Annotated in this window: 48 protein-coding genes, 2 tRNA genes and 2 rRNA genes (2 of these 52 cut by a window edge); 26 read left to right on the plus strand and 26 right to left on the minus strand. The window is 67.0% G+C overall.

Annotated features, from left to right (window positions below; all coding sequences use genetic code 11):
• The 3 genes in view from CSW63_RS02145 to CSW63_RS02155 are tightly spaced (at most 41 nt apart) and all read left to right on the plus strand, a layout consistent with a single transcriptional unit that may run on beyond the window.
• A protein-coding gene (locus CSW63_RS02145) for an Lrp/AsnC ligand binding domain-containing protein (protein ID WP_062099446.1) crosses the window boundary here: on the plus strand, positions 1–180 show its 3' portion. 156 nt of this gene lie to the left of the window's left edge; only the last 180 of its 336 coding nucleotides appear in the window; its start codon lies beyond the left edge, outside the window; the stop codon is at positions 178–180.
• A 41-nt stretch (positions 181–221) separates the two neighbouring features.
• A complete protein-coding gene (locus CSW63_RS02150) occupies positions 222–1,247 on the plus strand; it encodes a DUF1611 domain-containing protein (RefSeq protein ID WP_099502908.1) in 1,026 nt (341 codons plus the stop codon).
• Complete coding sequence (locus tag CSW63_RS02155) at positions 1,247–2,233, plus strand: dipeptide epimerase (RefSeq protein ID WP_062099445.1); 987 nt, start codon at positions 1,247–1,249, stop codon at positions 2,231–2,233. Before CSW63_RS02150 ends, CSW63_RS02155 begins: the two co-directional genes overlap by 1 nt.
• Positions 2,234–2,237: 4 nt before the next feature.
• Here CSW63_RS02155 and CSW63_RS02160 read toward each other — a convergent pair whose 3' ends face one another.
• Complete coding sequence (locus tag CSW63_RS02160) at positions 2,238–2,747, minus strand: Lrp/AsnC family transcriptional regulator (protein WP_062099444.1); 510 nt, start codon at positions 2,745–2,747, stop codon at positions 2,238–2,240.
• Between the two features lie 166 nt (positions 2,748–2,913).
• Here CSW63_RS02160 and CSW63_RS02165 point away from each other — a divergent pair, with 166 nt between their 5' ends.
• On the plus strand, positions 2,914–4,446 hold the full coding sequence (locus CSW63_RS02165; RefSeq protein WP_062099443.1) for an amidohydrolase family protein: 1,533 nt from the start codon (positions 2,914–2,916) through the stop codon (positions 4,444–4,446).
• Here the strand turns inward: CSW63_RS02165 and CSW63_RS02170 are convergent.
• Genes CSW63_RS02170 through CSW63_RS02185 form a run of 4 tightly spaced genes read right to left on the minus strand, consistent with a single transcriptional unit; the run spans position 4,443 to position 9,529 of the window.
• A complete protein-coding gene (locus CSW63_RS02170; RefSeq protein WP_062099442.1) occupies positions 4,443–5,459 on the minus strand; it encodes a 2-oxoadipate dioxygenase/decarboxylase family protein in 1,017 nt (338 codons plus the stop codon). The genes CSW63_RS02165 and CSW63_RS02170 overlap by 4 nt on opposite strands.
• Before the next feature lie 11 nt (positions 5,460–5,470).
• Entirely contained in the window at positions 5,471–6,994 is a 1,524-nt protein-coding gene (locus CSW63_RS02175; RefSeq protein WP_062099441.1) for an aldehyde dehydrogenase family protein, read from the minus strand.
• A complete protein-coding gene (locus CSW63_RS02180) occupies positions 6,991–8,493 on the minus strand; it encodes an FAD-binding oxidoreductase (RefSeq protein WP_099502906.1) in 1,503 nt (500 codons plus the stop codon). The genes CSW63_RS02175 and CSW63_RS02180 overlap by 4 nt, the downstream gene beginning before the upstream one ends.
• The gene (locus CSW63_RS02185; protein ID WP_062099440.1) at positions 8,429–9,529 is read right to left on the minus strand and encodes a saccharopine dehydrogenase family protein; all 1,101 of its coding nucleotides are present in this window, start codon (positions 9,527–9,529) and stop codon (positions 8,429–8,431) included. The genes CSW63_RS02180 and CSW63_RS02185 overlap by 65 nt, the downstream gene beginning before the upstream one ends.
• Positions 9,530–9,649: 120 nt before the next feature.
• Here CSW63_RS02185 and CSW63_RS02190 point away from each other — a divergent pair, with 120 nt between their 5' ends.
• The gene (locus CSW63_RS02190) at positions 9,650–10,081 is read left to right on the plus strand and encodes an Lrp/AsnC family transcriptional regulator (RefSeq protein ID WP_062099439.1); all 432 of its coding nucleotides are present in this window, start codon (positions 9,650–9,652) and stop codon (positions 10,079–10,081) included.
• A gap of 40 nt (positions 10,082–10,121) precedes the next feature.
• Here CSW63_RS02190 and CSW63_RS02195 read toward each other — a convergent pair whose 3' ends face one another.
• From CSW63_RS02195 to CSW63_RS02205, 3 genes are read right to left on the minus strand one after another with little or no spacing between them, the layout of a single operon-like run.
• Positions 10,122–11,489 carry an alpha/beta fold hydrolase gene (locus CSW63_RS02195; RefSeq protein WP_062099438.1) on the minus strand — a complete coding sequence of 456 codons (1,368 nt, stop codon included), beginning with the start codon at positions 11,487–11,489 and terminating at the stop codon, positions 10,122–10,124.
• 26 nt (positions 11,490–11,515) lie between these two features.
• Positions 11,516–12,451: an ornithine cyclodeaminase gene (locus tag CSW63_RS02200; protein ID WP_099502904.1), complete on the minus strand. Its 936-nt coding sequence runs from the start codon at positions 12,449–12,451 to the stop codon at positions 11,516–11,518.
• A complete protein-coding gene (locus CSW63_RS02205; protein WP_062099436.1) occupies positions 12,448–13,095 on the minus strand; it encodes a transcriptional regulator in 648 nt (215 codons plus the stop codon). The genes CSW63_RS02200 and CSW63_RS02205 overlap by 4 nt, the downstream gene beginning before the upstream one ends.
• A 96-nt stretch (positions 13,096–13,191) precedes the next feature.
• Between CSW63_RS02205 and CSW63_RS02210 the strand changes: the two genes are divergently transcribed.
• Positions 13,192–14,208, plus strand: coding sequence for a threonine/serine dehydratase (locus CSW63_RS02210; RefSeq protein WP_197425307.1), 1,017 nt, complete (start codon positions 13,192–13,194; stop codon positions 14,206–14,208).
• Between the two features lie 75 nt (positions 14,209–14,283).
• Here the strand turns inward: CSW63_RS02210 and CSW63_RS02215 are convergent, their stop codons facing one another.
• The 6 genes from CSW63_RS02215 to CSW63_RS02240 form a co-directional block, all read right to left on the minus strand.
• On the minus strand, positions 14,284–16,482 hold the full coding sequence (locus tag CSW63_RS02215; RefSeq protein ID WP_062099435.1) for a 3-hydroxyacyl-CoA dehydrogenase NAD-binding domain-containing protein: 2,199 nt from the start codon (positions 16,480–16,482) through the stop codon (positions 14,284–14,286).
• A 24-nt stretch (positions 16,483–16,506) separates the two neighbouring features.
• Entirely contained in the window at positions 16,507–17,712 is a 1,206-nt protein-coding gene (locus CSW63_RS02220; RefSeq protein WP_062099434.1) for an acetyl-CoA C-acetyltransferase, read from the minus strand.
• A gap of 64 nt (positions 17,713–17,776) precedes the next feature.
• On the minus strand, positions 17,777–18,163 hold the full coding sequence (locus tag CSW63_RS02225; RefSeq protein ID WP_062099433.1) for a hypothetical protein: 387 nt from the start codon (positions 18,161–18,163) through the stop codon (positions 17,777–17,779).
• Positions 18,160–19,323, minus strand: a complete 1,164-nt coding sequence (locus CSW63_RS02230; RefSeq protein WP_062099432.1) for an acyl-CoA dehydrogenase family protein — start codon at positions 19,321–19,323, stop codon at positions 18,160–18,162. The genes CSW63_RS02225 and CSW63_RS02230 overlap by 4 nt, the downstream gene beginning before the upstream one ends.
• A 2-nt stretch (positions 19,324–19,325) precedes the next feature.
• Positions 19,326–21,119: an acyl-CoA dehydrogenase C-terminal domain-containing protein gene (locus tag CSW63_RS02235; RefSeq protein ID WP_062099431.1), complete on the minus strand. Its 1,794-nt coding sequence runs from the start codon at positions 21,117–21,119 to the stop codon at positions 19,326–19,328.
• Positions 21,120–21,206: 87 nt separating this feature from the next.
• On the minus strand, positions 21,207–21,686 hold the full coding sequence (locus CSW63_RS02240; protein WP_062099430.1) for a MerR family DNA-binding transcriptional regulator: 480 nt from the start codon (positions 21,684–21,686) through the stop codon (positions 21,207–21,209).
• 192 nt (positions 21,687–21,878) lie between these two features.
• On the opposite strand from CSW63_RS02240, the gene CSW63_RS02245 reads away from it, so the two are divergent.
• Positions 21,879–22,520, plus strand: a complete 642-nt coding sequence (locus CSW63_RS02245) for a S24 family peptidase (RefSeq protein ID WP_062099429.1) — start codon at positions 21,879–21,881, stop codon at positions 22,518–22,520.
• Positions 22,521–22,553: 33 nt separating this feature from the next.
• Here CSW63_RS02245 and CSW63_RS02250 read toward each other — a convergent pair whose 3' ends face one another.
• The 3 genes from CSW63_RS02250 to pgm all read right to left on the minus strand — a co-directional run bounded on the left by CSW63_RS02250 (position 22,554) and on the right by pgm (position 26,393).
• Positions 22,554–22,763, minus strand: a complete 210-nt coding sequence (locus CSW63_RS02250) for a hypothetical protein (protein ID WP_062099428.1) — start codon at positions 22,761–22,763, stop codon at positions 22,554–22,556.
• A 187-nt stretch (positions 22,764–22,950) separates the two neighbouring features.
• Positions 22,951–24,609: a lysine--tRNA ligase gene (locus tag CSW63_RS02255; protein WP_062099427.1), complete on the minus strand. Its 1,659-nt coding sequence runs from the start codon at positions 24,607–24,609 to the stop codon at positions 22,951–22,953.
• A 116-nt stretch (positions 24,610–24,725) separates the two neighbouring features.
• Entirely contained in the window at positions 24,726–26,393 is a 1,668-nt protein-coding gene (pgm, locus tag CSW63_RS02260) for a phosphoglucomutase (alpha-D-glucose-1,6-bisphosphate-dependent) (RefSeq protein ID WP_210408497.1), read from the minus strand.
• A gap of 497 nt (positions 26,394–26,890) precedes the next feature.
• Between pgm and CSW63_RS02270 the strand changes: the two genes are divergently transcribed.
• The 7 genes from CSW63_RS02270 to CSW63_RS02300 all read left to right on the plus strand — a co-directional run bounded on the left by CSW63_RS02270 (position 26,891) and on the right by CSW63_RS02300 (position 32,545).
• Complete coding sequence (locus tag CSW63_RS02270) at positions 26,891–27,160, plus strand: usg protein (protein WP_062095894.1); 270 nt, start codon at positions 26,891–26,893, stop codon at positions 27,158–27,160.
• Positions 27,161–27,208: 48 nt separating this feature from the next.
• Entirely contained in the window at positions 27,209–27,868 is a 660-nt protein-coding gene (locus tag CSW63_RS02275; RefSeq protein WP_062095896.1) for a phosphoribosylanthranilate isomerase, read from the plus strand.
• Between the two features lie 22 nt (positions 27,869–27,890).
• Positions 27,891–29,111, plus strand: coding sequence for a tryptophan synthase subunit beta (gene trpB, locus CSW63_RS02280; protein WP_062095898.1), 1,221 nt, complete (start codon positions 27,891–27,893; stop codon positions 29,109–29,111).
• A 12-nt stretch (positions 29,112–29,123) separates the two neighbouring features.
• A complete protein-coding gene (trpA, locus tag CSW63_RS02285) occupies positions 29,124–29,951 on the plus strand; it encodes a tryptophan synthase subunit alpha (RefSeq protein ID WP_062095900.1) in 828 nt (275 codons plus the stop codon).
• Between the two features lie 12 nt (positions 29,952–29,963).
• Positions 29,964–30,887, plus strand: a complete 924-nt coding sequence (locus CSW63_RS02290) for an acetyl-CoA carboxylase carboxyltransferase subunit beta (protein WP_062095902.1) — start codon at positions 29,964–29,966, stop codon at positions 30,885–30,887.
• Positions 30,888–31,035: 148 nt separating this feature from the next.
• The gene (locus CSW63_RS02295) at positions 31,036–32,352 is read left to right on the plus strand and encodes a folylpolyglutamate synthase/dihydrofolate synthase family protein (protein ID WP_062095904.1); all 1,317 of its coding nucleotides are present in this window, start codon (positions 31,036–31,038) and stop codon (positions 32,350–32,352) included.
• An 85-nt stretch (positions 32,353–32,437) separates the two neighbouring features.
• The gene (locus tag CSW63_RS02300) at positions 32,438–32,545 is read left to right on the plus strand and encodes a hypothetical protein (protein ID WP_062095906.1); all 108 of its coding nucleotides are present in this window, start codon (positions 32,438–32,440) and stop codon (positions 32,543–32,545) included.
• Positions 32,546–32,613: 68 nt separating this feature from the next.
• On the opposite strand, the gene trxA is transcribed toward CSW63_RS02300, so the two are convergent.
• From trxA to CSW63_RS02340, 8 genes are all read right to left on the minus strand, one after another.
• Entirely contained in the window at positions 32,614–32,946 is a 333-nt protein-coding gene (gene trxA / locus CSW63_RS02305; protein ID WP_062095908.1) for a thioredoxin, read from the minus strand.
• A 124-nt stretch (positions 32,947–33,070) separates the two neighbouring features.
• On the minus strand, positions 33,071–36,535 hold the full coding sequence (addA, locus tag CSW63_RS02310) for a double-strand break repair helicase AddA (RefSeq protein WP_099502900.1): 3,465 nt from the start codon (positions 36,533–36,535) through the stop codon (positions 33,071–33,073).
• The gene (locus tag CSW63_RS02315) at positions 36,535–37,095 is read right to left on the minus strand and encodes a hypothetical protein (RefSeq protein ID WP_062095910.1); all 561 of its coding nucleotides are present in this window, start codon (positions 37,093–37,095) and stop codon (positions 36,535–36,537) included. The genes addA and CSW63_RS02315 overlap by 1 nt, the downstream gene beginning before the upstream one ends.
• A complete protein-coding gene (addB, locus tag CSW63_RS02320; RefSeq protein WP_062095913.1) occupies positions 37,095–40,085 on the minus strand; it encodes a double-strand break repair protein AddB in 2,991 nt (996 codons plus the stop codon). Before addB ends, CSW63_RS02315 begins: the two co-directional genes overlap by 1 nt.
• Positions 40,082–40,807, minus strand: a complete 726-nt coding sequence (gene murU, locus CSW63_RS02325; RefSeq protein WP_062095915.1) for an N-acetylmuramate alpha-1-phosphate uridylyltransferase MurU — start codon at positions 40,805–40,807, stop codon at positions 40,082–40,084. Before murU ends, addB begins: the two co-directional genes overlap by 4 nt.
• The gene (gene amgK / locus CSW63_RS02330) at positions 40,804–41,889 is read right to left on the minus strand and encodes an N-acetylmuramate/N-acetylglucosamine kinase AmgK (protein WP_062095916.1); all 1,086 of its coding nucleotides are present in this window, start codon (positions 41,887–41,889) and stop codon (positions 40,804–40,806) included. The genes murU and amgK overlap by 4 nt, the downstream gene beginning before the upstream one ends.
• Positions 41,879–42,325, minus strand: a complete 447-nt coding sequence (gene tsaE / locus CSW63_RS02335; RefSeq protein ID WP_062095918.1) for a tRNA (adenosine(37)-N6)-threonylcarbamoyltransferase complex ATPase subunit type 1 TsaE — start codon at positions 42,323–42,325, stop codon at positions 41,879–41,881. Before tsaE ends, amgK begins: the two co-directional genes overlap by 11 nt.
• Positions 42,322–43,197, minus strand: coding sequence for a 1-acyl-sn-glycerol-3-phosphate acyltransferase (locus tag CSW63_RS02340; protein ID WP_082749458.1), 876 nt, complete (start codon positions 43,195–43,197; stop codon positions 42,322–42,324). Before CSW63_RS02340 ends, tsaE begins: the two co-directional genes overlap by 4 nt.
• Positions 43,198–43,278: 81 nt before the next feature.
• Here CSW63_RS02340 and zapE point away from each other — a divergent pair, with 81 nt between their 5' ends.
• On the plus strand, positions 43,279–44,397 hold the full coding sequence (zapE, locus tag CSW63_RS02345) for a cell division protein ZapE (protein ID WP_062095920.1): 1,119 nt from the start codon (positions 43,279–43,281) through the stop codon (positions 44,395–44,397).
• A 9-nt stretch (positions 44,398–44,406) separates the two neighbouring features.
• Positions 44,407–44,991, plus strand: a complete 585-nt coding sequence (locus tag CSW63_RS02350; RefSeq protein WP_062095922.1) for an NUDIX domain-containing protein — start codon at positions 44,407–44,409, stop codon at positions 44,989–44,991.
• Between the two features lie 30 nt (positions 44,992–45,021).
• Here CSW63_RS02350 and CSW63_RS02355 read toward each other — a convergent pair whose 3' ends face one another.
• A complete protein-coding gene (locus tag CSW63_RS02355) occupies positions 45,022–46,455 on the minus strand; it encodes a sensor histidine kinase (protein WP_062095924.1) in 1,434 nt (477 codons plus the stop codon).
• 174 nt (positions 46,456–46,629) lie between these two features.
• On the opposite strand from CSW63_RS02355, the gene sdhC reads away from it, so the two are divergent.
• The 10 genes from sdhC to CSW63_RS02415 all read left to right on the plus strand — a co-directional run.
• On the plus strand, positions 46,630–47,037 hold the full coding sequence (gene sdhC, locus CSW63_RS02360; protein WP_062095926.1) for a succinate dehydrogenase, cytochrome b556 subunit: 408 nt from the start codon (positions 46,630–46,632) through the stop codon (positions 47,035–47,037).
• Positions 47,004–47,456 carry a succinate dehydrogenase, hydrophobic membrane anchor protein gene (sdhD, locus tag CSW63_RS02365; protein WP_168193727.1) on the plus strand — a complete coding sequence of 151 codons (453 nt, stop codon included), beginning with the start codon at positions 47,004–47,006 and terminating at the stop codon, positions 47,454–47,456. The genes sdhC and sdhD overlap by 34 nt, the downstream gene beginning before the upstream one ends.
• 3 nt (positions 47,457–47,459) lie before the next feature.
• On the plus strand, positions 47,460–49,247 hold the full coding sequence (gene sdhA / locus CSW63_RS02370; protein ID WP_062095929.1) for a succinate dehydrogenase flavoprotein subunit: 1,788 nt from the start codon (positions 47,460–47,462) through the stop codon (positions 49,245–49,247).
• A gap of 7 nt (positions 49,248–49,254) precedes the next feature.
• Entirely contained in the window at positions 49,255–50,037 is a 783-nt protein-coding gene (locus CSW63_RS02375) for a succinate dehydrogenase iron-sulfur subunit (protein ID WP_062095931.1), read from the plus strand.
• Between the two features lie 128 nt (positions 50,038–50,165).
• Positions 50,166–51,404, plus strand: coding sequence for an NAD(P)/FAD-dependent oxidoreductase (locus CSW63_RS02380; RefSeq protein WP_062095932.1), 1,239 nt, complete (start codon positions 50,166–50,168; stop codon positions 51,402–51,404).
• 43 nt (positions 51,405–51,447) lie between these two features.
• Complete coding sequence (locus tag CSW63_RS02385) at positions 51,448–51,768, plus strand: 2Fe-2S iron-sulfur cluster-binding protein (RefSeq protein ID WP_062095934.1); 321 nt, start codon at positions 51,448–51,450, stop codon at positions 51,766–51,768.
• An 855-nt stretch (positions 51,769–52,623) separates the two neighbouring features.
• Positions 52,624–54,107 (plus strand): 16S ribosomal RNA (locus tag CSW63_RS02400).
• 172 nt (positions 54,108–54,279) lie between these two features.
• Positions 54,280–54,356 (plus strand) — tRNA-Ile (locus CSW63_RS02405).
• Between the two features lie 65 nt (positions 54,357–54,421).
• Positions 54,422–54,497: transfer RNA gene (locus CSW63_RS02410), tRNA-Ala, on the plus strand.
• Positions 54,498–54,750: 253 nt separating this feature from the next.
• Positions 54,751–56,585, plus strand: a 23S ribosomal RNA gene (locus tag CSW63_RS02415) (it continues 951 nt past the right edge of the window).
• The 16S and 23S rRNA genes sit together here with 2 tRNA genes alongside, the layout of an rRNA operon.

Raw genomic sequence — 56,585 nt, forward strand, 5'->3', positions numbered from 1 at the left:
ACCGCCCTGCATCAGATTTCGGGTGACTATGATCTGGTTGCGGTGGTCGAGGCCTCGCAAGCTGAGCGGCTGGACGCGCTGATCGCCAGAATCGAGGGGCTCAGCGGCGTCAGCGCCTCCGTGGCCTCGCGCCTGCTGCCCTCCGCCCGCCTTTCCGCCAGCCGGTCGTTCGCGGCCTGAAGATTCGCCGCGCCGACAAGCGCGCCATACGAGAGCCTGCCGTGGATTTTCCCTATCCGTGCCTGATGTTCCTCGCCGACGTCGATCGCGTCAGCGCCAAGACCGCTTTGGGCGTAGCCTATTGGCGGCCCGACGCCTGTGTCGGCCAGCTTCGGCTGGAGGGGTGCGAGGTCGATCTGGGCCTGGCCGACATGACGCCCGGTGCGGCCAAGGCCGCCGGCGCGCGCTCGCTGCTTATCGGCGTGGCCAATGCGGGCGGCTTCATTCCGCCGCACTGGGAAGCCGTCCTGATCGAGGCGCTGGACGCTGGCCTGGACCTGGTTTCGGGACTTCACACGCGCCTGGCCAGCCTGCCCCGCGTGCGCGAGGCCGCCGAGCGTCTGGGGCGACGGCTGTTCGAAGCGCGCGAGCCTGATCCGCGCTTCATCGTGGTGGGCGAGGGCGTCAAGCGCGAGGGCCAGCGCCTGCTGACGGTCGGCACCGACTGCGCCGTCGGCAAGATGTACGCGGCCCTTGCCGTCACCCGGGAACTCAAGGCGCGGGGCGTCAGCGCCGATTTCCGCGCCACCGGCCAGACCGGGATCTTCATCGCCGGCTCGGGCGCGCCGATCGACGCCATCGTCTCCGACTTCGTGGCCGGCGCGGCCGAGGTCCTCAGTCCGGCGGCTCCAGAGGATCATTGGGATATCATCGAGGGGCAGGGCTCGCTGTTCCATCCCGCCTATGCGGGGGTGTCACTGGGCCTGCTGCACGGCAGCCAGCCGGACGCCCTGATCGTCTGTCATGACGCCACCCGGGCGGCCATCGACGGGCTGGAGTCATTTCCGACCCCCAGCCTGGCTGAAGCGATCGATCTCAACCTGCGTCACGCCCGGCTGACCAATCCGGCGGCGCGGGTCGTTGGCGTCTGCGTCAACACCTCGCGTCTGTCGCCCGAGGTCGCCGCCGACTATCTGCGCGATGTCGCCGCCGAGCTGGGGATTCCGTGCTGCGATCCGGTGCGCACCGGCGTGGCGGCGATCGTCGATGTCCTGACGCCGCAAACGGCGCGGAGAGGCGCGGCCTGATGCGGCTGACCGCGCGGTCGCGGGTTCACGAGCTCATCGAACCCTTCGTCATCGCCCGCAAGGCCTATACCGAGGCCGTGGTCGTCGAGGTCGAGATCGAGGCGGACGGCGCGGTCGGGCGCGGCGAGGCGGCGGGCGTCGACTATCGCGGCGACACGCCGGACCGCATGCTGGAGCAGCTCAGCGACCTTCGTGAGCACCTGGATCGTGGCGAGGTGCTGGACCGCGTGGGCCTTACGGCCCTGCTGCCGCCTGGCGGCGCGCGGAACGCCGTGGACTGCGCCCTTTGGGACCTGGAAGCCAAGCGGTCGGGCGTGTCGGCGGCGGTCCGTGCGGGCCTGGCGCCGCTGCGCTCGATCGAGACCTTCGTCACCCTGGGCATGGACTCGCCTGCGGCGATGGGCGCCAAGGCCGGTCGGTGGGCCGAGCGCTACGGGGCGTTGAAGGTCAAGCTGGGCGACCGCCACGACATGGCGCGTCTGGAGGCGATCCGCGCGGCCGCGCCGCGCGCGCGCCTGATCGCCGACGCCAACCAGGGCTGGACCCTGGCGCAGTTGAACGATCGCGCGCCGCGCATGGCGGCGCTTGGGGTGGAGCTGCTGGAGCAGCCGCTGCCAGTCGGGCGCGACGACGAGCTCTTCGACTATCGTGGGGTCGTGCCGCTGTGCGCGGACGAGTCGTTTGATGACCGCGCGGATCTCGACCGGGTGGTGGGGCGCTACGCGTTCTGCAACATCAAGCTCGACAAGGCCGGCGGGCTGACCGAGGCGCTGGCCTTGGCCGAGGCGGCGCGCGGGCGGGGATTGCGGCTGATGGTCGGCTGCATGGAGGGCACGTCGCTGGGGATCGCGCCAGCGCTGCTGCTGGCCCAGGGTTGCGAGATTATCGACCTGGATTGCCCGATGCAGCTGGTTCGTGATGTCGACGGCGGCTTCGGCTACCAGGACGGCTGGCTGAGGCCGAACGGTCCCGATCTCTGGGGATAGGCCCTCAGGCCTCCAGGTCCTGGCTTGTGGCCAGAAGCGCCGGCAGATCAAGGTCGCCGTCGCCCTTGAGGGTCTTGGTGACCGGCAGGGTCACGTAGTCGAATGAGACGTTCAGCGTGTCGAGCATGCGCTCCATGATCGCTTGGTAGTGCTCGATGCTGAAGGCGGCGATCGTGACCAGATAGTCGACGTCGCCCAGCACCGCCTGACAGCCGATGACGTTGGGCAGACCGACGATCCCGGCCTCGAACGTCCTGGCCTTGGCGTAGGAGTAGTCGGTCAGCTTGACCTGCACGATGAAGGTCGAGAGCTTGGCCAGCCGCCCCAAGTCGACCTCGGCGTGATAGCCGCGGATGATCCTCGACTTCTCCAGCCGCTTCATCCGCTCCCAGCAGCGCGACGCCGACAGTCCGACCAGCTCGCCCATCGCGGCCTTGGTGACCCGGCCCTGGCGCTGCAGCAGGGCCAGGATCTTGATGTCGATCCGGTCGAGGTCCTTGCGCTGATCGCTCATGAGCCTTCCTTGTTACTCGCCGATCTACGCTTAGCGCGACCGGGGCGGCAAAGGTAAGCGCCCGCGCCAGCTTACGGGAAGGCTCCTCGCGTCCGGAGCCCTCGAAACGGCGGAAACCCTCGCGAACGCGCGCTAGAGTCCGACGGGTGCAACAACGGGTGGGCGCATGAGACTGTCCCTTTTCGGTTTGACCCTGGGCCTCGTTTGCCTGCTCGGGTCGAGCGCCCTGGCCTCGACGCTGATCGTCCGCGCCAAGGTGGTGGACGGGTCGGGCGCGCCGGCGCGCGCCGTCAGCGTCCGGATCGACAAGGACCGCATCGTCGCGGTCGGCAAGCTCAAGCCCAAGCCGGGCGAGGCGGTCGTCGACGCCAAGGGGTTGATCCTGGCGCCGGGCTTCATCGACGCGCACAGCCACCATGACCGGCAGGCCGAGGCGACGCCGGACATGGCGATGCTGACCGCCCAGGGCGTGACCACCATCGTGGTGGGACAGGACGGTTTTTCCGCCCTGCCGCTGAAGGCCTATTTCGACCAGCTGGCGACCGCGCCCCTGTCCGTCAATGTCGCCTCCTACACCGGCCACGGCAGCCTTCGCGCCAGGGCCATGGGCCAGGACTACAAGCGCGCGGCGACGTCGGCCGAGATGGCGGCCATGAACGCCGACCTGACCCAGGACATGCGCGCCGGTTCGCTGGGGCTGTCCACCGGCCTGGAATACGATCCCGGAATCTACGGTCCGCCAGAGGAGGTGGTGGCCCTGGCCAGAACGGCGGCCGCTGGCGGCGGGCGCTATATCAGCCACCTGCGCAGCGAGGACGTGAAGCTGGATGCGGCGATCGACGAGATCATCGCGATCGGTCGCGAAACCAAGGCGCCGGTTCAGATCTCCCACCTGAAGATCGGCATCGTCGACCGCTGGGGCGAAGCGCCCAAGATCCTCGCCAAGCTGGACGCCGCGCGCGCTCAGGGCGTCAACATCACCGCCGACGTCTATCCCTACAGCTATTGGCAGAGCAATCTGTCGGTCCTGTTGCCGGAGCGGAACTTCGAAGACCGAGCCGCCGCGCGGTTCGCCCTGACCAAGCTGACCACGCCGGATGGCCTGCGCATCGCGGTTTTCGCGCCGGATCCTTCCCTGGTGGGCAAGACCATCGCCCAGATCGCGGCCGAGCGCGGGGCCGATCCGGTCGAAACCTATCTGACCCTGACTCGCCAGTCGGAGGCCTATATGGCCGCGCATCTGGACCTCGAGCGCGCGGACGCCGTGATCGGCTCCGCCATGTCCGAGGCCGACATCGCAGCGTTCGTCGCCTGGAAGCATTCCGTGATCTGCTCGGACGGCATGACCCACGGCCTGCATCCGCGCGGGTTCGGCGCCTTCGCCAAGGTTCTGCGGCTCTATGTGCGGGAGCAGCGTCTGCTGACCCTGGAGCAGGCGGTCCACAAGATGTCCGCCCAGACGGCCGCCCAGCTCGGCATCGCCGAACGCGGAACCATCGCGCCGGGCTTTCACGCCGATCTCGTACTGTTCGATCCCGCGAAGATCGCCGACCGGTCGGACGTCGACCACCCCAACGCCCTGGCGACGGGGGTCAGCACGGTCTGGGTCAACGGCGCCGTCGTCTTCGACAACGGCGCCTCGACCACCGCGCGGCCTGGCCAGGTCGTTCGGCGCGCCGGATGGCGGTCGGACGGTTAGGCCGCTTCCGTCATCTTGAAGATGCCCTGGGCGTTGCCGCTGTCGAAGCGCAGGTCCAGCCGCTCGACGCCGTGTTCGTCGACGAACCGATCGCGGCTGATGAACTCGTGGAAAGAGCCCGGCACGATTCGGCTTTCCTCGCCCGCGTCGGTGACGAAGACGCGCTTGACCGGCTGAGCCTTGAAGGCGGTCTGGCGCACGCGGCCCGAACCGGAAATTTCGACGGCGTCCTTGATCGGCCGGCCCAGGGCCTTCTGGGCGTCCGACACCGCCTGGACGTCGGGGACGCGATCGGTGGCGTGATTGAAGGCCTGGCCCTCGGTGGCGATCCAGGCGGCCTCGGCCGATTCCGCCTTCAGCGCCTCGTAGTGCTCCAGCCGCAGCGGACCGTGGGTGCGGGCGAAGGCGGCGATCACTTCGGGAAGAGCGGCGCGCGCCTGATCCAGATCGCACGCGCCCGTGGCCGAGAAAGCCTCCAGGGCCGCCCTGGCCGCCGGGCCGAGCGGATCGGTCGATGCGTCGAACACGGCGTGGGCGATGACCTGGAAGGCCGGCGAGAAGCGTTGGACATGCAGCTCGCTGACGAAGAACTGCGGGATCGCTTCGGGCAGGTCGAGGTGAGCGTAGGCCCGGCCGGTCATCTTCAGCCGATCCAGCGGATAGACGTCCGCCACGGCGTAGCCGAGGGGCGTCAGGAGACGGGCGAAGGCCAGGTGTCCGCCGGGCAGGGCGCCCGTCGGGCCGTCGCCGAAGTCGATGGTGCGCAGAGCGCCGTGGTCGAACAGGACGCGATGGCCTGCGGCCCGTCGCTCGGTCACATAGGCCGCGCCCAGCGGCACGCGGTTCATCACGTCATGAAACAACGTCGCGTTCAGGGCCATGGCGAACACCCCACGCGAGACCGGTCCGTCGGTCTCCGAAGCCAGGACGGGCGCGATCTCCAGGACGTCCAGGATGGTGGCGGCCGCCGTCTGGCCCAGGACCGAGGCGACGAGGGTGGAAAGGTGCGACATGTCGGCGGGCCTCAGACGTCGAAGGTGACGCCCTGCGCCAGCGGCAGGGTGGTCCCATAGTTGATGGTGTTGGTGGCGCGGCGCATGTAGGCCTTCCAGCTGTCGGAGCCGGCCTCGCGGCCGCCCCCCGTTTCCTTCTCGCCGCCGAACGCGCCGCCGATCTCGGCGCCCGAGGGACCGATATTGACGTTCGCGATGCCGCAGTCGCTGCCTTCGCTCGACACGAACCGCTCGGCCTCGCGGACGTTCAGCGTGAAGATCGACGACGACAGGCCCTGGGCCACGTCGTTCTGGGCGGCGATGGCTTCGTCCAGTTCGCTGTAGCGCATGACATAGAGGATCGGCGCGAACGTCTCGTGCCGGACGATCTCGGCCTGGTGATCGATCTCGACCAGAGCCGGCGCGGCGTAGAAGGCGTCCGGTCCGGCAATGTCGACGCGGGCGCCGCCGGTGATTGCGCCGCCGGCCGCGCGAGCCTGTTCGAGCGCGTCTTGCATGGCGTCGAACGCAGCCTTGTCGACCAAAGGCCCGACCAACACGCCGCCAGCGCGCGGGTCGCCGACGGGCACGCTGGCATAGGCGGCCTTCAAGCGGGGAACGAAGGCGTCATACACGCTGTCATGCACGAACAGTCGACGCAGGGTGGTGCAGCGCTGACCGGCCGTGCCCATGGCCGCAAACGCCACGCCGCGAAGCGTCAGGTCCAGGTCCGCCGACGGCGCGACGATGGCGGCGTTGTTGCCGCCCAGCTCCAGCAGGGCGCGGGCGAAGCGGGCGGCCAGACGCGGACCGACCTGCCGCCCCATGGCGGTGGAGCCCGTGGCTGAGACCAGCGGAACCTTGGGGTGATCGACCAGGGCCTCGCCCACGGCGCGGCCGCCGATCAGCAGAGAAGACAGCCCGTCGGGGGCGTCCGGACCGAACTTGGCGCGGGCCTTCTCGAACAGGGCCTGGACGGCCAGGGCCGTCAGCGGGGTCTTTTCCGAAGGTTTCCAGACCACGGCGTCGCCACAGACGAAGGCCAGGGCCGCGTTCCACGACCACACCGCGACCGGGAAATTGAAGGCGCTGATCACGCCGACGACGCCCAGCGGGTGCCAGGTCTCCATCATTCGGTGCGACGGACGCTCGGTGGCCAGGGTCAGGCCGAACAGCTGGCGCGACAGGCCCGTGGCGTAGTCGCAGATGTCGATCATCTCCTGCACCTCGCCCAGGCCCTCGGACGTGACCTTGCCGGCTTCCAGGGTGACGAGGGCGGCCAGGTTGTCCTTGGCCGCGCGCAGTTCTTCGCCCAGCAGGCGGACCAGCTCGCCCCGGCGCGGGGCGGGGACCTTTCGCCAAGCCAGGAAGGCCTGATGGGCCGTCTCGATGACCTGCGCGGCCTCGCCGGCGCTATGCTCGCGCAGACGCGCCAGCACCTCGCCGGTGACCGGCGAGCGAGCGGCCAGGGCGCCGCCGTCCAGGGCGGCGGGGTCGACGCCCAGACGCGTCAGCAGGGCGCGGGCGTCGGCGATGGCGGAAGGCAAGGTGGTCATCGGCAGTCCTGGCTAGGCGAAAGGCGAGAAGGATCGGGCGTCAGTCGGACACTGGCCGACCCACGCCCGAACACGGCGGCGACGGAGGCGGCATAGTCCCGCGCGACGCGCGGCGTGAAGCGGTCATAAGCGTCCTGAACGGCGCGTCCAAGGCCATGCTCGCCGCTGAAGCTGGCGGAGAACCCCTCGATGGCGAGACCAAGGACCGCCTCTCGCAGGGCCACACGGTGCTCGGGGTCGGCGGGACCCACGAGGTTGAAGTGGATTCCGCCGTCGGCGATGTGGCCGAAGTCGCAAAGGACGTAGTCGGGGAAATCGGCGGCCAGCATCGCCAGGGCCTCGGTCCGGAAGCGCGCCAGGTCGCGACGGCGGAAGCTAAGGTCGAAACCCAGCACCGGCCCGCTGGCCCGCAGACCTTCCGACAGCGCATGGCGCAGCGCCCACATCCTGGCCGTCGGGCCAAACAGGGCGTCGGCCAGCGGAGCGTCGTCGCGGTCCAGCAACTGGCCGGCGATCTGCTGCAACGTATCGTCCAGGCTGGCCTCGCCGTCGCGGGGCGACCAGGACCGGGTCAGCTCCACCAGCACCGCATAGTCGGGAACGCCGCCCGAGAACGGATTGGCCAGGGACGGCACGTGGGCGATGGCCCGCTCCATCGCCGCCCGCGACATGCCCTCGAACGCGGTCAGCAGGGCGCCCGCCTCGGCCTCGAAGGCGCACAACAGCGGCAGCACCGCATCCAGATCCCGCGGGATCAGTAGGGCCGCAGCGGTCTGGCGGGGCCGGTGATGAACCTCGACGGTGACCCGGGTGATGACGCCGAACGCGCCGCAGCCGCCGACGAACAGCTGCCGCAGCGCGAGCGCGGCGTTGTCCTTGCGCAGGCCGTGCGACAAGGTAAGCACCGTGCCTTGGGCGTCAGGCAGCACCACCTCCAGCCCCAGCACGTGACGGCGCATGTCGCCATAGCGCAGGAACCGGGCGCCGCCGGTGTTGGTGGCGGCCATGCCGCCCAGGCTGGGATCGGCCCCCAGGTCGATGGGCAGGAACAGGCCGTGGGGCTCCAGCGCCGCGTTCAGGGTCGACAGGCGCACGCCGGCTCCCACCGTCACCGTGCGGTCGTCCGGGTCGATCTCCAACGGCGCGGTCAGGCGATCCAGAGACAGCACCAGCTGGTCGCCGCTGGCGTCCGGCGTCGACCCTTCGGCCAGCCCGGTATTGGCGCCCTGCGGCACGTAGGCCAGGCCCTCGCGGGCGCAGTAGCCGAGCACGGCCGACACCTCTGCAGTGGTCGCCGGTCTCACGACGGCCGCCGCCAGGCCCTTGGCATAGCGCGCGGGCGTCTCATAGGCGGCGCGATCGGCCGCCGCCGACACGAGCCCGGCGGGACCGACCAGCGCTTCGAGCGCGGTCAGGTGGCGGGCGGCCAGCACGTCAGGCGGCGAGGTCGACGGCCGACGAGGGGGCGTAGAGCCGCCCGAAACGGTTGGCCAGAACATCGGCCAGCGCCACGTCCTCCTGACGCACGAAGCCGGCGGCGGCCAGCTTGCCTTCGGCCAGCAGGTCCAGAACCGTGCAGATGCCGGCCGCCGTGGTGAGTTGGATCGCGCTGCGCGGCCGGCCGCCGATCTCGGCGCCGTAGATCTTCTGGGCGTAGGTCTCCTGCATCAGCCGCCCGCCGCGCAGGCCGCTGACGCTGACGAAGACAATGACCACGTCCTGCAAGGTGGCGGGCAGGGCGTTCTCCAGGATGTCCTTCAGGACCGAGCGCCGTTCGCGAAGGCGAAGATCGTGCAGCAGCGCCTTCATCAGGGCCGCGTGGCCGGGGTAGCGGATCGTCCGGTAAGAGAGGTTGCGGACCTTGCCGTCCAGGGTCTCGCACAGCGTGCCCAGCCCGCCGGAGGTGTTGAAGGCCTCGTACAGCACGCCGTCCAGAGCGAATTCCTCCCGGTCTTCCAGCGGCTGGGTTTCGCGGCGCACCCCGCCGACGATGGCCTCGCAAGGCTCGCAGTATTCGTTGATCAGGCCGTCGGTCGACCAGGTCAGATTGTAGTTCAGCGCGTTCGACGGAAACTTGGGCAAGGCGCCCACGCCCATGCGCACGTCATGCAGTTCGTCGAAGCGCTGGGCCAGATCATAGGCCGCGATGCCGATGAAACCGGGCGCCAGGCCGCATTGCGGCACGAAGGCGCTGCCCGCGTTCTGCGCCATCGCCTTGACCGCGCGCGTGCTCGCCACGTCTTCGGTCAGGTCAAGGTAATGGGCGCCGGCGGTCTTGGCCGCGCGGGCGATGGCCACGGTCAGGTGGAAGGGCGCGGCGCTCAGCACCGCGAACTTTCCGACCAGCAAGTGATCCAGCGCGGCCTCGTCGGTGATGTCGACCTGGACCTTGTTCACCGGCGCTGTGGTTTCCAGGCGTTCCAGCGTCTGGGCGCTGGCGTCGGCGACCGTCACGGCGTAGTCGCCGCACCCAGCCAGCATCTCGGCGATCATCGACCCGATCTTGCCGCCCCCGACAACCACGACCTCTTTCATGCGCCCCGCTCTCCCTTGAAAGACGAGGACGCATGATGCGGGCGACGCGGACGAATTATAGTGGCGAGACCGTCGAAATGATGTGAAATTTTCGGCGAAACGAAGGAATGACTTTACGAAATGACGATCGACATGGTCGACCAGAAACTGCTCGACGCCCTGCGCGAGAACGGACGGGCCTCGACCGCCGACCTGGCGCGCCGGGTGGGACGATCGCGCACGACGGTGCAGAGTCGGATCGAACGCCTGGAACGCGACGGAGTGATCGTGGGCTATGCGGTCCGGCTGGCCGCGGACCACGCGCACGGCGCCGTGCGCGCCCAGGTGATGATCAAGGTCGCGCCGAAGGAGAGCCGTGCGGTGGAGGCGGCCCTGCGCGCCATTCCCGAGGTGCGGGTTCTGCATTCGGTCAGCGGCGACTTCGACATGATCGCGGTGGCCGCCACGGCCTCGGTCGCCCGGATGGACGAGGTGATCGACAGCATCGGCCATTTGCCCGGCGTCGAGCGCACGACTTCCTCGATCATCCTGTCGACCAAGTTCGACCGGTAGGCCGCGCCCCGCCGAGGGGGCGCGGCGCATCAGGCTTGTCTCAATAGTCGGCGAGGCGGGGTCGCTCGCCGGTCTCGGTCCATTGGCGCAGAGCCCGCCATCCGGTCTGGATCTGATCGGCGGTAAACCCGCAATGGTCATAGCCCTTGCCGCCCAGGGGCAGCGGCGACTGGACGGCCGGGACCGCCATCTGCAGCAGCTTGGCGGTGTTGCCCGCCGCCGCAACGATGCGGCTCAGGCCCTCGGCTTGGGCATAGGGCACCAGCGAGTCGATGCGATTGTGGATGGTCACCAGCGGCGTCTGGAACCGGCCGGTCGCCTGACGCCAGCGGCGGGCCTCCGTGATCGCTTCGGGATCGGCGCCGAAGCGCTGGACCTTGCGATTGAACGCCTCGATCTCGGCGGGGGTCATTTCGTTGCTGCGATAGACCTTGTCCCGATTGCCATAGATCTGGCCGCCAAAGGTCGCGCGCATGTCGTCGGCGCCGAACCCCAGCGTCACGAGCGGATAGAAGAAGGCGGCCTTGTCCGGTTCGAAGCCGCCGATCGAGGCGATCTGGCGAATGATCCGCGCTTCTGGGCCGTCCGGCGCCTTTTCCGCCGCCATGAACAGGGCGACGACGGGCGCTACCAGCGTCATGACCTGCGCGCGCATGAAAGCGTCCTGATCCTGCCCCGGCGCGGCGACGATGGGCAAGGCCGAACGTGTGGCGTCCTGCACGCCGGGCAGGGCGTAGGGCGTGCCCGCGGTCAGCTGATTGTAGGCCAGACGCAGATCGGTCAGCTGGCCGATCTCCCGCTCCCAGCCGTCGGTGACGCCGCATTGGGCCAGGGCCCCTGCGAAGGCGCGCGGCTGCTGCTCGATCAGCGCCATGACAATATTGCCGCCCATGGAGGACCCGCTGACATAGATCTTCTTCGCCCCCAGGGACGCCAGGAAGTTTCGCAGCCGCGACGTGTTCGTCGCGCCGGTCTTCACGCCCATGCCGGCCTTGTCATAGGCGCTGAGGCCTGCGGCCAGGCCGTCCTGATAGGCGAAGCGCATGATCCCGCTGCCGCCGGCGCCGGCGGACAGCGGGTCTTCGGCCACGTCCACCGGCGTTCCGGGGAGGGTGTAGCCGTGCGCGAAGACCAGGGCGTCGCCCTTCCAACCGGCCGGGATGGCCACGGCGAACTGGCGGCCCTCAAGCTTGCCGCCCAGGACCATGCCCCCTCCGGGTGCGGGGTGGGACGTGCTGTCGGTGACGCCGAGCGCCCGCGCCCTCTGCAGCAGGGCGGCCTGTTCGGGCGAGGGCTCGAAGGCCGAGGCCTTTTCCTGCGCACGAGAGGCCAATGGCGTCACCGCCAGGACCGCGCCCAGCGCGACGGCGCAGGTCAGGCTTCCCCAGCCGGAAAGGGTTTTGTGCATGATGGTCTCCCCCACGATGTTTTTCCTTATGATCTGGTGAGTTCGCGCCAGGCGAGTTCCGCGATGGCGGCGTCCTGAGCGCCCAGGCCTGTCAGGTCGGCGATCGCCGTCGCCTCGGGCGGGAGCTTGGGCGGGTCGCCCGCGCCCAACACCTCGCCGATCTCGACCATCCGGGGCGCTGGCGTCACATGGGCGCTGTCGCCGCAGGCGGCGCATTGCGCCCGAGAATCCACGAGCAAGAGGTCGACCGCGCCGACGAGTTCCGGCGCGAGCTCGCGTTTGCCGGCGGAGTCCGCGCCGACGGCGATGATCCGAAGCCCCGGCCTCAGGACCTCCAGCCCCAGAAGCGGGGATCGCGCCGGCGTCGTGGTGACGATCAGGTCGGCGTCCCGGCACAGGACCGCCAAGTCATCGACGGCCGTGGCCGCGACGCCCTCCGTCGACAGCGTTTGGGCCAGGGCGGCTGCTTTCTGCGCGTCGCGGGCCCAGATCGCGACGGCTTCGACGCCAAGCGCGCGGGCGATCCAGCGCGCCTGCAAAGCGGCCTGGGTTCCGGCGCCGACGACGCCGAGACGGCGGGGATGGCTCGGCGCGATCAGCTTGGCGGCGATGGCGCCGGCGATGGCGGTTCTGAGATCCGTCAGCGCGCCTTCATCGGACAGGACGCCGAGGGGAACGCCGGTATGACCGTCGAACACGACCATCAGGCCGGTGCTCCACGGCAGGTTCCGGCGAGGATTGTCGTAAAAGCTGCTGGCGACCTTGACCGCGAACAGGGGCCTGCCATCGACGTGCGCGCCTTTGACATGGACATCGCCGGGCGGCTGGTCGAACCGCAGATGGCCGGTGGCGATCGCCTGGACCTTGCCGCTGGAATGATCCTGGAACGCCCAGCTGATGGCCGCGATCGCCTGATCGGGGTCGATGGCCGATAGGATGGCGTCCTTGCCGAACCACTTCACGCTGGAGCGGAGTCCTGTCGGAGGGCGCTGAGCTCGTTGTAGATCGTGGCGCGGCTGACACCGAGGATCCGGGCGACATAGGCGGGCGCGCGGCGCGCCTCGAAGGCGCCCATGGCCTGCAGGCCTTCGATGAGCTCGCGTCGGCTGGCGCGGTCGATGTCCGAGATACGCAGCTTCCGATCGGCGCACCATTGGGTCACGAAGCCATTGATCCGTTCGTGCCAGTCGTGGACGAACAGCGCGCGCACGTTCTCGTCTCGCGGCGGCGATCCGAGAAAGCCGTCCAGGGCGCGTCGGACCTGGTCGAAGGCGGAGACGTCGATGTTGATGCATAAGAGGCCGATCGCCGTGTCGCCTTCCCGCAGGACGATCGAGATCGACTTCATGCGCCGGCCGTCCCAATTGGTCTTCTCGTAAGGCCCGATCAGGTGCTGATCGGCGCCGAACCGCACGTCGTCCAGTTGAGAGGGGTCTCCGGGCGCGCGGCGAGACATGGGATTGGCGATGTGGGCCACCGACTCGCTGGCCAGGTCGTGCACGACCACCTCGACGAAGGGGGCGAACAGCGCCGCGATGCCCTGCGCCACTGCGAAATGCGGCTCCAGCGAGGGCGTCCAGGCCTGATGGTCGGGAAGGTCTTGCATGGCGCTCGCTGGAGATTTGACGATTTGTCTAATTTAGAACTAGCATGGCGAGGCTTGGGGCGCAACGGGCGCGCCGGCGCGAAGATGGGATCGACCGTGACAAACGCCCGCCCGCCGTTGGCCAAGACCGGCGATCCATCTCGGCTGGCGAGGATGGCGGACGACGCGCGCGAGGCTGAACGTCGGCTGCGCGCCCGAACGCCGCCGAGTCCTCTCGTGCACAGCCGCGCCCTGTCGCGCGTCTATGGCTGCGAGGTTTTCCTCAAGTGCGAGCACCTGCTGCCGACGGGCTCGTTCAAGTTCCGGGGCGCGTTCAACAAGCTGTCACGCCTGCCCCCCGAGAGTCGAGCGCGGGGCGTGATCGCGGCGTCGACCGGCAATCACGGCCTGGCCGTGGCGACGGCGGGCCGGGAGATGCGGATTCCGGTGACGGTGCATGCGCCCAGGCTCGCCTCTCGCGCCAAGCTGGACGCCATGGTCGATCAAGGCGCCGAGGTCGTCCTGCACGCGGGCGAACCGCTGGTCGCCGAGCAGGCGGCCCGAGCGGCGGCCACGCACGAGGGCCGACCCTATGTTTCGCCCTACAACGATCTCGAGGTGATCGCGGGCCAGGGCTCGCTAGGGGTGGAGTTGGCCCATCAAGGCGAACGTCTCGACGCGGTGGTCGTGTCCGTGGGCGGCGGCGGTCTTCTCGCGGGGGTCGGGGCGGCCTTGAAGGCCATGCGGCCGGAGACTCAGCTGGTCGGCGCCTGGCCGGTCAACGCGCCCAGCCTGTTGCGAGCGATCGAGCACGGTCGGGCGGTCAGCGTCGAGGAGTCGCCCACCCTGTCTGACGCCACCGCAGGCGGCGTTGAGCCCGGCGCGGTGACCATAGATCTGGCGTCCGACTTAGCGCCCCTGTGCGTGGAGGTGGAGGAAGCCAGGATCGCCGCCGCCATGCGCCGACTGGCCGAACACGAGCATTGGATGGTGGAGGGGGCGGCGGGCCTGGCCCTGGCGGGACTGGAGGCCTGCGCGGACCGGTTCGCCGGCGGCAGCGTCGCGGTCGTGCTCTGCGGCCGGAACATCACTCTGGAGCGTTTTCTCGGCGCGATGAGCCACCCAGACTTATGAGGCGAAAAGGCTGAAGAGACGAAAAAGGCCCGGTGTTTCCACCGGGCCTTCCGTCGTTCTGGGCGAAGGCTTGGCTTACGCCGCGGCCTTGGCCTTGGCGCCGAAGCGGCCGTAGAAGGTCTCGCCCTTCTCGGCCATCTCGCGCAGCAGGGCCGGCGGCGCGAACCGCTTGCCGTACTTCTGGGCGAGGCCGTCGCAGGTTTCGACGAAGGCCTTGGCGCCGACGGCGTCGATCAGGCTGATCGGACCGCCGGTCCAGGGCGCGAAGCCCCAGCCCAGGATCGCGCCGACATCGGCTTCGCGCGGATCGGTGATCACACCTTCCTCGAAGCAACGCGCGGCCTCAACGGCCTGGCGGTACAGCAGGCGGGTGCGGATCTCCTGGATCAGCGCCTGGTCGGCTTCGGCGATCGTCACCGGGGCCAGGTCCGACAGGCCCTTCCACAGAGTCTTGGGGCCGTTTTCCGGATAGTCGTAGAAGCCCTTGCCGTTCTTGCGGCCGAAGCGCTGCAGCTCGACGACCATCTTTTCGATGATCGGGGCGAACGGACGGTCCTCGAACTTGTCGCCGAGGTCCTTCTTGGTCTGCTGGGTGACCTTGTAGCCAAGGTCCAGAGCGACGTCGTCGTTCATCTCCAGCGGACCGCGCGGCATGCCCGTGGCGCGGCCGACATTGTCGATGATCGCCGGGGCGATGCCATCGGCCAGCATCTCGAGGCCTTCCTGCACGAAGGTGCCGAAACAGCGGCTGGTGTAGAAGCCGCGGCTGTCGTTGACGACGATCGGGGTCTTCTTGATCTTCAGGACGTAGTCGATCGACTTGGCCAGGGCTTCCTGGCTGGTCTCCTCGCCCATGATGATCTCGACGAGGCCCATCTTGTCGACCGGCGAGAAGAAGTGGATGCCGATGAAGTTCTTCGGACGCACGCTGGCCTTCGACAGGCCGGTGATCGGCAGGGTCGAGGTGTTGGAGCCGAAGATGGCGTCCTCGGCCAGCTGGGCCTCGGCCTTCTGGGTGACGTCGGCCTTGATCTCGCGGTTCTCGAACACCGCCTCGATGACGAGGTCGCTGCCCTTGACGTGCGCGTAGTCGGTGGTCGGGGTGATCAGGGCCAGGACCGCGTCGGCCTTGTCCTGAGTCATCTTGCCGCGCGAGACCGCCTTCTTCAGCAGGTTCTCGGCATAGGCCTTGCCCTTCTCGGCGGCTTCTTGGCTCTGGTCGATCAGCACGGTCTCGATGCCGGCCATGGCTTGGACATAGGCGATGCCCGCGCCCATCATGCCCGCGCCCAGCACGGCGACCTTCTTGGCTTCCGACGGCGGGACATTGGCCGGACGGCCCGAACCCTTGCCCAGCTCCTGCAGGGACAGGAACAGCGTGCGGATCATGCCCTTGGCCTGGGGCGACATCATCGTCTTCAGGAAGTAGCGGGTCTCGATGCGGATGGCCGCGTCGAACGGAACCTGCGTGCCTTCATAGACGGCCTTCAGGATGTTCAGCTGGGCCGGGTAGTTGCCATAGGTCTGCTTACGCAGCATGGCGTTGCCCATGATAAACACCTGGCCGCCGGTCGGGGTGTAGGGGCCGCCGCCGGGCAGCTTGAAGTCCTTCTTGTCCCACGGCGCGACGGGGTCGCCCTTGGTCTTGACCCAGGTCTTGGCGGCTTCGACGACCTGGTCGGCGGGCACGACTTCATGCACGACCTTGTTGGCCAGGGCCTCGGCCGGCTTCATCGACTTACCTTCCAGCAGGTACGGCGCAGCGGCCATCACGCCCATCAGGCGCGGCAGGCGCTGGGTGCCGCCGGCGCCCGGCAGCAGGCCGACCTTGGCTTCCGGCAGGGCCAGTTGGATCTTCGGGTTGTCGGCGACCACGCGATAGTGGCAGGCCAGGGCGATCTCGAGACCGCCGCCCATGGCCAGGCCGTTGATCGCGGCGGCCACCGGCTTGCCGCAGGTTTCCAGGGCGCGGAAGGCCTTGTTGAGCGCGAAGCCGGCGTCATAGGCGGCCTTCAGGCCAGCCTCACCGCCAGCGCCGCCGCCCAGACCGCCGTTGCCGCCCAGTTCGCCCAGGTCGGCGCCGGCGCAGAAGCCCGTCGTCTTGCCCGAGGTGATCACGACGCCCTTGATCTCGGCGTCGGACTTGATGCGCTCGACGATCTCGCCGATTTCCTTGATGACCGAAGCGGTCAGGGTGTTCATCGAACGGCCGGGCACGTCGAAGGTGACGAGGGCCACGCCGTCGGAATCGACCTCGATCTTGAAGTTTTCCATGTGACTAGTTCCTGATCGAGAAGGTTAGACGCGTTCGATGACCGTGGCGGTGCCCATGCCGGCGCCGACGCACAGGGTGATCAGGGCGGTTTCCTTGTCCGAGCGCTCCAGCTCGTCGAGGACGGTGCCCAGGATCATTGCGCCGGTGGCGCCCAGCGGGTGGCCCATGGCGATGGAGCCGCCGTTCACGTTCATCTTGTCGTGCGGGATATCCAGCGCCTGCATCATGCGCAGCACGACCGAGGCGAAGGCTTCGTTCAGTTCGTAGAGGTCGATGTCCTTGACCGCCATGCCCAGCTTCTTGAGCAGCTTTTCGCTGACCAGGGCCGGACCGGTGAGCATGATCGAGGGCTCAGAGCCGATCGAGGCGGCGCCCTTGATCTTGGCGCGGGCCTTCAGGCCGAGGGCCTCGCCCATCTCCTTGGTGCCGATCAGCACGCCGGCGGCGCCGTCGACGATGCCCGAGCTGTTGCCAGCGTGGTGCACGTGGTTGACGCGCTCGACCTGCGGATAGCGCTGGGTGACGACGGCGTCGAAGGCCATCTCGCCCATGCCCGTGAACGAGGGGTTCAGCGAGGCCAGGGTCTGCATGGTGGTCGAGCCGCGCACGGTCTCGTCATGGTCCAGCAGAGTCAGGCCCAGCTGGTCCTTCACAGGGATCACCGACTTCTTGAAGCGGCCGTCGGCCCAGGCGGCCGCCGCCCGCTTCTGGCTCTCGACGGCGTAGGCGTCGACGTCGTCGCGGCTGAAACCGTACAGGGTGGCGATCAGGTCGGCCGACACGCCCTGCGGGGCGAAATAGGTCTTGAAGGCCGAGGAGGGGTCGGTCGGCCAGGCGCCGCCGTCGCTGCCCATCGGCACGCGGCTCATGCTCTCGACGCCGCCGCCGATCGCCAGACCCGCTTCGCCCGACGCGACCTTGGCCGCAGCCATGTTCACCGCTTCCAGGCCCGAGGCGCAGAAGCGGTTGATCTGCACGCCGGCCACGCTCTCGGCGTAGTCGGCGGTCAGCACGGCGGTGCGGGCGATGTCGCTGCCTTGCTCGCCGACCGGCGAGACGCAGCCCAGGACGACGTCGTCGACCTTGCTGGTGTCCAGGCCGTTGCGGTCGCGCAGGGCTTCCAGCACCTGGGTGGCCAGCGACAGGGCGGTGGTCTCGTGCAGCGAGCCGTCCTTCTTGCCCTTGCCGCGCGGCGTGCGCACGGCGTCGAAGATGTAAGCGTCAGCCATGGAATGGCTCCTTCCTGCGAAGCGTTGTTCGTGTCTTTTCCAGGCGACCGGAGGACCCGGCGCCTTAGGGTTTCCAGTTGCCGATCGGGTACTTGCCGATCGGCTCGCACTTCAGGCCGCTGGCCGAGGCCTTGGCCCGGTAATAGAGGCGCGACCCGAACTCGGGCGGCGGCAGCGTGCAGGGCGTGAAGCCCGAGGTGGTCACTTCCAGCCGCCATTCGGCGATCTTGGAGCGCAGCAGGACGTTGCAGACGTCCTTGCCCGGCGGCTGCAGCGGCAGCTTGAACGCGCCGGGCTGGGGCCGCTTGCCGACCAGTTCGCCCGAGAAGGTCAGCGGGCGCGGACCCTGCACCGCGCGGACGCAGACGACGGCCGAGCGGGCGTCGTTGGCGGCGGGCGGTTCGGCTGCGGCGACGCCGGCCAGCAGTCCGGCCAACAGCGTTACGATCATAGCGTCCTCGCGATCAGGAGTTTCATGATCTCGTTGGTGCCGCCGTAGATGCGCTGGATGCGGCTGTCCTTGTACATGCGCGCGATCGGGTACTCGTTCATGAAGCCGTAGCCGCCGAACAGCTGCAAGCAGCGATCGACGATCTTGTTCTCCAGATCGCTGACCCAGTACTTGGCCATCGAGGCGGTGGCGGCGTCGAGCTTGCCCTCCAGATGCTGGCCGATGCAGTGGTTGACGAAGACCTTGGCGACGGTCGCCTCGGTCTTGCACTCGGCCAGGACGAACTGGGTGTTCTGGAAATCGATGATCGCCTTGCCGAAGGCCTTGCGGTCCTTGACGTAGGCGATGGTCAGTTCCAGCGCCCGCTCGATCGTGGCCATGCCCTGCACGGCGATGTTCAGGCGCTCCTGCGGCAACTGGCTCATCAGCTGGAAGAAGCCCTGGCCCTCGTCGGTCCCGAGCAGGTTCTCAGTCGGAACCTTCACCTCGTTGAAGAACAGTTCCGAGGTGTCCTGGGCCTCCTGGCCCAGCTTGTCGAGGTTGCGGCCGCGCTCGAAGCCCTCAGCGCCGTCGGTCTCGACGAAGATCAAGCTGGTGCCGCGCGCGCCGCCCGCCGGATCGGTCTTGGCGACCACGCAGATCAGGTTGGCGGTCTGGCCGTTGGTGATGAAGGTCTTGGAGCCGTTGATGACGTACTGGTTGCCGACCTTCTTGGCGGTCGTCTTGATGCCCTGCAGGTCGGAGCCTGCGCCAGGCTCGGTCATGGCGATGGCCGAGACCAGCTCGCCCGTGGCCATGCGCGGCAGCCAGCGCTGCTTCTGCTCCTCCGTGCCGTAGTGAAAGATGTACGGCATGACGATGGCGTTGTGCAGGCTGGCGCCGAAGCCGTCGACGCCCTTCTTGCCCAGCTGCTCCATCAGCACGACCTCGTGCCGGTAGTCGCCGCCGGCCCCGCCGTACTGCTCGGGCGTGGAGAGGCCGAGCAAGCCGGCCTCCCCCGCCTTGGTCCACATGTCGCGGTCGACGCAATGGTTCTTGCGCCACTTGGCGACGGTCTCTTCAGGCGCGTGCTCGTCGAAGAACTTGCCGACCGCGTCCTCGAAGATCGCGATGTCTTCCTCGGCCATGAAGGCCGGTTTTTCCACGTTGAGCACGCTCATGATCAGAAAGCCTCCGCAGGCAGCGCCATCAGGGTCGCCGAACCGGTCTTCAGCTTGGCCAGATGCGACGCTGCGTCAGGCAAGATGCGTTCGATGAAATAGCGACCGGTCGTCAGCTTGGTCGAATAGAACGGGTCGGACGAACCGGCCGCGATCTTGGCGTTGGCGGCCTTGGCCATCAGCGCCCACATGTAGGCCAGGCCCGTCAGGCCGAAGAGATGCATGTAGTCGGTCGAGGCCGCGCCGGCGTTGTCGGGGTTCTGCAGGCCGTTCTGCATCAGCCACATGGTGCCGTCCTGCAGTTGGGCCTTCACCCCGCCCAGCGCTTCGATGAACGGCTTCAGCGCCTCGTCGGTGTCGTTCTCGCCGATGAACTGGTCGATTTCCTGGAAGAAGGTCATGACCGCGCGGCCGCCCTTGGCGGCCAGCTTGCGGCCCACCAGATCCAGGGCCTGCACGCCGTTGGTGCCCTCGTAGATCAGGGCGATGCGGCAGTCGCGCATGAACTGGCTGACCGGGAAGTGTTCGGTGAAGCCGCTGCCGCCATGCACCTGCACGGCGTTCGAGCAGACCTGGAAGCCCTTGTCGGTCAGGTAGCCTTTCAGCACCGGCGTCATCAGGCCCATGTAGTCGGACGACTTCTCGCGCACCGCCGGGTCGGGGTGGACGTGCGACAGGTCGCCGTGCAGGGCGGTCCAGAACAGGAAGGCGCGGCCGCCTTCGATCAGGGCCTTGCTCTCCAGCAGCATGCGACGCACGTCCGGATGGACGATGATCGGGTCGGCCGGGCCTTCGGCGTTCTTCGGGCCGGTCAGCGAGCGGCCTTGCAGGCGGTCCTTGGCGAAGGCGACGGCGGCCTGATAGGCCGCTTCGCCCTGGGCCACGCCCTGCATGCCGACGCCCAGGCGCGCCTCGTTCATCATGACGAACATGATCTTGAGGCCCGAGTTCTCCTCGCCGATCAGATAGCCGGTGGCGTCGTCATACTGCATCACGCAGGTGGCGTTGCCGTGGATGCCCATCTTCTCTTCGAGGCCCACGCACTTGGCGCCTTCGTTGCGCGGACCCACCGAGCCGTCGGCGTTGGGGATGAACTTCGGCACGATGAACAGACTGATGCCCTTCACGCCGGCCGGCGCGCCCTCGATGCGGGCCAGCACCAGGTGGACGATGTTGTCGGCCATGTCGTGCTCGCCGGCCGAGATCCAGATTTTCTGGCCGGTGATCTTGTAGCTGCCGTCGGCCTGCGGGACCGCCTTGGTGCGCAGCAGGCCAAGGTCGGTGCCGCAGTGCGGTTCGGTCAGGTTCATGGTGCCGGTCCATTCGCCGGACACCATCTTGGGCAGGTAGGTCTGCTTCTGCTCGTCAGAACCGCCCGTGTGGATGGCCGAATAGGCGCCGTGGGCCAGGCCCGGATACATCGAGAAGGCCATGTTGGCCGAGCTCGACATCTCGCTGAACGCCAGGTTCACGACGTGCGGCAGGCCTTGGCCGCCATAGGCCGGGTCCGAACCGATCGCGGTCCAGCCGCCTTCGCACAGCTGCTTGTAGGCGTCCTTGAAGCCCGGCGGCGTGGTGACGGTGTTGGTGACCGGATCCAGCTTGCAGCCCGTCTTGTCGCCGACCGTGTTCAGCGGCGCCAGGACCCCGCCCGTGAACTGGGCGGCGGCCTCGAGGATCTGCTCGACCACCTCGAACGGCGCGTCGGAGAAGCCCGGCAGGTCGCCGTGCTGGTCGATATTGAGCACGTCGCGCAGAATGAAGGCGTGATCGCGAACGGGCGGCTGATAGGTCATGGAACGGTCCTGGCTAGGATCGGGAGGAGGAAGAATGGGTCGCCGCCGCGCGCGTCCTGTCGACGGCGTCGGCGGCGGGTAAGGACCCTACTTGCCCAGCATGGCGTCGGCGTGGCCGTCGAGGCGGGCGCGCAGCACCTGCTCGTAGTCGGCCGCGCGGGGCAGCAGGTCGGGGCGGATCTCGGCGAGACGGCGCTCGAGGCGGTTGCAGGCCTCGCGCAGCTCGATCAGGGCGTTGTCGATGTCATCGCGTTGTTGCTCCAGCGCCGTGGCGCGTTCGCGGAACTTCTTCAGCGAGCGGGCCATCTGCGCCGCGCCCTCGTCGTTCTCGTCGTAGAGATCGAGCAGTTCGCGGATCTCGGTCAGCGACAGGCCCACGCGCTTGCCGCGCAGGATCAACTGCAGGCGGACGCGGTCCTTGTGGGAATAGACGCGGTTCAGGCCTTCACGGGCGGGGTTCAGCAGCCCCTTGTCCTCGTAGAAGCGCAGGGCGCGGGGCGTGGCTTTGAATTCGTTGCACAGCTGGCGGATCGTGAAGGTCCGCTCGGGGCGTCGCAGGTCGGCCATGGATGGAAACCTCCCAAGGAAGAGGGCCTGGCTACCGCGGCCGGGCCGCTTTGTTATCGTTGATCACCCTAAACCCGATCCCGTGACGTCGTCAACGCTTACGTAAACGTCAATCTAGGCGCGGGCCATAGGTTTGCATTCCTAATCTGGCGGGCTTATTTTCCGGGCGAAGGCCGATTGGAGGAGGAGCCGATGGCGACCCTGTCTCACGGCGAAATCTGGCGCGCGATCGACGCTCTCGCCGAGCGTTTCGACATGACGCCTTCGGCCATGGCCAAGATGGCGGGCCTGGACCCGACCAGCTTCAACCGTTCCAAGCGGGGCTCGGCCGAAACCGGCCACGCCCGCTGGCCCTCGACCGAAAGCCTGTCCAAGCTCTTGGAGGCGACGGGGGTCAATTTCTCGGAGTTCGCCGCCCTGACCGAGCGGTCGCCGGTCCGCACGCCCGGCCGGCGGGGCGCGCCGCTGATCGACCTGGCGCAGGCCGGCAAGGATGGCTTCTTCGACGCAGCGGGCCTGCCGGTCGGCGGCGGATGGGACGAAGCGCCCGGACCCGAGTTGGAGGACGGGCTGTTCGCGCTGGAGGTGACCGGCGATGATCTCGCTCCGGTCTATCGTGACGGCGACCGGCTGCTGGTCTCGCCGACCCTGGAGCCGCGGAAGGGCGATCGCGTCGTGGCGCGCACCCATGGCGGCGAGGTTCTGGTGCGGGAGCTGGGCCGGGTCACGGCGCGGAGCATTGAGCTCCTGGCCCTCGACCGCGCGGGCGCAGAACGCCTGCTGTCACGCGACGAGGTCGCCTGGATCGCCCGGATCGTCTGGGTCAGCCAGTAGGCCGACCCAGGCCAAAGATCGGATCCGGCAGGATCAGGTGCGCGGGCAGTCGGCGTGGCTGTCGAGCAGCCAGGCGATCAGCGGGCCGGCGGCCGGATCGGCGCACGACACGTCCACCCGATAGGAATTCCAGGTGTCGTTGTGCGCGGCCTCGACATGGGCGTCGGGGAACTGTTGCACGATCCCGCCGAGCAGGGAGTCGAATTCCTGGCGGTCGGTGGGGCGGAGCGTGAAGGAAGCCATGGGACGAAACCTTGAGGACTAATCTTGGTTCTGATGATCCCAGACTAGACGCCTAAAGGTGGGGATACCCTTAATCAGGACTTCAGATCCCGTTCATCTTCAAGGACATGGTGTCGCAGGTGGCGCAGATCCATTCCGAGCGACACACGCCTGAGGTTCCTTTCCCGCAAGGGGAGAGGCACCCTGATCAACCCAACTTTTCTTCGATTAGCGCCACCGTGCGGTCGATCCCGAAGATCGCCGCGAACGAGCCGAAGCGCGGGCCCTGGCTCTGGCCCAGCAGCACTTCGTACAGGGCCTGGAACCACGCGCGCAGCGGGTCGAAGCCATGGGTCTTGCCGACCTCGAACACCTCGTTCTGGATCAGCTCGGCGTCCTGGGTGTCGGCCGGCATGGCCTTCAGCTTGGCCAGCAGGTCCAGCATGGCGGCGCGTTCCTGGTCGGTCGGGGCGCGGAACACCTTCGAGGGCTTCACGAAGTCCTCGTAGTAGTTGATCGCGTAGCCCGCCAGGCGGTCCAGCAGCGGCTGGGTCTCCGGCGAGGCGCCCGGGATGTAGCGCGAAAGGAAGCCCCAGAGGATTTCCTTGGTCGAGGCGTCGGCGGCCGAGACCAGGTTCAGCATCAGGCTGAACGACACGGGCGAGCCCTGCTCGGGCGGGGCGCCTGCGTGGATGTGCCAGACGGGGTTGTCCAGCTGCTTGGCCGGCTCTTGGCGGCCGAAGGCGTCCAGCTGCTGCAGGTACTCGTCCGTCGCCTTGGGAATGACGTCGAAATAGAGCTTCTTGGCCGACTTGGGGCTCTGGAACATGTAGTAGGACAGGCTCTCGGGCGCGCCGTACCGCAGCCAGTCCTCCATCGACAGGCCATTGCCCTTGGACTTGGAGATCTTCTGGTTGTTCTCGTCCAGGAAGAGCTCGTAGTTGAAACCCTCGGGCGGAACCCCGCCCAGGGCCTTGCAGATCGCGCCCGAGGCCTTGACCGAGTCGATCAGGTCCTTGCCGCTCATCTCGTAGTCGACGCCCAGCGCCGTCCAGCGCATGGCCCAGTCGGGCTTCCACTGCATCTTCACGTGGCCGCCGGTGACGGGAACCTCGACCTTCGAACCGTCCTCGTCCTCGAAGACGATCGTGCCCTTCTCGACATGGCGCTCCAGGGTCGGGACCTGCAGCACCTTGCCCGTCGACGGGCTGATCGGCAGGAACGGCGAGTAGGTCGCGCGGCGCTCTTCGCCCAGCGTCGGCAACATGACCTTCTGGATCGCGTCGAAGCGCTCAAGAGCCGTCAGCAGAGTCGCGTCGAACAGGCCGCCCTTGTAGCACTCGGTCGAGGAGACGAATTCGTACTCGAAGCCGAAGCCGTCCAGGAACGCGCGCAGGCGGGCGTTGTTGTGGGCGCCGAAGCTGTCATGGGTGCCGAACGGGTCGCGGACCACGGTCAGCGGCTTGCCCAGGTCCTCGATCAGCGGCTGCTTGTTCTCGATGTTGTCGGGAACCTTGCGCAGGCCGTCCATGTCGTCGCTGAAGGCGATCAGTCGCGTGGGGATGTGGTCGTCGACCAGCGCGCGGAAGGCCTGGCGCACCATGGTCGTGCGCGCCACCTCGCCGAAGGTGCCCAGGTGCGGCAGGCCTGAAGGCCCGTAGCCCGTTTCGAAGATCACGGCCTTGGCCAGGGCCGGATAGGCCTTCACCGCCTCGTCCGCCTTGCCAGCCTCGATCAGGGCCTTGGCGGCGTCCTGGTGGGCGCGGTCGGGCAGGCGCACGCGCAGGACGCGGGCGATCGTGGCGCGCGCCTGCTCGAAGGGCCAGGAGCGGGCGTCACGGGCGAGGGGGGAGAGGCCTTCAAACATGCGGGGCGGTATAAGCGCTGACGCGGCGAAGGGCTAGGGTGGTGGTCGCCGCAAGCTCCATCACTGTGTCATCCCGGCCGCGGCGCTATCCGGGATGACGCGGTGGTTGAGCGCCTTCAGCCTTTCAGCGCCCCCGCCACCACTTCCCGCGCCTCGGCCTGGACCTGTTTCAAGTGATCGGGCCCCAGGAATGACTCTGCATAGACCTTGTAGACGTCCTCGGTGCCGGACGGCCGCGCGGCGAACCAGGCGTTCTGCGTGCACACCTTCAGGCCGCCGATCGCCTCGCCGTTGCCGGGGGCGGCGGTGAGGATGTCGGTGATCGCCTCGCCGGCGAGGGTCTTGGCCGAGACGTCGCTGGGGCTGAGCTTGGCGAGGCGCGCCTTCTCCTCGCGGCTGGCCGGGGCGTCGACGCGGGCATAGGCTGGCGCGCCGTATTCTTCGGTCAGGCCGGCGTAGAGCTGGCTGGCGCTCTGGCCCGTCACCGCCTGGATCTCGGCGGCCAGCAGGGCCAGCTGGATGCCGTCCTTGTCGGTGGTCCACGCCCCGCCGTCGTGGCGCAGGAAGGCCGCGCCCGCTGACTCCTCGCCGCCGAAGCCGACCGAGCCGTCCAAGAGGCCCGGGACGAAGTACTTGAAGCCGACCGGCACCTCCAGCAGGCGGCGGCCCATCCCCGCGACGACGCGGTCGATCATCGAGGACGAGACCAGGGTCTTGCCGACTGCGACGTCCGCGCCCCAGCCGAGACGGTGGCTGAACAGGTACGAGATGGCGGCGGCCAGGTAGTGGTTGGGGTTCATCAGCCCGCCGTCGGGGGTCACGATCCCGTGCCGGTCGGCGTCGGCGTCATTGCCGGTCGCGACGTCATAGGGGGCGAGATCATGGGCCGCGCCGCCCTTCATGATCCCGATCAGGTTGGCCATGGCCGAAGCGGACGAGCAGTCCATGCGGATCTTGCCGTCGGTGTCGAGCGGCATGAACGCCCAGCGCGGGTCGACGGCGTCGTTGACCACGGTCAGGTCCAGGCCGTGGCGCTCGGCGATCGCGCCCCAATAGGCGACGGCCGCGCCGCCCAGCGGGTCGGCGCCGATCCGCACCTTGGCAGCGCGGATCACGGCCATATCGATCACCGCCGGCAGGTCGTCGACATAGCGGCCGAGGAAATCGTAGCCGCCGACCGCCTTGCGGGCGGTCTCGAACGGAACACGCTTCACGCCGGTCAGGCCGTTGGCGAGCAGTTCGTTGGCGCGGGCGGCGATGGCCGAGGTGGCGTCCGAGCCGGCCGGACCGCCCGACGGCGGGTTGTACTTGATGCCGCCATCCCGGGGCGGATTGTGCGAGGGCGTCAGCAGCAGGCCGTCGGCCAGAAAGCCCCCTTTGGAGCCGCCCTGGCGATTGTGGGTGAGGATGGCGTGAGACACCGCCGGGGTCGGGGTGAAGCCGTCGGAGGAATCCACCAGAGTCGTCACGCCGTTGCCGGCCAGCACTTCCAGCACCGAGCGCCAGGCGGGTTCGGACAGACCATGGGTGTCGCGGCCGACGAACAGCGGACCGGTGACGCCCTGGGCGGCGCGGTATTCGACGACCGCCTGAGTGACCGCCAGGATGTGGGCTTGGTTAAACGCGCCGTCCAGGCTTGAGCCCCGGTGGCCCGAGGTGCCGAACACGACCTTCTGGACGGGGTTGGAGACGTCCGGCGTGATGTCATGGTAGGCGGCGATCAGGCCGTCGAGATCGACAAGATCTCCGGGCAGAGCGCGAAGTCCGGCGCGGTCATGCATCAAGTCACCAGGTGCGTTTGGGCGTATCGATAAGCGTAAAGTCCTTAAAGAGCGCGGAAGACAATTTCACGAACTATCTGGTGGGGGTTGTTGTTTCTCAAGGGCTATTCGTCCAACGCTGCAAGCTCCCACGATCGTGGATCGTCGGGCTGGAGACGGATGTCGCCGCTCCAGTTGGTCCGCGCCCGTCCGGGGGCTCTTGGGGTCCCGAGCTGAAAGACGCTCACGCCCCCCATCCTCACGGGCAAGAACAACCTGGCCGAGCAGACTGTCGAGCCGAAACGCAAACACAAACTCACGGTACTCCGGGTTCGCCCGGCCGCTCCGTCGCCTCCCCAACACCTTCAGCGGTCACGCCGCGTGAAGCGGCGGACGCGCGTCTTCCCAGTTCCTCCCCCGTGTCACGCAGGAGGAACAGCCGCCGCGACAACGCGCCTCTTGAGCGACTCGCCAAGTCGGCCAAATCTTCCTGTGTCGGAACGTTTGTCGGAGGTTCTTCGATGGCGAGTAAGGCGTTCGAGCTGCAGATGCTGGGATACGGCCTGACCACGGCCGAAATTCACTACCACATGCCCGACCACCCCGCCCTGCTGCAGCTGTATGTCTGGCAGGAGTATGATCTGGCGCCGAAATTCCCGACCCTCAAAGGGTTCCTGGATTTCTGGGCCAAGGAGCTGGACGGGGTGCTGCATTCGGTGCGGGTGGCGCACAACCGCCTGATCAGTCCTCGGGAATGGCGGGTCGTGAACGGGGTCTTCACGCTGCAATGAGCATCGCCGGGGTTGCGCGGCGGCTTCCCCGCCCGTAACTCCCCCGCGATGAGCATTTCCGCCCAGGGGGCCAAGATCTGCGGACTGTCGACGCCCGAGACGGTCAAGGCCGCCTTCGACGGCGGCGCCGCGTTCCTGGGCTTTGTTTTCTTCGACAAGAGCCCGCGCAATGTCGCGCCGGAGACCGCCGCGCGACTGGTCGAGCCTGTTCGCGGACGGGGCGTTCAGACCGTCGCCGTGACCGTCGATCCTGACGACGCCTTGATCGATCGTCTGATGGCGACGATGCGGCCCGACCTGATCCAGGTGCATGGCAAGGAAACGCCGTCGCGTGTTCGCGAGATTGCCGCCCGCGCCGGCGTGGGGGTGATCAAGGCGTTTTCGGTTTCGTCGCCGGCTGACGTCGACCAGGCCGCCGCCTTTGACGGCGTGGTCCAGCACCTGATGTTCGACGCCAAGCCGGTCGAAGGCTCGGCCCTGCCGGGCGGCACGGGCGCCCGCTTCGACTGGGGTCTCCTGGCCGGCAGGCGCTTTTCGCGGCCGCATTTCCTGGCCGGGGGGCTTGATCCGTGGAGCGTTGGCGAGGCGATCAGGACCTCCGGAACGCCCCTGGTGGACGTTTCTTCTGGCGTGGAGCGTGGTCCCGGCCTAAAGGACCCGGCTCTGATCACGGCGTTTCTCGACGCCGTCAAACGCGCCCAAGACTGAAAAGCCCAGCTCGGAAGCTCTCGTGAACGCTCCTGCGAAACCCAATGACTACTCGGCCTATCCCGATGCGGAGGGCCGCTTTGGCGGGTTCGGCGGCCGCTACGTCGCCGAGACCCTGATGCCGCTGGTCCTCGATCTGGGCAAGGCTTATGCCGACGCCAAGGCCGATCCGCAATTCCAGGCTCAGCTGACCAGCTACAACACCCACTACGCCGGCCGGCCCAGCCCGCTCTATTTCGCCGAGCGCCTGACCGAGCATTTCGGCGGGGCCAAGATCTATTTCAAGCGCGACGAGCTGAACCACACCGGCTCGCACAAGATCAACAACGCTCTGGGCCAGATCCTCTTGGCCATGCGCATGGGCAAGACCCGGATCATCGCCGAGACGGGCGCGGGCCAGCATGGCGTGGCCACCGCCACCGTCTGCGCGCGCTTTGGCCTGCCGTGCGTCGTCTATATGGGCGCCACCGACGTCGAGCGGCAAAAGCCGAACGTCTTCCGCATGAACCTCCTGGGCGCGGAAGTGCGTCCGGTGAGTTCTGGGACGGGCACCCTGAAGGACGCCATGAACGAGGCGATGCGCGATTGGGTGACCAACGTGCATGACACCTACTACCTGATCGGCACGGCGGCTGGCCCGCACCCCTATCCGGTGATGGTCCGCGACTTCCAGAGCGTGATCGGCGCCGAAGCCCGCGAGCAGATCCTGGAGATGGAAGGCCGCCTGCCCGACGCGGTGGTCGCCTGCATTGGCGGCGGCTCCAACGCCATCGGCCTGTTCCACCCGTTCCTCGGCGACGAGGGCGTGCGCCTGATCGGCGTCGAGGCGGCTGGCCACGGCGTGTCGACCGACAAGCACGCCGCCTCGTTGACCGGCGGGCGTCCGGGCGTGCTGCACGGTAATCGCACCTATCTGCTGCAGGACGACGACGGCCAGATCATCGACGCCCACTCGATCTCGGCCGGCCTCGACTATCCGGGCATCGGTCCGGAGCACGCGTTCCTGCACGAGATCGGCCGCGCCGAATATGTCTCGACCACGGACGAGGAGGCCCTGGCGGCCTTCCAGCTGTGCTCGACGCTCGAAGGCATCATCCCGGCGCTGGAACCGGCCCACGCCCTGGCTCGGGTTGGCGAGATCGCCCAGGAGCTGGGCAAGGGCAAGATCGTGGTGATGAATCTCTGCGGTCGCGGCGACAAGGACATCTTCACGGTGGCCGAAGCCCTCGGGCGCAAGATCTAGGACCGACCTCGCGTGACCAAAGACCGTATCGACCGCCGCTTTGCGGCGCTGAAGGCCGAAAACCGCGCCGGCTTCGTGACCTATGTCATGGCCGGCGATCCCGACGCCGTCACGACCCTTGAGGTGCTCAAGGGCCTGCCAGGCGCCGGCGCCGATCTGATCGAGCTGGGCTTTCCTTTCTCCGACCCGATGGCTGAAGGCCCGACCATCCAGCGCGCCGCCCAGCGCGGCCTTGCGTCGGGTATGACCCTCCAGGGCACGCTGGACCTCGTGGCCGCCTTCCGCGAAGGCGACCAGGACACGCCGGTCATCCTGATGGGCTATCTGAACCCGGTCCTGAACAAGGGCTTTGAGACCTTCGCAGCACTGGCCGCCCGGGCCGGGGTCGACGGCCTGATCATCGTCGACTGCCCGCCCGAAGAGGCCGATCCGCTGTCGGACGCCTTGGAGGCCGAGGGCATCGCCCTCATTCGCCTGGCGGCTCCGACTACCGATGACGCCCGTCTGCCGATGGTGGTGCGCCGGACCTCTGGCTTTGTCTATTACGTCTCGGTCGCCGGGGTGACCGGCGTGAAGTCGGCGAACGCCGCCGAGGTCGCGCCCGCCGTCGAGCGGCTGCGCAAGGCGTCGGGCCTACCGGTCGCCGTGGGCTTTGGCATCCGCACGCCGGACCAGGCCGCGGCCGTCGCCATGGTGGCCGACGCGGCCGTCGTCGGCTCCGCCCTTGTAGACGAAATCGAGGCTGCGGCGCGGTTGAACGAAAACGTGACCGAGAAGGTTCTTCTAAAAGCGGCGGAGCTGGCTAAGGCTGTGCGTTCGGCGCGAGTCGGGACGAAGTGAGGCTTTAAGGCTATGGCTATGGCTGAACCCCAGGACCCGAAAAAGGGCGACAAGAAAACAGCGGAGCGCCGAGGCGGCGGTTGGCTGTCGCGGATCGCGCCCGGCGTGCGCGGGGCCTTCGCCAAGCGCGAGACGCCCGAGAACCTGTGGGTTAAATGCCCTGACACGGGCGAGATGATCTTCCGCTCCGACCTTGAGGCGGCCCTGTGGGTCACGCCGGCCGGTCGCCACATGCGGATCGGGCCGGAAGCTCGCTTCAAGTTCACCTTCGACGACGGCCAATACGAGGTGCTGCCGAGCCCGTCGGTGGTTGAGGATCCGCTGAAGTTCTCGGACGGCAAGCCCTACAAGGACCGTTTGGCCGCCGCCCGCAAGGCGACGGGCGAACAGGACGCCATGGCCATCGGCTACGGCAAGGTCGGCGGCGTCGAGGCGGTGGTCCTGGTGCAGGACTTCGCCTTCATGGGCGGGTCGCTGGGTATGGCTGCGGGTGAGGGCTTCATCGCCGCCGCCAAGGCCGCGCTGGAGCGTGAAGTGCCGCTGATCGCCTTCACCGCTGCGGGCGGCGCGCGCATGCAGGAAGGCGCGCTGTCGCTGATGCAGATGGCCCGCACGACCCTGGCCATCAACGAGTTGAAGGACGCGGCCCTGCCCTACGTCGTGGTGCTCACCGACCCGACGACCGGCGGCGTCACCGCCTCCTACGCCATGCTGGGCGACATCCACCTGGCTGAGCCGGGCGCCCTGATCGGCTTCGCCGGCCCCCGCGTCATCGAGCAGACCATCCGCGAGACCCTGCCGCCGGGCTTCCAGCGGTCGGAATACCTCGTCGAAAAGGGCATGGTCGACCGGGTCACGCACCGGAAGGAGCTGCCCGAAGTGCTGGGCTCGCTGCTGGGCACCTTGATGATGGGCCGCAAGCGCAAGGCGGCGTAGCCTTCTCATCCTCCCCCGTGAAACGGGGGAGGGGGACCGCCGAATGGCGGTGGAGGGGGCGTCAACGCCTCCGACAGCGCCCCCTCCGTCACGTCGCCGAGCGGCGCCGCGCCACCTCCCCCGCAAGAGGGGGAGGAGGGAGACGAGAATGACCGAGCATCTCCGCGCTCATGACGCCGCCCTCGCGCGGCTTCAGGCGCTGCATCCCAAGCTGATCGACCTGTCGCTGGACCGGATGCGGCGACTCTGCGCCGCGCTTGGCGACCCGCAGGATCGCCTGCCGCCAGTCATCCACGTGGCCGGCACCAACGGCAAGGGCTCGACGGTCGCCTACCTGCGCGCCATGGCCGAGGCGGCGGGGTTGAGCGTCCACGTCTTCACCTCGCCGCATCTGGTGCGCTTTTCCGAACGCATCCGTCTGGCCGGAAAGCTGATCACAGACGAGTATCTCGCCGATGTGCTCGATCGCGTCGAGCAGGCCAACGCCGGTCAGCCGATCACCTTCTTCGAGATCACCACGGCGGCCGCCTTCGTCGCCTTCGCCGAGGTTCCGGCCGATCTTTGCGTCATCGAGGTGGGGCTGGGCGGAATTCTCGACGCCACGAACGTCATCCAACGCCCGGCGGTCAGCGTCATCGCGCCCATCGACATCGACCATCGCGAGTTCCTGGGCGACACCATCGCCGAGATCGCCGTCGAGAAGGCCGGGATCATCAAGCCGGACGCTCCGGTCGTGTCGGCCCGCCAGCAAGCCGACGCCGAGGACGTTCTGGACACGACCGCCGCCCTGGCTGGGGTCGAGCTGACCCTGATGGGCCGCGACTTCGACGCCTGGGGCGAACGCGGGCGCCTTCTGGTGCAGATGCAGGATCGCCTGCTGGACCTGCCAGCGCCTTCGCTGCCGGGTGAACATCAGGTCTCCAATGCGGGCCTCGCCGTCGCGGCCCTTCTGGCCCTTGGCGATTCGCGCATGGACGAGGCGGCCATGGGCCGGGGGATCGCGAGCGCGGTCTGGCCCGCGCGCTTCCAGCGGCTCACGGCGGGTCCGCTGGCCGAGCGCGCCAAGGCCGCCGGGACGGATCTCTGGCTGGACGGAGGCCATAACCCTCACGCGGGCCGGGCTGTCTCTCGGGCCGTCGCCGATCTCGCCGCCCGGGACGGCCGGCCGGTAGCGCTGATCTCCGGACTTCTGGCCAACAAGGACGCCCCCGGCTTTTTCGGCGCGTTCCGGGGTGTGGCGGCCAAGGTCTTCACCGTGACCTTCGAGGGGCGCGCCGCCGCCAGCGCCGCCGACACGGCCGCCGCCGCCGAACTGGCGGGCTTGAGGGCCTGCGCCTGCGCTTCGGTGGAGGAGGCGCTCGATCAGGCCATCAAGATGGACCCGGTCCCGCACGTCCTGATCTGCGGATCGCTCTACCTAGCCGGCGAGGTGCTGGCCATGAGCCCCGAGACGTGGCCGACCTGAGGGCGTAAGACGGTCGCACGCCGATAGGGCGGCACGGCCCGCCGGACATCCTCGGCAGGCGCGCCCGCCCTGGCAGGAACCGCCGATGGCCAAGGGTCAGAAAAAGTCGAACAAGGAAATCCGCAAACCCAAGGCCGAGAAGAAGCCGCCGTCGACGCCGACCTCGCCGTTCATCGTCATGCCCCGGAAGTAAGGACCACACGAAAAACGCCCGCCCCGGAGGACCGGAGCGGGCGTCTTCGAGTCAGCGATGGACGGGCCTTAGGCCGCCTGGACGCCGGCCTCGTTCAGCCATTCCAGGATCTTCTGCTTGGGCATGGCGCCGACCTTCATCGAGGTCATCTGGCCATCGCGGAACAGCATCATGGTCGGGATGCCGCGAACGCCATAGCGCGACGGGGTGGTCGGGCTGTCCTCGATATTGACCTTGGCGATGGTCACCACGTCGGCCAGCTCTTCGGAGAGCTGCTCCAGCGCCGGGGCGATCTGCTTGCACGGGCCGCACCACTCGGCCCAGAAGTCGACGAGCACGGGCTTGCTGGCCTTCAGGACGTCGGATTCGAAGGTGGCGTCGGTCACCACAACGGTGCTCATGGCTTGCTCCAGTCTGGCGTCGCGCGGCGGAGTCCGGCGCGGAGGACGCGATAAGGGTCGGGCCCGGAGGCGTTCCGGGCGGTTGTCCAAGATGTAGGAGGACCAGGCGCGTCCGGCAACGGGATTAAGCCAGCCGCGCCAGCGCCTCGACCATCACCTTTTCTGGAACAGGCATCAGTTTGGGACCGTCCGTCCAGACCAGCGCCGCCTCCACCGCGCGGCCTGGAAACACTTCGCGCAAAACGGCCGCATAGACCGCCATCTGCGCCAGATAGGCAGTGTCTGCGTCCTCGATCCGGTCGGGCGAGGGCCGGTTGGTCTTGTAGTCCACCACCAGCACGCGATTGTCATCGACCACCAGACGGTCGACGCGCCCAGAGACGGCGAGGCCCTGGGGCAGATGGGCGCTGGTCCCGGCCAGGGCGACCTCGGCGCGCGAATTTGGTCCGAACACCGCCGCGAACCGCGCGTCTTCAAGGACACCAAACGCCGCGCCGGCCATCTCTTCTCGCTGCGCGTTGGTCAGGTCGCGTTCGGCGGCCAGGATGCGCCGCGCCGCGTCGGGGCGCTGAGCGGGCGGCAGGTCGGGCAGCAGCTGGAGCAGCTTGTGAATGAGCTCGCCGCGTCGATAGCGGCCTAGGCCGGCGATCCGGGCCAGGGGCGAGGGGGCGGGAACCCGCGCGTTGTCTTCGAGCCGCGACGGCGCGGCGTAGCGGGCGGCGGCGGGCTCGGGCGCGGCCTGCGCCGTGATCCAGACGGGCGCGGCGGCGGCGTCGGTCGCTTCAAGGTCAAGCCTCGGCGCGCTCAGCGGATCGGGGCCATAGCGCAGGAACGCCGTGTCGCCGTCGCCGATCGTGCGGACGTCGGGCGCGATGTCGGGATGGGCGAAGGCCGCGCGAGCCGCCGCATACCAGCCGCCGACCTTGTCGTCCTTGGTGCGGGCGTCGATACGGCCGCACAGAATCAGCCGTTCGCGGGCCCGGGTCAGGGCCACATAGAGCAGGCGCAGGGCCTCTTGCGCCTCCTTGTCCTCGCGCAGCTTGCGGGCCTTGGCCGAGGCGGCGCAGTCGCCCTTGCCGGACGCGCACCACAGCAGGGCGCCGTCCTCGGTGACCAGCAGCGGCGAGCCGCCGGCGCCGCGTTTGACCGTCGTCTCGGGCAGGAAGACGATCGGCGCCTCCAGGCCCTTGGAGCCGTGGGCGGTCATTACCCGCACCTCACGGCGGGCGCCTTCCATCTCGCGCTTGACGATGATGTCCAGCGCCGCGAAGTCCGCGACCAGCGCCTCCAGGTCGCGAACGCCGCGTTGTTCGGCCTCCATCACCTGGGCCAGGAACTCGTCCAGCGCCTCCTCGGCCTCGGCGCCCAGCCGAGTCAGGACCTTGGCGCGGTGCGAGCGGCCATCGACGCCCGTCAGGCCCAGCCAGCCGGCGTAAAACTCAAACGGCTGGCGGCGGCGTCCTTCGGCGAGCGCCCAGTCGAGCACCGCACGGGCTGCGCTCCATTCGGGACGCTCTTCGGAGCGGCGGCCAAGTTCGGCCCAAAGCGTCGCCCGGCGACCCTTGGCCAGCGCATAGACGTCATCGTCGCCCAGCCCGCAGAACGGCGTCTTCAGCAGGGCCGCCAGGGTCAGATCGTCCTCGGGGAACAGGATGAACCGGCCCAGCGCCAGCAAGTCTTCGAAGGCGATATGGCTCGACAAGGACAGGCGATCGGCGCCCGCCACCGGCACGCCGCGCCGTTTCAGGGCGCGGATGATCTCCTCGAACAAGACCTTGCGGCGGCGGACGAGGACCAGAATGTCGCCGGCGTGGGCGGCGCGATGCCGGCCCAGGTCCTTGTCGAACACCGCATCGCCGCGATCGAGGATCGCCTTGGTCTCGGCGGCGATCGCTTCGGCCAGACGGCGGTTGGCGCTGCGCTCGCCCTCTTCGTCGAGCGGCTTCTCCCAGGCCTCGCGCTCCTCGCCGGGGAGTTCGCGGGTCAGCGGCCAGAGGTCGACACAGCCGGGGTGGCCGTGGCGGAAGAGTTCGTGCCGGACCAAGTCCTGGCCGACGGGGGGCGGCACCCCTTCCCGGGTGTCCGGATCGGAGAACAGGGCGTCGACGAAGCTCAAGACCTGGTGCGTCGAGCGATACGAGACCGTCAGCGGCACGCCCTTGCCGACCGCGCCGACCGCCTCGATCCGCGAAATATAGCCCTGGGTCTCTTCCAGCAGACGCGTCGGGTCGGCGCCCTGGAACGAGTAGATCGACTGCTTCTCATCGCCGACCACGAACAGGGTCCGCTCGGCGCGGCGGCCGCTCCAGCCCTCGGACGTCTCGCCGACGAAGAAGTCGGCGGTCAGGGCGCGCAGGATCTCCCACTGCTCGGGGGCGGTGTCCTGGGCCTCGTCGAGCAGGATGTGGTCGATGCCGCCGTCCAGCTTGTAGAGCACCCAAGCGGCCTCGACCTTCTCCGTCAGCAGCAGTCGCGTCTTGTCGATCAGGTCGGTGAAGTCGAGCGCGCCGCGCGCTTCCTTTTCGGCCATGTGGCGCTCGATATAGAGACCAGCCAGCAGCAGGGCGTTCTGCGTGTCTTCCGCCACCCTGGCGGCGCGGACCTGCTCGCGGGCGGCTTCCAGTTTGGCCTGCTCCAGCAGTAGGGCCTCGCGCAGGTCCTCGCGGCTCTTGAGGCCCGAGGTCTTGGCCGGCCAGGTCGCAGGCGTGCCCTCGCCGCTTTCGGTGAAGAGGGCGCGCAGGGCGAGGTCCAGCGTGGCGTCGGGATCGCGGGCGACGGCGGCCAGGGCCTCGGCGTACTTGGCGTCCTGCTTGCCGCCGCCGTCGAACAGTACGGTCGCGACCGCCCGCCAAGTGGGACGGTCAAGGCGCGCCATGGCCTTGACGGCGAGGTCCTCGGCCGAGGTCGGCGCGTCGAAGCCGCAACGCGCCCAGGCGTCGGCGATCGCTCCGGCCAGGCCGCCGCAGCGCTGGACATAGGCCATGATCTGGCCGCGCCGGCTCTCGAAGCCGGCGAACATCGCCTCGAAGCTCTGGAAATCCAGGGCGACCGAGAAGCGGGCGTAGGCCTCTGAAAAGGCGTCGTCGTGGCTGTCGACCCAGGCGGCGACGGCGCGGCGGGCGGCGCGGGCGATGGCGGCGCCGGCCTGGTCGTCCATTACGGTGAAGCCTGGCGAGACCCCGGCCTCCAGCGGAAAGCGCCGCAACAGCTTCTCGCAGAACGCGTGAATGGTCTGGATCTTCAGGCCGCCCGGCGTCTCCAGCGCTTTGGCGAACAGGGCGCGGGCGTCGGACAGGCTCTTGGCGTCGTAGCGGGCGTCGGCCTCGCCGACCAGCTTGACCAGTTCGGCGCTCAGGTCGGCGTCGCTAGTCACCGACCACTTGCCCAGCCGGTCGAACAGGCGGCGCTGCATCTCGGCGGCGGCGGCCTTGGTGTAGGTCACGCACAGGATCGCCTGCGGCTCGACCCCGGCCAGCAAAAGGCGCGCGACGCGGTCGATCAGGGTCTTGGTCTTACCCGAGCCCGCGTTGGCGGTGACGAAGGCCGAGATCGTCGGATCGGCGGCGATGCGCTGGGGGTCGTAGGCCATCAATCGATCCACCGGGCTTGCACATAGACGCGACCGTCGGTCCAGCAGCGGGTGACGATGACCTCGTCCCAGGTCCGCAAGTGGCGGGCGAGATGGACTTCGCGGTTGGGGCAGCGATGGGCGGTCCACCAGGCAGGTGGGCCATTGCCGGCTAAGGGGAGGACGTTCGCGACTTCCCGCACATCTTCGATCTTGCGGAAAGGTGGACGGACCAAGGCGGCGCTGGTCGCCTCGTCGGCGGCGAAGGCCAGGTCGATCCACTCGGCGTCGTTCGTACCGACGCCGTGGGCCTTCAGATCACGGACGCCCTGACCTGGCCAAGCATCAAAGACGTCGTGGAAGCGGACGCTGGGCGGGGCTAGGTTCGCCCACAGCAGGCCCGCGACAAGCAGGGCGGTCGGCGCGGCGCCGACTACGACGGGCGCCGCCATCAACCAGGGGCGCAGCCAGCGATGCCTATCGCGTAGCAGAAAACCGACAATCCAGCAGACAACGGCGGCGCAGACGAACAGCGCGCCTGAAACCAGCAGGTAGAAGATGACGACGATGCCCAGGCCCATTACTCGCCCTCTCCGTCGTCGCCGCTGGTCGACCATTCGAACACCCGCGCCAGATGCGCGTAGTCGCCGGGGTGCTCCTTGACGAACTGCGGCGCGACCCGCGAGCGATAGGGCTCGTCGGGGTCATCATAGCGCGCGATCAGGCCGGATAGACCCTCCAACGCCTTGGTCGCCGCAGCGCTGGCCTCGTCACCGGCGAGGGCGCGGACCTGCTCCTCGCCGGCGGGGCGGCGGCCGGTGACGCGGACATAGGTCAGGTCGCCAGGTGCGGGCCTGCCGAGGTCTGGGAACCCGCCGTTCATCAGGATGGCCGCCGTCAGGGTCAGCTGCGGCGAGAAGCCGGTGTCGACCTGCTTCTGGGACGGGGCGGCGCCGGTCTTGTAGTCGAGGATGTGCGCGGTTCCGTCCGGCGTCGGCTCGATGCGGTCGGCCTTGGCGGTCAGGGTGAACGGACGGCCGTTGATGGCTAGCTCCAGCTTGCCCTCGGCCTCGACGACAATGCGTCGGGCATTGGTGCGGCGCTGGCGTTCCCAATCGGCGACCCAGGCGGCGGCCTCGCGGGCCAGGGCCTTCTCGCGGGCCAGGGCCGTGGGCGGCATGCCGGCGCTGACCAAGGCGTCGACATAGAGCTTTTCGAAGGCTGAGGCCGCTTCAGCCGGCACGGCGTCGGGATAGAGCTCGGCGAACCGCTCGAACGCGGCGTGGATGGCTGTGCCGCGCGCCCGCGCCTCGACCGGCTCGTCGGGACGCTCCAGCGGATAGAGCTTCAGGATATCGCGCGCCCAGACGGCGTAGGGATCGCGGGTCAGGGCCTCAACGCGCGTGACGGCCATCTTACGCGGACGATCCTCGACGGGCGGTTTGGGCGCGGGGCGGCCGATGGGCGCATAGGGGCCAGGCGCGTCCATCGCGCGGACCCAGTCCAGCACGTCGTCGCGGCGCGGCAGCGCCAGGCCTGCGCCGGCGGCCAGGGTCTTCAGGCGCCACAGCCAGCGCGACTCGACGGCGGGCGCGCCGCCGCGCCGCTCGCAATGGACCAGAACCACGTCCGGCGCGCTGGCGGCTTGGGCGAAGTCGTGGGCGGTCAGGCCGATCCGGCGTTCGGGCGGCGGCAGGCCGAGGCGCTGGCGCATCGGCCGCGACAGGAACGGATCGATCGGCGCGCCCTGCGGCCAGACGCCTTCCTCCAGCCCCGCCAGCACCAAGCGGTCGGCGCGCACAAGCCGCGCCTCGATGGCCCCGAGGATGCGCAGACGCGGATGGGTCGCGCCGCCGACCCGGACGGTCTCTTCGTTGACGAGGCGGTCGAGAATATCGGCGAAGGCCTGGGGCGAGGCGTCGGGCAGGGGCTCGCCGTCCTGGATCAGGGCGGCCATCAGCGTGCCCAGGCACTCGCCGGCGTTTCCCGCCCAAAGGCGATGGGGCGCGATCAGCGACTCCAGCGCCTCGACCAGAGTCTGGGCCGCGCGGGCCGGGGCGGCGAGCTTGCGATCACCATAGGGCGCGGCGGCGCGGTCGACGGCGGCGAGGACCCGATCGGCCAAGGCCAGGGCGTCCGGTGCGTCGCGGAGACGGGCGCGAAGGATGTCGGCCGATCCCGGCGCGGCGCCGCGCAGGCCCTTGCGCTCAAGCAGAACGGCGGCCGAGGCCTCGTCCTCGCCCAGCACCAGCGGGTGCTTGGCGAAGGCCAGCAGACGGACGGGGTTGAGCGGCTCCTCGACCAGGCGCGCCAGGTGCAGGGCCAGGATCGCCGAGCCAGCGGCCGCCAGCGGCGCGCCGGCCGAGCTGTCGGGAATGACGCCCCACCGCTGGAGGCGGGTCATGACCCGGCGCGCCAGGGTCTGGTCCGGCGTCACCAGGGCGGCGGTGCGCTCGGGATCCTCAAGCGCTTCGCGCAGGAGAAGGGCGCAGGCGCCGGCGGCTTCTTCCTCGGCCCGGGCGGCGATGACCGAGAACCCCTTCAGCCCTTCGGCGACGGGATCAAGGTCCGGCGCCTCGGCGCGCAGGGCGGCGATCTGGCTCAGCCAGTCGGCGGTGGCTTCGGCGGGGCGCAGCGCTTCGTTGACGATGCGACGGCGCCAGCGGCCACGGCTGTCGACCTCGGGAACCCAGGCGCGGACCTCGGCGCGAGAGACCCCGGCGCGGTCCAAGAGGCGCTTCATCGCCCCCTGCGGATGCTGCTCGCCTTGGGAGCCCTCGATCTTGGTCCAGGCGGTCTCAGCCAGATCCTCATCGAGGCCCGGCAGGACCACGGCGCCCTTGGGCGCAGCGGCAATGACCCGCAGCAGGTCGGCGGTCGCGGGCGCGGTGCCGGTCGAACCGGCGGCGACCAGCACCTCGGTCGGCGGGTTGTCGCGCCACTGCGCCTCCAGCGCCCGAAGCAGGCGCACACGGCGTTCGGAGACGTCGATCAGGCCAAGATCATTCAGGCCGGTGGACCAGGCCCGCAGCACGGACCGCAGGAACCGGGCCGAGACCTGCCAGTGCTGGGCCAGATCACCCTCGGCGAGGCCATCCAGCTTGTCGTCGAAGTTCACTTCCTCGATCTGGCAGCTGTCGAGAAATTCGCTGAGCGCCTTGGCCAGCTCAAGGGCTTGAACCGGACCCGGCTTGAACGACAGCTTGTCGCCGTGGTCGGTCACCAGCCGCGCCAGCTCGAACCGCCGCCGCCGCGACGAGATCGCCGGCGGCAGGGTCAAGGACAGCTCTCCGGGCTCGAACGGCGGCTCGCCTTCGTCGAGGTCGCCCAGCGGCCGGATCTGCGGTAGCAACAGCGCGCGCCCGCCGCCGACGGCCAGGAAGGCGTCGGCCAGGGCCCGCGCGCCCCGGCGGGTCGGGGTCAGCACCGTGGCGCGGGGCAAGGCCTCGGGACCCAGCGGCTCCAGCGTGTTCAACAGGCCTCGCGCCAGATCATCGACGAACGGGCGGTGCGCCGGGATCGAATACCAGCGCGGCCCTTCTCGTTCGAAGAACGGCGCGGGCCCGCTCATGCCTCGGCGAGCCGGGCTTCGGCGGTCAGCTTAGCCTGCGGATCGCCCACGTGCATCCAAAGGCCTTCGGGCGCCACACCGTGGACCCGTCCGTCGGCGGCCAGCCGTTTCCAGAGCGGCAGCAGCGAGAACGGCCCCTCGGGACCATCGGCCGTGATACCCGGCTTGCAGATGTGCACGCCCACATAGACCAGCGGCGCGATCTCACCGGCGTCCTTGAAGCGCACGACGCCGTCGGCGCCGAGGAACACATCGCCCGTATCGTGGAAGCCCAGCGATCCCGTGGTCGAGGCCAGCATCAGGCACACGTCCATCCGGTCTGGATCCCAGGCTGCCGCCACCGCGTCGACGGCCGCTCCAGCGTGCTCGATCCAGATCGAGTCGATATTGGCGACGAACACTGGACCTTCGCCGAGCAAGGGGAGGGCGTGCTTGATCCCGCCGCCGGTCTCCAGCGCCTGGGCGCGTTCGTCGGAGATGACGATCCTGGGGCCGAGGCCCTTGGCCTCGCGGGCCCGCAGGTGCGTCTCCACCAAGTCGGCGAAGTAGTGGACATTGACCACGGCGGTCTCGACGCCGGCCGCCACCAGGCGGTCCAGCATGTGGTCGATCAGCGCCTTGCCGGCGACCTCGACCAGGGCCTTGGGCCGGTCGTTGGTCAGCGGTCGCATACGGGTGCCGAGGCCCGCCGCCAGCACCATGGCGATCTTGGGACCGCTCATCGGCGCGCCTCCACCGGAACGTAGCGGTCGAACCAGGCCTTGAGGTCCGCCAAGGCGGGATCGGCGAAGCAGACGTCCAGATAGACCCACAGGCGGGGAATGAAGTCGGCGTAGCGAGGCTTGCCGTCGCGGGTCACAAGGCGTGCGAAGATGCCCAGGATCCGGATGATGTTGAGCGCGCCCAGCGCGTGGTAATCGGCCAGGAACGCCGTTCGATTCAGCTCGGGCCGCGCCGCGAGGTAGCGGTCGAGGCAGGCGGCCTCGCGCTCGGGCGAAACGGTGCGACGGGCGTCGTGCAGCAGCATCGACAGGTCCCAGGCCGGATGGGCCAGGACGGCGTCCTGGAAGTCCAGCATTCCGACCCGCGCCGCACCGTCGCGCTGCGGCAGCCAGATCAGGTTCTCGGCGTGATAGTCGCGATGGCAGAAGACCGTCGCGCCGGCCTCGCCCTTGGCGCGGATCGGCGCCCAGATCGCTTCCCATTCGGCCAGGGCGGCATCGTCGAAGGCGATGTCGCGAAACCTGGGCTGCCACTCGACGAAGATGTCGTGGGCAGTCTTCAGGGCTAGATCGTCATAGGTCAGCAGCGGCCAGGTCGAACCGTCATAGTCCAGGACTTTGGGCGTCGCCGCCGCGTGGATCGCCAGCAAGCCATCGATGGCGGCGTCGTACAGGGGCGCTTCATCGGTTCCAGCCTCGATCAGACGTGCATAGAGATCATCGCCCAGGTCTTCCAGCACGGCCAGGCCCGCCGCAGGATCGGCCGCGAGCACCTTTGGGGCCGACAGGCCCTGGGCGTTGAGCCATCCCGCGCAGGCCACGAAGGCGTCGACGCGGCCCGCCGCCAGACGCGCCAGAGCGTTGTAGCCCAGCGCCGCGCGCTCGGCCGGGGAGGCGTCAGGCGGACAGGGCGCGGTTTCGACAGAGGGCGGCTGGTCCATGAAGATGAAGCTCTGATCGCCGCGATGCAGCCGCTCGTAGCTCCGCGTCGAGGCGTCGCCGCCCAGCGACTCGCGGCGGACGTCGCCGAAGCCGTTGGCGGACAGGAACGCGGCCTTGGCCGCCTCGCGTTCAGAACTCAAGGGATCGTCCTTCGAAATCGCCGTGCGCCACGATGACGGCGCGCCGGGCGTCGCCTTCGAGGGCGATGTCTATATCGAGCCGAGTCCGGGGCAAACGCCCTTCCAGTCGCTGCGGCCACTCAATCAGGGCGACGCCGCCGTCCAGCGCTTCGTCCAGGCCGATTTCGTAGGCCTCTTCGGGGTCAGAGAGGCGATAGAGATCGAAGTGAGCCAGGGGAAACGCCGGCGTCTCGTAGAATTGGACGAGGGTGAAGGTCGGGCTGGGCACCTCCTCGTCCGGCGTCGTCAGGGCGCGGATCAGGGCGCGGGCCAGGGTCGACTTGCCCGCGCCGAGGGGACCGGTCAGGCAGACGGCGTCGCCGGGACGGAGGCCGGCGGCCAGCGTCCGCCCGAGCGCTTGGGTGGCGGCCTCATCGGCGAGGAACAGGGCTTTCACGTCGGGCGGCTCGTCGGGTCGATCGGCAATTGGCGCTCCACATAGCGCTTCAGGACCTCGGTGGCTTGCTCGGCGTCGCGTGGCAAGGCTTTCGGATCGATCGGAGCCCCGACGGTGAGCGAAAACCGCCGACCTCTCTTGTTGAGCAGTTCGTGGAAGAGCGTGATATCGCGCAGTTCGCGCGAAAACCGATTGAACAGATGGAACAGAGTCGACCACGGCCCTTCCAGATGTATCGGGATGATCGGCGCATCGTACTTGCGGGCGATCGAAACGGCCGACGACATCCACGGCGGGTCGCTGAGACGCCCGTCCGCACCTTTTACCGCCAGGCGCCCCGCCGGGAAGATCATCAGCGCCCGCTCAGCTTCCATGGCGTCCCGGGTCAGGGCCAGGGTCAGGCGCATCCGGTCTCGACTGCGCTTTTCCTCGACCCATTCGACCGGGATCAGAACCTCGTCGAAGCGACGACAGACGCGGTGGGCGTCGGCGTTCGCGTAAAAGACTATGTCGGGGCGACGGGCCTTGATCGCGTCGTAGACCGCGACCCCGTCGCCAATTCCGGTCGGGTGATTGGCCACGATGACCACGCGCCCGCCTATTGGCAGCTGCTCCAGGCCCCGCGCTTCGACTTTGAGCCCCAGGAGGCCCGACACGTGCTCAAGCGCGGCGCGGCCGCCAGTGTCCTCGATGGTCTCGGCCATGGCGCGAGCTTTGCGATAGTCGAGCAGACGATAGAGGCTCGGTTTGACCAGCGGCCAGAACCGCGAGTTGGTCAGGCGCGGCGCGCGCTCGGCGATCAGCGTGTCAACGATGTGGGGCTCGGCGGATCGAGGCGCCTGGACCGCCCCGGCGGCCGGAACATGAACCATGAGCCAAGCTTAGGCCCGGGCGTTCGATCTGTCAGCGCCCCCTTGCTCACCGGACGACGAACGCGCTAACCGCAATCCGCAATGCCGACATCCCTCCGCACCGCCTATCGCGAGCGCCTGGCCCAGGGCGAGATCAGGCCCGACGTCGCCCAGGCCGCTGCGGTCGAGGCCCTGTCGCGCCTGGAAGCGGATCTCGACGCCGCCGGCGAGCCGGGCTTCTCGTTCTTTGGCCGCAAGCCCAAGAGCCAGCGCGGCGTCTACCTTTGGGGGCCGGTCGGTCGGGGCAAGTCCATGGTCATGGACCTGTTCTTCGATAGCGCGCCGGTGGCCAAGAAGCGCCGCATCCACTTCCACGCGTTCATGGCCGAGGTGCACGCCGACATCGACGCCTGGCGCAAGGGCGACGCCGCCGCGCGCAAGGCGCGCTTTGGCCAGCACAAGGGCGACGACCCCGTCGCGCCGACCGCCGAACGGATCGCCGGCGAGGCGCGCCTGCTGTGCTTCGACGAATTGCGGGTCACCGACATCGCCGACGCCATGATCCTGGGGCGTTTATTTGAGGCCCTGTTCGCCCGGGGCGTGACCCTGGTGGCGACGTCCAACCGGCCGCCCGAGGACCTCTACAAGGACGGCCTGAACCGCCAGCTCTTCCTGCCCTTCATCGATATGCTGAAGTCGGCGATGGATGTCGTGGCGGTGCGAGGTCCGGTGGATTTCCGCCTGGATCGTTTGCGCGCGGCGCGGACCTGGCTGGCGCCAAACGACAAGGCCAGCCAGGCCGAGTTCGACCGCCTCTGGGCCGACATGTTGGATGGCGCGCCGGAGACAGGCGCCACGCTGGAAGTGCTCGGGCGGAAGATGCGGTTGCCGCGCGCCGCCGGCGGGCTGGTGCGGTCGTCGTTCGCGAGCCTGTGCCAGCAGGCCCTGGGGCCTCAGGACTATCTCGCTGTCGCCGAGCGGTTCCATACCATCTTCCTCGAAGACGTGCCCTGCCTGACCCCCGCGCGTCGCGACGCCGCTCGGCGGTTCAACACTCTGGTCGACGCGCTCTACGAGGCTGACGTCAAGCTGGTGGCTTTGGCCGAGGCCGAGCCGGAGCAGCTCTATCCGGAAGGGGATGGGGCCTTCGAGTTCGAGCGGACCGTCTCGCGCCTGCAGGAAATGCGGTCCGCCGACTATGTCGGCCGGGTCCGGGACTAGGAGGCGCTGATGTCGGTGAAGGATCGCATTCGAGTCCGTGAAACCAGGCTCCTCTCCGACAACTGGTACGTTCTGCGCACGACCACCTTCGACTGGAAACGCCGCGATGGGACGTGGCAGACCCAGTCGCGCGAGCACTACGATCGCGGCAATGGCGCTGTCCTGCTGCCCTACAATCTCGCCAACCGGACGGTGCTGCTGGTCAAGCAGTTCCGCTATCCGGCCTTCGTCAACGGTCATGACGACCTGCTGATCGAAGCCGCCGCCGGCCTGCTGGACGACGCCGAGCCCGAGGTCCGCATCCGGGCCGAGGTCGAGGAAGAGCTGGGCTATCGCCTGGGAGCGGTCCGCAAGGTCTTTGAAGCCTTCATGAGTCCAGGCTCGGTCACCGAGATCCTGCACTTCTTCGTCGCGGAGTACGACGCCACGATGCGCGTCGGCGCAGGCGGCGGCCATCCCGACGAGGGCGAGGATATCGAGGTGCTGGAGCTCCCGATCGCCGAGGCCCTGGCGATGGTCGGCGACGGCCGCATCAGGGACGCCAAGACCATCATGCTCCTGCAGCACCTGGCCCTGCAAACCTTGCGCGACTAGGGCTTCCCTGGAGCGTATCGCACAAGCGCCTCAGGCTTGATCGCGGACCAATGGGGTCTCGAACCGCGTGACCAGACCGTCGGGCGCGTAGTCGGCCTCGACCCAGCCTCGAAGCTCGCCGGTGATGCTGCGCTCGATCAGCCGCGACCCGAATCCGCGCCGCTCCGGCATGACGACAGCCGGGCCGCCGGTCTCGCGCCATTCGAACCGCAGCACGTCATTGCTTGTCGACCAGGTCAGGATCAACTTTCCCGCCGTCGCAAGCGCTCCGTACTTCGCGGCGTTGGTGGCCAGTTCATGGAAGACCATGCCCAGGGATAAGGCCACCCGCGCCGGCAGGTGGACGTCCGGACCCTTCATCTCCACCCGCTCGGGGCCGTAGGGACCGAGCTCCTGCAGCAGGATCGGGCGCAGGCCCGCGCCCGCCCAGTGACTATCGGTGAGGGCGTTATGGGTCTGGGACAGCGCAAGCAGCCGGGACTCGAAGGCGGTCGCAAAAGTCTCGGGGTCGCGCGCCCCGCGGAGCGTCTGCTGCGCGATGGCCTGGACGGTCGCCAGCGTATTCTTCACGCGATGGTTCAGTTCGTCGAGCAAAAGGCGCTGGCGCTCATCGGCCTGCACCTGTTCCGTCATGTCGATTCCTTCGACGAAGACGCCGGCCACGGCGCCGTCGACCTCAATGATGGGCTGGTAGACGAAGTCCAGATAGCGCTCCTCCAGCGGCGCTCCGGCTTCCCGCTGCAGCGCGACCTTGACGCGCCGGCCGACGAACGCCTCTCGCGTCTTCAAGACTTGGTCCAGCAGGGCCACGAAGCCCTGTTCCACGACCTCCGGCAGCGCGACCTCGAGTGGCAGCCCTGTCACGTCGCGATGCCCGATCAGTTGGGTGTACGCATTGTTGGCAAGATCGAAGATATGGTTGGGACCTCGCAGTACGGCCATGAAGCTGGGCGCCTGCATGAACAGGGTGCGGAGCTGCCTGATCTGGGTCTGCACCGTCTCGGCGCGGCGCAAGACATCGTCCCCCAAGCGCGCAGCGGACGATCTCTGGCCTAGTGCGGCGTCCTTCAGTCTCTGGATCGCGGTGACATCCTGGGTGTGCTGCAGAATGAAACGGGTTGCGCCGGTCGCGTCGGGGATCGGCGTATGGGTGGCGCTCCAGATGCGGTCTTCGAAGCCGCCGCCCAACTGGGCCGGACGCTCGATTGCATAGTGGATGAGAGGAAGTTCATCGACTTCGCCTGTGTCACGCGCCCGCGTGATCGAGGCTTCCAGCTCATGTCGATTGGCGCCTTCGGATGGAAACGCGTCGAAGAGGTAGCGCCCCTCCAGCGCCGTCCAGTTTCGACCGACCGTGCGAAGGTAAGCAGGGTTGGCCGCGACATAACGGAGGTCCCTATCGAGCAGCATATAGGGCGAGGGGATGCGATCGAAGATTTCGCGGAAGTCGATCGCGTTGGTCATGCTGTTTCCCCCGAAGCAACCGACCCTAACGCAGCGCGCGTTCGGATTGTTCCGCTTTACTTCCCAAAACCGCCTTGAGAACGTTTCTCAATAGGGCGCCGTTTAATTGACACCCCCGTCCTCGCGCTTAAAAGCATCCCGCAACGCACAAAGGCTACTGGGGTTGGACCTCTCATGACCGACACGAGCCGGGGGCTGCCTGAGCGCCCGATGTCGCCGCACCTGCAAGTGTGGCGCTGGCATATCACGATGGCCTGCTCGATCCTGCACCGCGGTTGCGTCGTTGGCCTGTGGGCCGGCGCCGTGATCCTGGCGGGCTGGGCCGCGGCGCTGGCCGCTGGGCCCGACGCCTATGCAAGCTATGTCGGCTTGCTGGGCTCGCCGATCGGCAAGCTGGTCCTGCTGGGCGAGACGTTCGCGGTCTTCTTCAACGTCGCCTACACGATCCGTCAGACCTTCTGGGACGCCGGCAAAGGCTTCGCCCCGCGCACGGCTGACATGACCGGCGCCATGGCCATCGCTTTCGCAGTGGCGGCGACGATTGTCACCTGGGTTATCGCCGGCGGCATCGGAGCGTTCTGATCATGAGCAAGAAAGACCTCTTTCAGCCCCAGCAGTTTCGCACGCCTCTGTCGCGCGCCCGGGGCATGGGCGCTTCGCGTCACGGCGTCAGCCACTTCATCACCGAGCGCGTCTCGGGCCTGGCGCTGGCGCCGCTGACGGTTTGGGGTGTCTATTCGGCCCTCAAGCAGGTGCGGGCGCCGCACGATGTCGTCGCCCACTGGATCGCTCAGCCGGTCAACGCCGTCCTTTTGAGCCTGCTGCTGATCGCCGCTTTGGTGCACCTTCAGAGCGCCGTTCAGGTGGTGATCGAAGACTATATCGAGCGCTTCACGACCAAGACCGCCCTGGTGATCGGCAACCTGTTCGTCTGCGTGCTGGCCGGCGCCGTGGGGGTCTTCTCGATCCTCAAGGTCGCCCTGACCGTGACCGGAGCCTAATTGATGTCGGCCTACAAGTTCATTGACCACAAGTTCGACGTCGTCGTCGTCGGCGCGGGCGGCTCTGGCCTTCGCGCCGCGCTCGGCGCCGCCCAGGCCGGCCTCAAGACCGCCTGCATCACCAAGGTCTTTCCGACCCGCAGTCACACTGTGGCCGCGCAGGGCGGCATCTCGGCCTCGCTGGGCAATATGGGCCAGGACGACTGGCGCTGGCACATGTTCGACACCGTCAAGGGTTCGGACTGGCTGGGCGACCAGGACGCCATCGAGTATCTGACCCGCAACGCGCCAGCGGCGGTCTATGAACTCGAGCACTGGGGCGTGCCCTTCTCGCGCACGGCGGACGGCAAGATCTATCAGCGCGCCTTCGGCGGCATGACCAAGAACTTCGGCGAAGGCCCGATTCAGCGCACCTGCGCGGCGGCCGACCGGACCGGTCACGCCATGCTGCACACGATGTACGGCCAGTCGCTGGCCCATGACACCGAGTTCTTCATCGAGTACTTCGCCCTCGACCTGATCATGGACGACGGCGTCTGCCGCGGCGTGACCGCGTGGAAGCTCGACGACGGCACCCTGCACCGCTTCCAGGCCCAGATGGTGATCCTGGCGACTGGCGGGTACGGCCGCGCCTACTTCTCGGCGACCTCGGCCCACACCTGCACGGGCGACGGCAACGCCATGGCCCTGCGCGCCGGCCTGCCGCTGCAGGACATGGAGTTCGTGCAGTTCCACCCCACCGGCATCTACGGCGCCGGCTGCCTGATCACCGAAGGCGCGCGCGGCGAAGGCGGCTACCTGACCAATTCGGAAGGCGAGCGCTTCATGGAGCGCTATGCGCCGACCGTGAAGGACCTGGCCCCGCGTGACATGGTCAGCCGCGCGATGACCATCGAGATCCGCGAAGGTCGCGGCGTGGGTCCGAACAAGGACCACATCTTCCTGCACTTGGATCACCTGGATCCCAAGATTCTGGCCGAGCGTCTGCCGGGCATCTCGGAAACGGCGAAGGTCTTCGCTGGTGTCGACGTCACCAAGGCGCCGATCCCGGTGCTGCCGACCGTCCACTACAACATGGGCGGCATCCCGACGAACTATCACGGCGAAGTCGTCACCAAGTCGGGCGACAATCCCGACCAGGTCATCCCCGGTCTGATGGCCGTGGGCGAGGCCGCCTGCGTGTCGGTGCACGGCGCCAACCGCCTGGGCTCCAACTCGCTGATCGACCTTGTCGTGTTCGGTCGCGCCGCGGCCCTGCGCTGCGCCGAGATCCTCAAGCCGGGCGCCAAGCAGCCCGAGCTGAAGGACGCCCAGACCGAAGCCCACCTGGCCCGCTTCGACCGCTTCCGTAACGCCTCGGGCTCGACCGGCACCGCCGAACTGCGCCTTGAGATGCAAAAGGCGATGCAGGAAGACGCCGCCGTGTTCCGCACGGGCGAGAGCCTGGACAGCGGCGTCAAGCGCCTGCAGGCCGTCTGGGACAAGAAGGCCGATCTCAAGGTCAGCGATCGCGGTCTGGTGTGGAACACCGACCTGATGGAGACCCTGGAGTTCGACAATCTGATCGGTCAGGCGGTGGTCACGGTGAACGGCGCGGCCAACCGCACCGAAAGCCGCGGCGCTCACGCCCGCGAGGATTTCTCGGATCGCAACGACACCGAATGGATGAAGCACACCCTGGCGTGGCTCGAGCTCGACACCGGCAAGGTGAAGATCGACTACCGTCCGGTCCACAGCTACACCATGTCGGACGACATCGCTTACATCCCGCCGAAGCAACGGGTCTACTGAGGGTACGATGGTCGAACTCGCACTCCCCAAGAACTCGCAGGTCAAGTCGGGCAAGCACTGGCCCGCTCCGGCCGGCGCCAAGAAGGTCAAGACCTTCAAGATCTATCGCTACGATCCGGAAACGGGCGGCAACCCGCGCTGGGACACCTATGACGTCGATGTCGACGCCGTCGGCCCGATGGTCCTGGACGCTCTGCTGTACATCAAGAACAACATCGACCCGACCCTGGCCTTCCGCCGGTCGTGCCGGGAAGGCGTCTGCGGCTCGTGCTCGATGAACATCGGCGGCCGCAACACCCTGGCCTGCACCCACGGCTGGGCCGAAGTGCCGGGCAAAGCCGTCCAGATCAGCCCGCTGCCGCACATGCCGGTGGTCAAGGACCTGATCCCGGACCTGACGCTGTTCTACGCCCAGTACGCCTCGATCGAGCCCTGGCTGCACACCGACACGCCTGAGCCTCAGACCGAGTGGAAGCAAAGCCCCGAGGATCGCGAAAAGCTCGACGGTCTCTATGAGTGCATTCTCTGCGCCTGCTGTTCGACCTCGTGCCCCAGCTACTGGTGGAACGGTGACAAGTATCTTGGCCCGGCCGCCCTGCTGCACGCGTATCGTTGGCTGATTGACAGCCGCGACGAGGCCACCGGTGATCGCCTCGACGCGCTCGAGGATCCCTTCAAGCTCTATCGTTGCCACACGATCATGAACTGCGCCCAGGTCTGCCCGAAGGGGTTGAACCCGGCGAAGGCGATCGCCGAAATCAAGAAGATGATGGTCGAGCGCGTCGTCTGACGCGCCTTCCAGGCAGACAAAGGTGGGGCGGCTTCGGAGACGAGCCGCCCCATTCTGTATCCGCCTCTATCGAAGGCGCTTGCCAATAGGTGACGCCGGCGTCATTTTTGACGAAAGGGAGGGCGTCATTGAGCGCTAACGTCAATCAGCACGCATGCGTCGTCATCGTCGGCGCGGGTCACGCAGGCGGCTCGGTCGCCGCGTTCCTGCGCCAGTATGGTCACGAGGGCCGGATCGTCCTGATTGGGGACGAGCCGCTACTGCCCTATCAGCGCCCTCCGCTGTCGAAGGCCTGGCTGAAGGGCGAGGCCGACGCCGACTCGCTGTCGCTCAAGCCCGCCGACTGGTACGCCGAGAACAACGTGATGCTGCGCCTGGGCGGCGTCGCCGAACGGATCAACCGGTCTGAAAAGACCGTGACCTTGGCCTCGGGCGAGGTAATCCCCTACGATTTCCTGGTCCTGGCTACCGGCGCCCGAGCGCGCGAACTGCCAATCCCGGGGGCGGATCTCGCCGGGGTCCTGGCCCTTCGCACGGCCGCCGACGCTGAGTTGTTGAAGAACGCCCTGGGCCCGGACAAGCGCCTGGCTGTCGTCGGCGGCGGATATGTCGGTCTTGAGGCGGCCGCTTCGGCCCGCGCCTTGGGCAGTCACGCCATGGTCATCGAGCGCGAGAGCCGCGTTCTGGCCCGTGTCGCCTGCGAGACTCTGTCGCATTTCTTCCAAGACTATCACGGCAAGCACGGCGTCGCGTTCGAGCTGAACGCCGGCGTCGCGGCCTTTGAGGGCCGGGACGGTCACGTGACAGGCGTACGTTTCACCGATGGCCGTGTCGTGGCCTGCGACGTCGCCCTCGTTGGCGTCGGGGCGATCCCGAACGACGAGTTGGCCAAGGACGCCGGCCTTTCCACCGTCAACGGCGTGGTGGTCGATCTCGAAGCGCGCACCGACGATCCCTCGATCTTCGCGATTGGCGACGTCACGCACCGTCCGCTACCGCTGTACGACCGTCAGTTCCGGCTGGAGAGCGTTCCCAACGCGCTTGAACAGGCCAAGCAGGCGGCCTCTGCGATTCTGGGGCGTCCGGGACCGGCCCCCGAGACGCCCTGGTTCTGGTCGGACCAGTACGATCTCAAGCTACAGATCGCCGGCCTGCCGTTCGACGCCGATCGCCAAGTGGTGCGCGGCGACGTGGCGGCCGCCAAGTTCGCGGTCTTCCATCTTAAGGGCGACTTGATCCAGGCTGTGGAGGCGGTGAACGCCCCGCCGGAGTTCATGGCCGGCAAGCAGCTGATCGCCAAGCGCACGCCGGTCAACGCTGGCAAGCTCGCCGATCCGTCGGTGTCCATGAAAGAGGTGGCGGCCTAGGGTCGCCCTACAGAGAGAGCCTTCCAGGGGTAACGGGAAACAAATGGCCAAGATCACCTACATCCAGCACGACGGCGTCGAGCAAGTCATCGACGTCAAGCCGGGCCTGACCGTCATGGAAGGCGCCGTGAAGAACAATGTCCCGGGCATCGACGCTGATTGTGGCGGCGCCTGCGCCTGCGCGACGTGCCACGTCTATGTCGACGAAGCCTGGCTCGATAAGACCGGTGACAAGTCGGCCATGGAAGAGTCGATGCTGGACTTCGCCGAGAACGTCGAACCCAACAGCCGTCTATCGTGCCAGATCAAGGTCAGCGATGCGCTGGACGGCTTGATCGTTCGTCTCCCGGAAAGCCAGCACTAGCCCGACGAATGGAGCCCGGCGCCTCGGGCTCCATAGGCGTCCGTTAAGGACGCCGTCAAAAGAGCGTCGTTATATTGTCGCGAGGGGGTTGCCAGCCGGCGGTTGGCCGACTAGATCACCGCCTCGCTCGGAACGGCATCGCGACCGGACGACGCGGCTCCCGAAAGGGAGTTGCATCGGCCCAGACGCTTCGCTAGAAACCGCGCTCCAATCGACTCGATGATGGATCCGCAAGGGCGGCTTCGGCGGCCCAGGGATCCTCTTTTGTCTCTTCGATACCTGGTTTTCCGGAGTGTCGAAAAAGCCGAAAAGAGTTGGTTGACTTCGGAATGTCACTTCATTAGAAGCGCCGCTCCGAACATCGCCGCCAAGATTTCGCAAGAATTCAGCGGCGCGATGTAAGGTCTAGTTACTTGATGTTTTGAAGTTTCTTCAAATAATCGGTTGACTAGGCTGGCTAGCTTCTCTAGAAGCTAGCAGCTCTGGCGGTTCCGGTTTTTCCGGGTCCGCCGCTCCGGTTCGAAAAGTTTTGAAAAAAACGATTTGACACGGAAAACGAGGTTGGATAGATAGCCGCCTCCGCCGACATCGGGTGTTAAACGATGGGGTCGCCGGGAGGTGGCTCGGGTCTTTGACATTGTTGAATTGGAAAGAGAAACGCAGGCGGCGGCGCTCTGGCGATGACCTTCGGGTCATCAACTGACGCTGACGAATGCGGTCTCTTGAAGAAGACACCATTACGCCGGTTGGCCTTCGGGTCGATCGAGTGATGGGAACTCGTCAAGAAACTATGCAAACCAGATACCTGATCCTGGGTTTTCCCCTGGGATTGGAAGTCTGAAGTCAATGTCAACTCAACCTGAGAGTTTGATCCTGGCTCAGAGCGAACGCTGGCGGCAGGCCTAACACATGCAAGTCGAACGGATCCTTCGGGATTAGTGGCGGACGGGTGAGTAACACGTGGGAACGTGCCCTTTGGTTCGGAACAACTCAGGGAAACTTGAGCTAATACCGGATGTGCCCTTCGGGGGAAAGATTTATCGCCATTGGAGCGGCCCGCGTCTGATTAGCTAGTTGGTGAGGTAAAGGCTCACCAAGGCGACGATCAGTAGCTGGTCTGAGAGGATGATCAGCCACATTGGGACTGAGACACGGCCCAAACTCCTACGGGAGGCAGCAGTGGGGAATCTTGCGCAATGGGCGAAAGCCTGACGCAGCCATGCCGCGTGAATGATGAAGGTCTTAGGATTGTAAAATTCTTTCACCGGGGACGATAATGACGGTACCCGGAGAAGAAGCCCCGGCTAACTTCGTGCCAGCAGCCGCGGTAATACGAAGGGGGCTAGCGTTGCTCGGAATTACTGGGCGTAAAGGGAGCGTAGGCGGACTGTTTAGTCAGAGGTGAAAGCCCAGGGCTCAACCTTGGAATTGCCTTTGATACTGGCAGTCTTGAGTACGGAAGAGGTATGTGGAACTCCGAGTGTAGAGGTGAAATTCGTAGATATTCGGAAGAACACCAGTGGCGAAGGCGACATACTGGTCCGTTACTGACGCTGAGGCTCGAAAGCGTGGGGAGCAAACAGGATTAGATACCCTGGTAGTCCACGCCGTAAACGATGAGTGCTAGTTGTCGGCATGCATGCATGTCGGTGACGCAGCTAACGCATTAAGCACTCCGCCTGGGGAGTACGGTCGCAAGATTAAAACTCAAAGGAATTGACGGGGGCCCGCACAAGCGGTGGAGCATGTGGTTTAATTCGAAGCAACGCGCAGAACCTTACCACCTTTTGACATGCCTGGACCGCCACAGAGATGTGGTTTTCCCTTCGGGGACTGGGACACAGGTGCTGCATGGCTGTCGTCAGCTCGTGTCGTGAGATGTTGGGTTAAGTCCCGCAACGAGCGCAACCCTCGCGATTAGTTGCCATCAGGTTTGGCTGGGCACTCTAATCGTACTGCCGGAGTTAATCCGGAGGAAGGCGGGGATGACGTCAAGTCCTCATGGCCCTTACAAGGTGGGCTACACACGTGCTACAATGGCGACTACAGAGGGCTGCAATCCCGCGAGGGGGAGCCAATCCCTAAAAGTCGTCTCAGTTCGGATTGTTCTCTGCAACTCGAGAGCATGAAGTTGGAATCGCTAGTAATCGCGGATCAGCATGCCGCGGTGAATACGTTCCCGGGCCTTGTACACACCGCCCGTCACACCATGGGAGTTGGCTTTACCCGAAGGCGCTGCGCTAACCGCAAGGGGGCAGGCGACCACGGTAGGGTCAGCGACTGGGGTGAAGTCGTAACAAGGTAGCCGTAGGGGAACCTGCGGCTGGATCACCTCCTTTCTAAGGATGCCTCTCCAAGCTCTCACGGGCTTATTGAGGCTCCAGACACGGTCGCTAGACGACCAAAAATGAGCGGATCGCCGCCGTCTTCGTTTCTCTTTCCACTCACTTGGTTCCGTTAGGGATCAAGTCGATCGCGAGCCCGGAGGCGGACGCCTGCGAAGGCCGTCATAGGCCTGTAGCTCAGGTGGTTAGAGCGTACGCCTGATAAGCGTAAGGTCGGCAGTTCGAGTCTGCCCAGGCCTACCACTCTTTCTTCTGATGCTTCGGATCACGACCAGCTCTCCTGGCTAACCCAGATCTCTTGAAAAAGAGGGGCCATAGCTCAGTTGGTAGAGCGCCTGCTTTGCAAGCAGGATGTCGTCGGTTCGAATCCGTCTGGCTCCACCATCTCTCCTCCCGATGAGGATTGAGATTGATCTCGCGATTGGAATGACAAGTTTGCACCGGCTTTTGAGCCGGCTGCGAAATGACATTGTGAAGGCAGGGTTCTCCCGCCGACCGCAGCTCACCCCTGGGATGCGGATCCGGTTTAAGGGCGGACTTAAGAAGACATCATTGTCTGACTAAAGGTAGAGCTCATGCTCAGGCCTCCCCGCGCGATGCGGCGAGGGCTGATTTAAGCATGGGTTTTGCTGAGAACGATCAAGCGCATAAGGGCTTCTGACGGATGCCTTGGCATTGAGAGGCGATGAAGGACGTGGCACGCTGCGATAAGAGCCGGGGAGGCGCGAGCACCCTTTGATCCGGCTATCTCCGAATGGGGAAACCCACCTTTATGGTCACCCGACTTTGCTTTGCCTTCGGGCAAGGCGACGATCGGTTGATCAGACAAGGTATAATGACCTGAATACATAGGGTTCATTAAGCAAACCCGGGGAACTGAAACATCTCAGTACCCGGAGGAAAGGACATCAACCGAGACTCCCGTAGTAGTGGCGAGCGAACCGGGACCAGGCCAGTGCTGTCGTGACATAAAGCTGAATGTGTTGGGAAACACAGCCATAGTGGGTGATAGCCCCGTAAGCGTCAAATAGCGACAGACGCGAGTAGGGCGGGACACGTGAAATCCTGTCTGAACATGGGGGGACCACCCTCCAAGCCTAAGTACTCCTCAATGACCGATAGCGAACAAGTACCGTGAGGGAAAGGTGAAAAGCACCCCGACAAGGGGAGTGAAACAGAACCTGAAATCGGAAGCCTACAAGCAGTCGGAGCCACCGAGCGTGGTGACGGCGTACCTTTTGTATAATGGGTCAGCGACTTCATGTGCCGTGCAAGCTTAAGCCGTTAGGTGTAGGCGCAGCGAAAGCGAGTCTGAATAGGGCGAATAAGTACGTCGCATGACGACCCGAAACCAGGTGATCTATCCATGAGCAGGTTGAAGGTAAGGTAACACTTACTGGAGGACCGAACCGGTGAATGTTGAAAAATTCTCGGATGACTTGTGGATAGGGGTGAAAGGCCAATCAAACCTGGACATAGCTGGTTCTCCGCGAAAACTATTTAGGTAGTGCCTCGGACGAATTCCTTGGGGGGTAGAGCACTGAATGGATGCGGGCGGCGCGAGCTGTACCAATTCTAATCAAACTCCGAATACCCAAGAGAACTATCCGGGAGACACACGGCGGGTGCTAACGTCCGTCGTGAAAAGGGAAACAACCCTAACCATCATCTAAGGCCCCCAAGTACTGGCTAAGTGGGAAACGATGTGGGTTTGCTTTGACAACCAGGATGTTGGCTTAGAAGCAGCCATCATTTAAAGAAAGCGTAACAGCTCACTGGTCAAGCGAACCTGCGCGGAAAATGTAACGGGGCTAAAGCCAGTCGCCGAAGGTATGGGTGTGCGTAAGCACGCGGTAGCGGAGCGTTCCGTAAGCCGATGAAGGTGAGGCGTGAGCCTTGCTGGAGGTATCGGAAGTGAGAATGCTGACATGAGTAGCGATAAAGAGGGTGAGAGACCCTCTCGCCGAAAGCCCAAGGGTTCCTGCGTAAAGCTAATCTGCGCAGGGTTAGTCGGCCCCTAAGGCGAGGCCGAAAGGCGTAGTCGATGGGAATCAGGTGAATATTCCTGAACCAGTTGGAAGTGACGGATCTGGTAAATTGTCAGGGCTTATTGGATTGCTCCTGGCAGTGAACAGGTCCCTGGAAATAACTCCAACGGAGACCGTACCCGAAACCGACACAGGTGGGCAGGTAGAGTATACCAAGGCGCTTGAGAGAACTATGCTGAAGGAACTCGGCAAATTGCACGCGTAACTTCGGGATAAGCGTGACTCTCTTTTGGGCAACCAGATGAGAGTGGCACAAGCCAGGGGGTAGCGACTGTTTATCAAAAACACAGGGCTCTGCGAAGCCGCAAGGCGACGTATAGGGTCTGACGCCTGCCCGGTGCCTGAAGGTTAAAAGGAGGGGTGCAAGCTCTGAATTGAAGCCCAGGTAAACGGCGGCCGTAACTATAACGGTCCTAAGGTAGCG

The organism is Caulobacter sp. FWC26, from assembly GCF_002742645.2.
In the GTDB taxonomy this organism is placed as follows: Bacteria; Pseudomonadota; Alphaproteobacteria; order Caulobacterales; family Caulobacteraceae; genus Caulobacter.

What these genes read in the sequence shown, in the direction of transcription:
- CSW63_RS02155 (WP_062099445.1), top strand. Translation starts at nt 1,247, where the DNA reads ATGCGGCTGACCGCGCGGTCGCGGGTTCACGAGCTCATCGAACCCTTC.
- CSW63_RS02160 (WP_062099444.1), bottom strand. Translation starts at nt 2,747, where the DNA reads ATGAGCGATCAGCGCAAGGACCTCGACCGGATCGACATCAAGATCCTG.
- CSW63_RS02165 (WP_062099443.1), top strand. Translation starts at nt 2,914, where the DNA reads ATGAGACTGTCCCTTTTCGGTTTGACCCTGGGCCTCGTTTGCCTGCTC.
- CSW63_RS02170 (WP_062099442.1), bottom strand. Translation starts at nt 5,459, where the DNA reads ATGTCGCACCTTTCCACCCTCGTCGCCTCGGTCCTGGGCCAGACGGCG.
- CSW63_RS02175 (WP_062099441.1), bottom strand. Translation starts at nt 6,994, where the DNA reads ATGACCACCTTGCCTTCCGCCATCGCCGACGCCCGCGCCCTGCTGACG.
- CSW63_RS02180 (WP_099502906.1), bottom strand. Translation starts at nt 8,493, where the DNA reads ATGTTCTGGCCAACCGTTTCGGGCGGCTCTACGCCCCCTCGTCGGCCG.
- CSW63_RS02185 (WP_062099440.1), bottom strand. Translation starts at nt 9,529, where the DNA reads ATGAAAGAGGTCGTGGTTGTCGGGGGCGGCAAGATCGGGTCGATGATC.
- CSW63_RS02190 (WP_062099439.1), top strand. Translation starts at nt 9,650, where the DNA reads ATGACGATCGACATGGTCGACCAGAAACTGCTCGACGCCCTGCGCGAG.
- CSW63_RS02195 (WP_062099438.1), bottom strand. Translation starts at nt 11,489, where the DNA reads ATGCACAAAACCCTTTCCGGCTGGGGAAGCCTGACCTGCGCCGTCGCG.
- CSW63_RS02205 (WP_062099436.1), bottom strand. Translation starts at nt 13,095, where the DNA reads ATGCAAGACCTTCCCGACCATCAGGCCTGGACGCCCTCGCTGGAGCCG.
- CSW63_RS02215 (WP_062099435.1), bottom strand. Translation starts at nt 16,482, where the DNA reads ATGGAAAACTTCAAGATCGAGGTCGATTCCGACGGCGTGGCCCTCGTC.
- CSW63_RS02220 (WP_062099434.1), bottom strand. Translation starts at nt 17,712, where the DNA reads ATGGCTGACGCTTACATCTTCGACGCCGTGCGCACGCCGCGCGGCAAG.
- CSW63_RS02225 (WP_062099433.1), bottom strand. Translation starts at nt 18,163, where the DNA reads ATGATCGTAACGCTGTTGGCCGGACTGCTGGCCGGCGTCGCCGCAGCC.
- CSW63_RS02230 (WP_062099432.1), bottom strand. Translation starts at nt 19,323, where the DNA reads ATGAGCGTGCTCAACGTGGAAAAACCGGCCTTCATGGCCGAGGAAGAC.
- CSW63_RS02235 (WP_062099431.1), bottom strand. Translation starts at nt 21,119, where the DNA reads ATGACCTATCAGCCGCCCGTTCGCGATCACGCCTTCATTCTGCGCGAC.
- CSW63_RS02240 (WP_062099430.1), bottom strand. Translation starts at nt 21,686, where the DNA reads ATGGCCGACCTGCGACGCCCCGAGCGGACCTTCACGATCCGCCAGCTG.
- CSW63_RS02245 (WP_062099429.1), top strand. Translation starts at nt 21,879, where the DNA reads ATGGCGACCCTGTCTCACGGCGAAATCTGGCGCGCGATCGACGCTCTC.
- CSW63_RS02250 (WP_062099428.1), bottom strand. Translation starts at nt 22,763, where the DNA reads ATGGCTTCCTTCACGCTCCGCCCCACCGACCGCCAGGAATTCGACTCC.
- CSW63_RS02255 (WP_062099427.1), bottom strand. Translation starts at nt 24,609, where the DNA reads ATGTTTGAAGGCCTCTCCCCCCTCGCCCGTGACGCCCGCTCCTGGCCC.
- CSW63_RS02270 (WP_062095894.1), top strand. Translation starts at nt 26,891, where the DNA reads ATGGCGAGTAAGGCGTTCGAGCTGCAGATGCTGGGATACGGCCTGACC.
- CSW63_RS02275 (WP_062095896.1), top strand. Translation starts at nt 27,209, where the DNA reads ATGAGCATTTCCGCCCAGGGGGCCAAGATCTGCGGACTGTCGACGCCC.
- CSW63_RS02290 (WP_062095902.1), top strand. Translation starts at nt 29,964, where the DNA reads ATGGCTATGGCTGAACCCCAGGACCCGAAAAAGGGCGACAAGAAAACA.
- CSW63_RS02295 (WP_062095904.1), top strand. Translation starts at nt 31,036, where the DNA reads ATGACCGAGCATCTCCGCGCTCATGACGCCGCCCTCGCGCGGCTTCAG.
- CSW63_RS02300 (WP_062095906.1), top strand. Translation starts at nt 32,438, where the DNA reads ATGGCCAAGGGTCAGAAAAAGTCGAACAAGGAAATCCGCAAACCCAAG.
- trxA (WP_062095908.1), bottom strand. Translation starts at nt 32,946, where the DNA reads ATGAGCACCGTTGTGGTGACCGACGCCACCTTCGAATCCGACGTCCTG.
- addA (WP_099502900.1), bottom strand. Translation starts at nt 36,535, where the DNA reads ATGGCCTACGACCCCCAGCGCATCGCCGCCGATCCGACGATCTCGGCC.
- CSW63_RS02315 (WP_062095910.1), bottom strand. Translation starts at nt 37,095, where the DNA reads ATGGGCCTGGGCATCGTCGTCATCTTCTACCTGCTGGTTTCAGGCGCG.
- addB (WP_062095913.1), bottom strand. Translation starts at nt 40,085, where the DNA reads ATGAGCGGGCCCGCGCCGTTCTTCGAACGAGAAGGGCCGCGCTGGTAT.
- murU (WP_062095915.1), bottom strand. Translation starts at nt 40,807, where the DNA reads ATGAGCGGTCCCAAGATCGCCATGGTGCTGGCGGCGGGCCTCGGCACC.
- CSW63_RS02340 (WP_082749458.1), bottom strand. Translation starts at nt 43,197, where the DNA reads ATGGTTCATGTTCCGGCCGCCGGGGCGGTCCAGGCGCCTCGATCCGCC.
- zapE (WP_062095920.1), top strand. Translation starts at nt 43,279, where the DNA reads ATGCCGACATCCCTCCGCACCGCCTATCGCGAGCGCCTGGCCCAGGGC.
- CSW63_RS02350 (WP_062095922.1), top strand. Translation starts at nt 44,407, where the DNA reads ATGTCGGTGAAGGATCGCATTCGAGTCCGTGAAACCAGGCTCCTCTCC.
- CSW63_RS02355 (WP_062095924.1), bottom strand. Translation starts at nt 46,455, where the DNA reads ATGACCAACGCGATCGACTTCCGCGAAATCTTCGATCGCATCCCCTCG.
- sdhC (WP_062095926.1), top strand. Translation starts at nt 46,630, where the DNA reads ATGACCGACACGAGCCGGGGGCTGCCTGAGCGCCCGATGTCGCCGCAC.
- sdhA (WP_062095929.1), top strand. Translation starts at nt 47,460, where the DNA reads ATGTCGGCCTACAAGTTCATTGACCACAAGTTCGACGTCGTCGTCGTC.
- CSW63_RS02375 (WP_062095931.1), top strand. Translation starts at nt 49,255, where the DNA reads ATGGTCGAACTCGCACTCCCCAAGAACTCGCAGGTCAAGTCGGGCAAG.
- CSW63_RS02385 (WP_062095934.1), top strand. Translation starts at nt 51,448, where the DNA reads ATGGCCAAGATCACCTACATCCAGCACGACGGCGTCGAGCAAGTCATC.